Annotated in this window: 52 protein-coding genes (2 of these 52 only partly in view); 34 read left to right on the top strand and 18 right to left on the bottom strand. The window is 63.3% G+C overall.

Features of this window, described 5'->3' with window-relative positions:
* On the bottom strand, positions 1-1,001 hold the 5' portion of the coding sequence (locus tag FQP90_RS08605; protein ID WP_167510440.1) for an FG-GAP-like repeat-containing protein. Its footprint begins 922 nt before the window's first position; only the first 1,001 of its 1,923 coding nucleotides appear in the window; its start codon is at positions 999-1,001; the stop codon falls past the left edge of the window.
* Positions 1,002-1,173: 172 nt separating this feature from the next.
* On the opposite strand from FQP90_RS08605, the gene FQP90_RS08600 reads away from it, so the two are divergent.
* Entirely contained in the window at positions 1,174-1,887 is a 714-nt protein-coding gene (locus FQP90_RS08600) for an SAM-dependent methyltransferase (RefSeq protein WP_144649313.1), read from the top strand.
* On the opposite strand, the gene FQP90_RS08595 is transcribed toward FQP90_RS08600, so the two are convergent.
* Positions 1,884-2,921 (bottom strand): Lrp/AsnC family transcriptional regulator, encoded by a 1,038-nt coding sequence (locus FQP90_RS08595; protein ID WP_144649312.1) that lies wholly within the window; start codon positions 2,919-2,921, stop codon positions 1,884-1,886. The genes FQP90_RS08600 and FQP90_RS08595 overlap by 4 nt on opposite strands.
* A gap of 139 nt (positions 2,922-3,060) precedes the next feature.
* Between FQP90_RS08595 and FQP90_RS08590 the strand changes: the two genes are divergently transcribed.
* Positions 3,061-4,278, top strand: coding sequence for a M20 metallopeptidase family protein (locus FQP90_RS08590; protein ID WP_144649311.1), 1,218 nt, complete (start codon positions 3,061-3,063; stop codon positions 4,276-4,278).
* Between the two features lie 34 nt (positions 4,279-4,312).
* Entirely contained in the window at positions 4,313-5,605 is a 1,293-nt protein-coding gene (locus FQP90_RS08585; protein ID WP_144649310.1) for an MFS transporter, read from the top strand.
* Positions 5,606-5,674: 69 nt separating this feature from the next.
* On the opposite strand, the gene FQP90_RS08580 is transcribed toward FQP90_RS08585, so the two are convergent.
* Entirely contained in the window at positions 5,675-6,952 is a 1,278-nt protein-coding gene (locus FQP90_RS08580; protein WP_144649309.1) for a CynX/NimT family MFS transporter, read from the bottom strand.
* Between the two features lie 284 nt (positions 6,953-7,236).
* Here FQP90_RS08580 and trmB point away from each other — a divergent pair, with 284 nt between their 5' ends.
* Genes trmB through FQP90_RS08565 form a run of 3 tightly spaced genes read left to right on the top strand, consistent with a single transcriptional unit; the run spans position 7,237 to position 9,048 of the window.
* On the top strand, positions 7,237-8,142 hold the full coding sequence (gene trmB, locus FQP90_RS08575; protein WP_144649308.1) for a tRNA (guanosine(46)-N7)-methyltransferase TrmB: 906 nt from the start codon (positions 7,237-7,239) through the stop codon (positions 8,140-8,142).
* A gap of 22 nt (positions 8,143-8,164) precedes the next feature.
* Complete coding sequence (locus tag FQP90_RS08570; RefSeq protein ID WP_144649307.1) at positions 8,165-8,554, top strand: hypothetical protein; 390 nt, start codon at positions 8,165-8,167, stop codon at positions 8,552-8,554.
* Positions 8,554-9,048 (top strand): type II toxin-antitoxin system RatA family toxin, encoded by a 495-nt coding sequence (locus FQP90_RS08565; RefSeq protein ID WP_144649306.1) that lies wholly within the window; start codon positions 8,554-8,556, stop codon positions 9,046-9,048. The genes FQP90_RS08570 and FQP90_RS08565 overlap by 1 nt, the downstream gene beginning before the upstream one ends.
* Before the next feature lie 3 nt (positions 9,049-9,051).
* Here the strand turns inward: FQP90_RS08565 and FQP90_RS08560 are convergent, their stop codons facing one another.
* Together FQP90_RS08560 and FQP90_RS08555 are read right to left on the bottom strand one after the other, a co-directional pair.
* Positions 9,052-9,726, bottom strand: coding sequence for a zf-HC2 domain-containing protein (locus FQP90_RS08560; RefSeq protein ID WP_144649305.1), 675 nt, complete (start codon positions 9,724-9,726; stop codon positions 9,052-9,054).
* Complete coding sequence (locus FQP90_RS08555; protein ID WP_144649304.1) at positions 9,723-10,220, bottom strand: sigma-70 family RNA polymerase sigma factor; 498 nt, start codon at positions 10,218-10,220, stop codon at positions 9,723-9,725. The genes FQP90_RS08560 and FQP90_RS08555 overlap by 4 nt, the downstream gene beginning before the upstream one ends.
* Positions 10,221-10,370: 150 nt before the next feature.
* Between FQP90_RS08555 and FQP90_RS08550 the strand changes: the two genes are divergently transcribed.
* Complete coding sequence (locus FQP90_RS08550; protein ID WP_144649303.1) at positions 10,371-10,880, top strand: hypothetical protein; 510 nt, start codon at positions 10,371-10,373, stop codon at positions 10,878-10,880.
* A gap of 358 nt (positions 10,881-11,238) precedes the next feature.
* Here the strand turns inward: FQP90_RS08550 and FQP90_RS08545 are convergent, their stop codons facing one another.
* Positions 11,239-12,087, bottom strand: coding sequence for a DMP19 family protein (locus FQP90_RS08545; RefSeq protein WP_144649302.1), 849 nt, complete (start codon positions 12,085-12,087; stop codon positions 11,239-11,241).
* A 165-nt stretch (positions 12,088-12,252) separates the two neighbouring features.
* Here FQP90_RS08545 and FQP90_RS08540 point away from each other — a divergent pair, with 165 nt between their 5' ends.
* Complete coding sequence (locus FQP90_RS08540) at positions 12,253-15,702, top strand: DEAD/DEAH box helicase (protein WP_144649301.1); 3,450 nt, start codon at positions 12,253-12,255, stop codon at positions 15,700-15,702.
* Between the two features lie 91 nt (positions 15,703-15,793).
* On the opposite strand, the gene FQP90_RS08535 is transcribed toward FQP90_RS08540, so the two are convergent.
* Entirely contained in the window at positions 15,794-16,966 is a 1,173-nt protein-coding gene (locus tag FQP90_RS08535) for an MFS transporter (protein WP_144649300.1), read from the bottom strand.
* Entirely contained in the window at positions 16,963-17,628 is a 666-nt protein-coding gene (locus tag FQP90_RS08530) for a GntR family transcriptional regulator (RefSeq protein WP_144649299.1), read from the bottom strand. The genes FQP90_RS08535 and FQP90_RS08530 overlap by 4 nt, the downstream gene beginning before the upstream one ends.
* Before the next feature lie 222 nt (positions 17,629-17,850).
* Here FQP90_RS08530 and FQP90_RS08525 point away from each other — a divergent pair, with 222 nt between their 5' ends.
* Positions 17,851-21,369, top strand: coding sequence for an Ig-like domain-containing protein (locus FQP90_RS08525; RefSeq protein ID WP_144649298.1), 3,519 nt, complete (start codon positions 17,851-17,853; stop codon positions 21,367-21,369).
* Between the two features lie 179 nt (positions 21,370-21,548).
* Here the strand turns inward: FQP90_RS08525 and FQP90_RS08520 are convergent, their stop codons facing one another.
* From FQP90_RS08520 to FQP90_RS08505, 4 genes are all read right to left on the bottom strand, one after another.
* Positions 21,549-22,346: a GNAT family N-acetyltransferase gene (locus FQP90_RS08520; RefSeq protein WP_144649297.1), complete on the bottom strand. Its 798-nt coding sequence runs from the start codon at positions 22,344-22,346 to the stop codon at positions 21,549-21,551.
* 136 nt (positions 22,347-22,482) lie between these two features.
* Positions 22,483-24,369: a DUF2264 domain-containing protein gene (locus tag FQP90_RS08515; protein WP_144649296.1), complete on the bottom strand. Its 1,887-nt coding sequence runs from the start codon at positions 24,367-24,369 to the stop codon at positions 22,483-22,485.
* Positions 24,369-25,520 (bottom strand): LacI family DNA-binding transcriptional regulator, encoded by a 1,152-nt coding sequence (locus FQP90_RS08510; protein WP_144649295.1) that lies wholly within the window; start codon positions 25,518-25,520, stop codon positions 24,369-24,371. The genes FQP90_RS08515 and FQP90_RS08510 overlap by 1 nt, the downstream gene beginning before the upstream one ends.
* Entirely contained in the window at positions 25,517-27,472 is a 1,956-nt protein-coding gene (locus FQP90_RS08505) for a heparinase II/III family protein (protein ID WP_144649294.1), read from the bottom strand. Before FQP90_RS08505 ends, FQP90_RS08510 begins: the two co-directional genes overlap by 4 nt.
* A 163-nt stretch (positions 27,473-27,635) precedes the next feature.
* On the opposite strand from FQP90_RS08505, the gene FQP90_RS08500 reads away from it, so the two are divergent.
* From FQP90_RS08500 to FQP90_RS08475, 6 genes are all read left to right on the top strand, one after another.
* Positions 27,636-28,649, top strand: a complete 1,014-nt coding sequence (locus tag FQP90_RS08500) for a hydroxyacid dehydrogenase (protein WP_144649293.1) — start codon at positions 27,636-27,638, stop codon at positions 28,647-28,649.
* A 62-nt stretch (positions 28,650-28,711) separates the two neighbouring features.
* Positions 28,712-29,992, top strand: a complete 1,281-nt coding sequence (locus tag FQP90_RS08495) for an ABC transporter substrate-binding protein (RefSeq protein ID WP_144649292.1) — start codon at positions 28,712-28,714, stop codon at positions 29,990-29,992.
* Positions 29,993-30,112: 120 nt separating this feature from the next.
* Positions 30,113-31,039: a carbohydrate ABC transporter permease gene (locus FQP90_RS08490; RefSeq protein ID WP_144649291.1), complete on the top strand. Its 927-nt coding sequence runs from the start codon at positions 30,113-30,115 to the stop codon at positions 31,037-31,039.
* Positions 31,039-31,980, top strand: coding sequence for a carbohydrate ABC transporter permease (locus FQP90_RS08485; protein WP_144649290.1), 942 nt, complete (start codon positions 31,039-31,041; stop codon positions 31,978-31,980). Before FQP90_RS08490 ends, FQP90_RS08485 begins: the two co-directional genes overlap by 1 nt.
* Before the next feature lie 5 nt (positions 31,981-31,985).
* Positions 31,986-32,684, top strand: a complete 699-nt coding sequence (locus FQP90_RS08480) for a DUF624 domain-containing protein (protein ID WP_244296612.1) — start codon at positions 31,986-31,988, stop codon at positions 32,682-32,684.
* An 18-nt stretch (positions 32,685-32,702) separates the two neighbouring features.
* Entirely contained in the window at positions 32,703-34,454 is a 1,752-nt protein-coding gene (locus FQP90_RS08475) for a glycoside hydrolase family 35 protein (RefSeq protein ID WP_144649288.1), read from the top strand.
* Between the two features lie 417 nt (positions 34,455-34,871).
* Here FQP90_RS08475 and FQP90_RS08470 read toward each other — a convergent pair whose 3' ends face one another.
* The 3 genes from FQP90_RS08470 to FQP90_RS08460 form a co-directional block, all read right to left on the bottom strand.
* Entirely contained in the window at positions 34,872-35,213 is a 342-nt protein-coding gene (locus FQP90_RS08470) for a hypothetical protein (RefSeq protein ID WP_144649287.1), read from the bottom strand.
* 102 nt (positions 35,214-35,315) lie between these two features.
* Positions 35,316-37,034, bottom strand: a complete 1,719-nt coding sequence (locus FQP90_RS08465) for an amidase (RefSeq protein WP_144649286.1) — start codon at positions 37,032-37,034, stop codon at positions 35,316-35,318.
* A complete protein-coding gene (locus FQP90_RS08460; protein ID WP_144649285.1) occupies positions 37,034-38,092 on the bottom strand; it encodes an agmatine deiminase family protein in 1,059 nt (352 codons plus the stop codon). Before FQP90_RS08460 ends, FQP90_RS08465 begins: the two co-directional genes overlap by 1 nt.
* 84 nt (positions 38,093-38,176) lie before the next feature.
* On the opposite strand from FQP90_RS08460, the gene FQP90_RS08455 reads away from it, so the two are divergent.
* From FQP90_RS08455 to FQP90_RS08445, 3 genes are all read left to right on the top strand, one after another.
* The gene (locus FQP90_RS08455; RefSeq protein WP_144649284.1) at positions 38,177-38,812 is read left to right on the top strand and encodes a TetR/AcrR family transcriptional regulator; all 636 of its coding nucleotides are present in this window, start codon (positions 38,177-38,179) and stop codon (positions 38,810-38,812) included.
* 30 nt (positions 38,813-38,842) lie between these two features.
* Positions 38,843-39,493, top strand: coding sequence for a CG0192-related protein (locus FQP90_RS08450; protein ID WP_144649283.1), 651 nt, complete (start codon positions 38,843-38,845; stop codon positions 39,491-39,493).
* A 91-nt stretch (positions 39,494-39,584) separates the two neighbouring features.
* A complete protein-coding gene (locus tag FQP90_RS08445) occupies positions 39,585-40,007 on the top strand; it encodes a hypothetical protein (RefSeq protein WP_144649282.1) in 423 nt (140 codons plus the stop codon).
* Between the two features lie 60 nt (positions 40,008-40,067).
* On the opposite strand, the gene FQP90_RS08440 is transcribed toward FQP90_RS08445, so the two are convergent.
* A complete protein-coding gene (locus FQP90_RS08440; RefSeq protein ID WP_244296630.1) occupies positions 40,068-40,379 on the bottom strand; it encodes a DUF3040 domain-containing protein in 312 nt (103 codons plus the stop codon).
* 238 nt (positions 40,380-40,617) lie between these two features.
* Positions 40,618-41,754, bottom strand: coding sequence for an MFS transporter (locus FQP90_RS08435; protein WP_144649280.1), 1,137 nt, complete (start codon positions 41,752-41,754; stop codon positions 40,618-40,620).
* 345 nt (positions 41,755-42,099) lie between these two features.
* Between FQP90_RS08435 and FQP90_RS08430 the strand changes: the two genes are divergently transcribed.
* Genes FQP90_RS08430 through FQP90_RS08365 form a run of 14 tightly spaced genes read left to right on the top strand, consistent with a single transcriptional unit; the run spans position 42,100 to position 55,215 of the window.
* Positions 42,100-43,074, top strand: coding sequence for an ABC transporter substrate-binding protein (locus FQP90_RS08430; RefSeq protein ID WP_144649279.1), 975 nt, complete (start codon positions 42,100-42,102; stop codon positions 43,072-43,074).
* A complete protein-coding gene (locus tag FQP90_RS08425; protein ID WP_144649278.1) occupies positions 43,071-43,862 on the top strand; it encodes an ABC transporter permease in 792 nt (263 codons plus the stop codon). Before FQP90_RS08430 ends, FQP90_RS08425 begins: the two co-directional genes overlap by 4 nt.
* Entirely contained in the window at positions 43,859-44,725 is an 867-nt protein-coding gene (locus tag FQP90_RS08420) for an ABC transporter permease (protein WP_244296611.1), read from the top strand. The genes FQP90_RS08425 and FQP90_RS08420 overlap by 4 nt, the downstream gene beginning before the upstream one ends.
* Positions 44,718-45,491 (top strand): ABC transporter ATP-binding protein, encoded by a 774-nt coding sequence (locus FQP90_RS08415; RefSeq protein ID WP_144649277.1) that lies wholly within the window; start codon positions 44,718-44,720, stop codon positions 45,489-45,491. The genes FQP90_RS08420 and FQP90_RS08415 overlap by 8 nt, the downstream gene beginning before the upstream one ends.
* 57 nt (positions 45,492-45,548) lie before the next feature.
* Positions 45,549-47,147, top strand: coding sequence for an aldehyde dehydrogenase (locus tag FQP90_RS08410; protein WP_144649276.1), 1,599 nt, complete (start codon positions 45,549-45,551; stop codon positions 47,145-47,147).
* 11 nt (positions 47,148-47,158) lie between these two features.
* Positions 47,159-48,121, top strand: coding sequence for a PDR/VanB family oxidoreductase (locus FQP90_RS08405; RefSeq protein WP_244296609.1), 963 nt, complete (start codon positions 47,159-47,161; stop codon positions 48,119-48,121).
* 40 nt (positions 48,122-48,161) lie between these two features.
* Positions 48,162-49,148, top strand: coding sequence for a VOC family protein (locus FQP90_RS08400; RefSeq protein ID WP_144649274.1), 987 nt, complete (start codon positions 48,162-48,164; stop codon positions 49,146-49,148).
* Positions 49,132-49,977 (top strand): alpha/beta fold hydrolase, encoded by an 846-nt coding sequence (locus tag FQP90_RS08395; RefSeq protein WP_244296606.1) that lies wholly within the window; start codon positions 49,132-49,134, stop codon positions 49,975-49,977. The genes FQP90_RS08400 and FQP90_RS08395 overlap by 17 nt, the downstream gene beginning before the upstream one ends.
* Positions 49,974-50,717, top strand: coding sequence for an SDR family oxidoreductase (locus FQP90_RS08390; protein WP_144649273.1), 744 nt, complete (start codon positions 49,974-49,976; stop codon positions 50,715-50,717). The genes FQP90_RS08395 and FQP90_RS08390 overlap by 4 nt, the downstream gene beginning before the upstream one ends.
* Before the next feature lie 50 nt (positions 50,718-50,767).
* Positions 50,768-51,604, top strand: a complete 837-nt coding sequence (locus FQP90_RS08385; protein ID WP_144649272.1) for an SDR family oxidoreductase — start codon at positions 50,768-50,770, stop codon at positions 51,602-51,604.
* Positions 51,605-51,635: 31 nt separating this feature from the next.
* Complete coding sequence (locus tag FQP90_RS08380) at positions 51,636-53,345, top strand: thiamine pyrophosphate-binding protein (RefSeq protein WP_144649271.1); 1,710 nt, start codon at positions 51,636-51,638, stop codon at positions 53,343-53,345.
* Entirely contained in the window at positions 53,346-53,888 is a 543-nt protein-coding gene (locus FQP90_RS08375) for an alpha/beta hydrolase (RefSeq protein WP_144649270.1), read from the top strand. It begins immediately after the preceding gene.
* Positions 53,881-54,102, top strand: a complete 222-nt coding sequence (locus tag FQP90_RS08370) for a recombinase-like helix-turn-helix domain-containing protein (RefSeq protein ID WP_144649269.1) — start codon at positions 53,881-53,883, stop codon at positions 54,100-54,102. The genes FQP90_RS08375 and FQP90_RS08370 overlap by 8 nt, the downstream gene beginning before the upstream one ends.
* Before the next feature lie 3 nt (positions 54,103-54,105).
* Complete coding sequence (locus tag FQP90_RS08365; protein ID WP_144649268.1) at positions 54,106-55,215, top strand: Rieske 2Fe-2S domain-containing protein; 1,110 nt, start codon at positions 54,106-54,108, stop codon at positions 55,213-55,215.
* A 132-nt stretch (positions 55,216-55,347) separates the two neighbouring features.
* Here the strand turns inward: FQP90_RS08365 and FQP90_RS08360 are convergent, their stop codons facing one another.
* Positions 55,348-55,872, bottom strand: coding sequence for a cupin domain-containing protein (locus FQP90_RS08360; protein WP_144649267.1), 525 nt, complete (start codon positions 55,870-55,872; stop codon positions 55,348-55,350).
* 219 nt (positions 55,873-56,091) lie between these two features.
* Between FQP90_RS08360 and FQP90_RS08355 the strand changes: the two genes are divergently transcribed.
* Both FQP90_RS08355 and FQP90_RS08350 read left to right on the top strand, forming a co-directional pair.
* Positions 56,092-56,670 carry a MarR family winged helix-turn-helix transcriptional regulator gene (locus FQP90_RS08355; RefSeq protein ID WP_244296604.1) on the top strand — a complete coding sequence of 193 codons (579 nt, stop codon included), beginning with the start codon at positions 56,092-56,094 and terminating at the stop codon, positions 56,668-56,670.
* 76 nt (positions 56,671-56,746) lie between these two features.
* Positions 56,747-57,318, top strand: partial view of an aspartate dehydrogenase domain-containing protein gene (locus FQP90_RS08350; protein ID WP_144649266.1) — the 5' portion only. 247 nt of this gene lie beyond the right edge of the window; 572 of the gene's 819 nt are visible here — the first part of the coding sequence; its start codon is at positions 56,747-56,749; the stop codon falls past the right edge of the window.

The following is a 57,318-nucleotide window of genomic DNA, read 5'->3' as shown; positions in this document are numbered from 1 at the left end:
ATGTTGGTTCTAGCTGACTTGTAGAGCCGGGTTCCGTCCGGACTGACCGTGACGTCGCCTGTGTGGAAGTAGTCCTGCCTGTCCGGAGTGGCCTGGCCGACCATCAGGGTTTCGAGGTTGATTTGGGACAGCATCGGATTGTTGATGACCCGCACGCCCGGCTTCGGGTAGTAGGGCTGCCCGTGGTCCGCGAAGAAGGCACGCTTGCCGTCAGGGCTGAAAACGGGCCGGGATGGCGTCAGGAACGTTGAAAATGAAGCGAGAACCTTATCTGTGGTGGTGTCAATAACCGATAACCCCCACCCGTAGACCGTGATCAACCGCGTTCCATCCGGCGAGATGGTGCCGTCATCCCCGGTCAACGGACCGGTGCTGAGGACGGCTTTCGTCCTGGTGTCAATGACCGCTACAGACGCACCCTTGAGGGCATAGAGCTTTGACCCGTCCGGCGTGGCGAGCAGTCTGGAGATGTTGCTGCCCGCGGCTATCTGAGCTGTCACTTTGGCTGAGGCAACATCGACAACCTTCACGCCAGCGGTCTTGAGCGCCACGTACAGCGCCGTTCCGCCAGGGCTGGTCACCATACTGGCTACCTCATCCCCCATCGCAACGACGGACGCCACGGTCATCGTCGAAGTATCGACGATCGTGACGGAAGTCCCCGTTGCAAGGAAGGCTTTTAGTCCATTCGGGCTGAGCGACATGGCCGTGGCGGGTCCCACCTGCACGCTCTTGGTCACGGATTCCTGCGCGGTGTCGATGACGGATACCAGCCCTTCGGGACTGGCCACGAAGAGCTTGGAGCCATCCCTGTTGCGTTCCACAAAGCGGGGATTGGCTATGTCGATCTTCTTGAGGCTGCCTTGGACGGCTGCCGTGGTGACGGCCGGCAGGCGGGTGGCACCGGCGTCGGACACCGCATGCGACGGCGGCACCGCCACCAGCACCATGAGCGCGGCCGCTGCTCCGGCCAGACATGCCTTCAGACTGATTTTTCGCAACAGGAACACCATGAATCCCCCAATTTCAGGCGCCGCGAGACCATCAGGGGCGCTGTGAACCTCAGGCTAACCACCATCGATTGGAAAAACCAGACCCCTGCTGCTGCCCGGAAATTTGCCGAAACAGCAACAGGTATTGCCCTTGGTAGCCCGCCCACGGCACGCTGGTGTTATGACTGAACACACGCACGACGGCGGAACTCACCAGCACGGTCAACACACCCCTGAAGGGGCGCAGCAGCGCGGGCTCAACCTCCACGAAGATGCAGACAACGCCGTGGACATGTGGGACGGGATGTACCGGGAGCGTCCCAAGGTGTGGAGCGGTAACCCAAACCCCCAACTCGTCGCGGAGGCCGCCGGCTTGAAGCCCGGCACCGCCTTGGACCTGGGGTGCGGCGAAGGCGCCGACGCCCTGTGGCTCGCCGAGCAGGGCTGGACGGTCACCGCCATGGACGTGTCCGCCGTCGCGCTTGAACGGGCCGCTGCGCACGCAGCGGAAACCAACCACGGTGACCGCATCACCTGGCAGCAGCAGGACCTCACTGAGTGGACGCCTGAGCCGGTGTTCGACCTGGTCTCTGCACAGTTCCTGCACTCCCCACTCCTGCCGTGGCGGGATTCCGTGGCCTCGGCGGCAGCAGCGGTTGCTCCGGGCGGGACCCTGCTGGTGGTCGGGCACCACCCCCACGGCCTGCCGTCATGGAGCCACCACCACGACACCGGCATGTTCTTCAGCCCGGAGCAGCTGGCGGGCGCCCTCCGGTTGGATCGCGAACCGTGGTTCGTGGACGTCCTGACCGACCGGGAGCGCACCGTCACTGGACCCGATGGTGAGCAGTCCAAAATTCTGGACACCGTCTTGAGGGCAACCAAGCACGCCTAAATTCCAGCCGGCAGCAACTCTCCGTAGGGCGGCACCACTGTTCCCGTAGCGGTGGAGTCCGGGTTCAGCATCCACCCAACGCGTTTGGCCGTGTTGAGCATGACCACGCTTTCCACCAGTTCGATGCCCGGAATCCGCTGCTGGATGGTCAGTTCCATTTCCATGACGTCGGCCAGCGACCTCAGCCACATGATCATGGTGAAGTTGGTCCGGCCCGTGGTGGACGCGGAGAAGCGGACGTTCCGGATGGCCCTCAGTTCCGTGGCGGCGGCCTCGTGCTGGCCGGCGGGAACGTTGGCGAACCATTGCACGGTGATGGGGAAACCGGAGAACTGCTGGGCGATTTCGCAGCGGAAGGACAACATCCGACTGTTCAGGACCCGCCCGAGTTGGCGCTGGACCGTGGCAGGATTCCTGCCCAGTGCCCGGGCAATTTCCGCCGCCGTGGCGCGCCCGTCCCGGGCGAGGAAAGGTATCAGCGCCAAGTGGCTTTCCGGGAGCTGGACCACGATCGCGTCCGGCGCTGAAGGGTTGGCCGATTCCGGACCTGCGAGCGCCCGGAGTGCCTGTTGTTCGGCCTTGCTGAGAACGTTGAGCCGCCACGCAAAACCGCTCGTATGGATGCGTGTGCAGAGTGCTGTGTGGTACTTGGTGAGCCCGCGGATTTCCTTGAGTTGCGGCAGCAAGTGCGTACTGAACTGCTCCAGGTCCTGGGTGATGACCGTCAGGGTGAGATCACGATTGCTGGCGGCTTCCTCCACGGTGATGACTTCGGGGAGTTCGGCCACTGCGGCTGTGACATCTGGCCTGAGGTGCATTTCGCAGTCGATATCCACCATGGCCAGGCACATGTCCTTCGGATCGCCCATGAGGTGGGCGGTGGTCCAGGCAGCTCCTGCACCCCTCAACCGCTCCCACCGCGACGCCAGAGTGGTGGCATGCACGCCCAGGACTTCCCCGGCATCGGACCAGCTGATCCGGGGCGAAATCTGCAGGGCGTTGACCAGGCGTAAGTCCTCTTCGCTGAGCTCCATGAGCCGATTATCTCAGAACAGTGCATGAATCGTGCGCCTGAGAGAAACAAATGCATATTTCAAGATGTTTCCGGGCATGTGAATCACATCACCCCAGAATGGCATGAGGAACCCATTCCCGGAAAGACCAGGAGAACCCATGACCATCGCTGCCGACGCCAAGGAACTGCGGGACGACATCGTCCGCCTCCGCCACGACCTCCACCGCGAACCGGAGATCGGGCTGCAGCTCCCCCGCACCCAGGAGAAGGTGCTCCAGGCGCTGGACGGGCTTCCGTACGAGATCACCCTTGGCAAGGAAACGACGTCGGTCACCGCAGTTCTGCGCGGCGGTGCCGCTCACGCTTCGGCTGAGAAGCCCGTGGTGTTGTTGCGGGCGGACATGGATGGACTCCCCGTGCAGGAAAGCACCGGCGTGGACTACACCTCCCGTGTGGACGGCGCTATGCATGCCTGCGGCCACGACCTCCACACGTCCATGTTGGCCGGCGCCGCCACCCTCCTTGCTGAACGTCGCAATCAGCTGGCCGGTGATGTCATCCTCATGTTCCAGCCCGGAGAAGAAGGCTTCGACGGCGCAAGCTACATGATCAAGGAAGGTGTCCTGGATGCCGCCGGCCGTCGCGCCGATACCGCCTACGGGATGCACGTGTTCTCCTCGTTGGAACCGCATGGCCAGTTCGTCACCAAGCCGGGCGTCATGCTCAGCTCTTCCGACGGACTCGTGGTCACCGTGCTCGGTGCCGGAGGCCACGGCTCGGCCCCGCACTCCGCCAAGGACCCCGTCACGGCCGCCGCCGAGATGGTCACCGCACTCCAGGTGATGGTCACCCGACAGTTCAACATGTTCGATCCCGTAGTCCTGACTGTCGGTGTGCTGCACGCCGGAACCAAGCGAAACGTCATCCCCGAAACTGCCCGCATCGAAGCCACCATCCGGACCTTCTCCGAAGAGTCCCGGCGGAAGATGATGGAAGCAGTACCCAGGCTTCTCCACGGGATCGCGGCAGCCCACGGTCTGGAGGCGGACGTGCATTACCAAGAGGAATACCCCCTCACCATCAACGACGAAGACCAGACCACCACCGCGGAAAAGGTCATCGCCGGAATGTTCGGCGAGTCCAGGCACACCCGGATGGCCACTCCCCTCAGCGGCTCGGAGGACTTCTCGCGGGTCCTCGCCGAAGTCCCCGGCACCTTTGTTGGGCTCAGCGCCGTTGCCCCCGGCGCCGACCACACGACGTCGCCGTTCAACCACTCGCCATACGCAATGTTCGACGACGGCGTCCTCACCGACGGGGCCGCGCTCTACGCCGAACTCGCCGTGTCCCGTATCGCCGCCCTCGCCGGCAACTAGACCCCTCCCAGCCCGCCCCACCTTGGAGAAACACATGACCGCCACCGTAGGAACGTCACCCGACGTCAAGGTCCATAAGTCCCACATGCGCACGCTGGTTGGCACCGGCATCGGCAACGCCGTTGAATGGTACGACTGGGCGATTTACGCAACGTTCTCGCCCTTCATCGCGAGCGCCCTGTTCAGCCAGGCCGACCCCACGTCCGCCGTGCTGTCCACCTTGGCGATCTTCGCCGTCGGGTTCGTTGCCCGTCCGTTCGGCGGGTTCGTGTTCGGCTGGATTGGCGACCGGATCGGGCGCAAGACGTCCATGACCGTAGCCGTGGCACTGGGCGCCGTGGGCAGCCTCCTCATCGGTATCGCGCCGACGTTCGCCGATGTGGGCGCCTTTGCCTCGGTGATGCTGCTGGTGGCACGCCTCATCCAGGGCCTTGCGCACGGTGGTGAGTTGCCGTCGTCGCAAACGTATTTGTCCGAGATGGCACCCAAGGAACACCGCGGCTTCTGGGCGACCCTCATTTACACCTCCGGCACCGCCGGAATCCTGGCCGGTACGTTGCTGGGCGCCATCCTCACGGGGGTCCTGAGCAAGGAGGAAATGAACGCCTGGGGCTGGCGGATCCCGTTCCTGATTGGCGGCGCCTTGGGTATCTACGCCCTGTTCATGCGGGCCAAAATGAAGGAAACCGAAGCCTTCGAGGCCGAAGCCCCGAACGAGAAGCGCCTGCCCATCTGGCCGCAGATCGTCAAGTACCGCAAGCAGGCCCTGCAGGTCATTGGCCTCACCGTTGGCCTGACCGTTGTGTACTACATCTGGGGTGTGGTGGCTCCGAGCTACGCAGCAACCTCGCTGAAGATGGACCGGGGCGAGGCGCTCTGGGCAGGTGTGATCGCCAACGTGGTGTTCATCGCCGCCCTGCCGTTCTGGGGCAAGCTGTCCGACCGCATCGGCCGCAGGCCCGTGATCATCGTGTCAGCTGCGGGCGCCGCCCTGCTGCACTTCCCCATGACGTGGCTGCTCAAGGACTCACCGTGGCAGCTCGCCGTGTCCATGTCCGTGATGCTGTTCTTCATCGCCGGCAGCGCTGCAATCGTTCCGGCCGTTTACGCGGAACTCTTCCCGACGCACATCCGCACCATTGGTGTCGGCGTCCCGTACTCCATCTGTGTCGCGGTCTTCGGTGGCACGGCTCCGTACCTGCAAACGTGGCTGGGCAGCATTGGGCAGGCTCAACTGTTCAACGTATACGCAGTGATCCTGCTGCTGGTGGGCATCGCGTTCGCCTTCTCCATCCCGGAGACCAAGGGCAAGGACCTGACGGTCTAGCTATCTCGTTGCGAGGCCCGCTCTGCGCTCTTCCCTGGGTTTTTGGGACGCAGAGTGGGCCTCACAACGTTAAACGAAGCGGTCGCGGCCGGCCCGGTACCCGAAGAACGCTGCGAGCGAGCCGACCACCAGGAACAGGATTCCGGCTGCCTCGAACCCGCCGGTGGCTTGGTGCAGTTGACCCACCAACAACGTACCCACCGACCCCACCCCGTACCCGACGCCCTGCATCATTCCCGACAGGTGCGCGGCCGTGTGGGAGTCGCGCGTGCGGACCATGATCATGGTGAGGGCCACCGCGGTGAGCGATCCCTGTCCCAGCCCGTTGAGCCCGGTCCAGATCCAGATCAGCTCGGTGGGGCCAAAGATCGTCAACGCGAAACCGCCGCCCGTCATCAAGGCCACCACCATGTTGATGATCCGCTGGTCCTTGAAACGCGTGGCCAGCGCCGGGGCAAACAGCGAACCCAGCATCTGCAGCACGATCGACACCGACACGATCAGCCCGGCCGTGCTGCCATCAATCCCCCGGTCGCGCAGGATCGGGGCCATCCAGGCGAACACACTGAACGACATCATCGCCTGCAGCACCATGAACATCGTCACTTGCCAGGCGACGGCTGACCGCCACACATTCGCGCCACCATGGACGGCCTGATGCTTCACAGATGGCTGGCGGATGGCAAGCGGCAGGAAAAGCAAAAGTACGACGGCGGCAGGCACCGCCCAGAACCACAGAGCCGAGGTCCAGTGGCCGGTTGCCGTAAAGACCGGATACGTGAAGCCTGCTCCCAAGGCCGCTGACGCACAGATCGCGGTGGTGTAGAGACCACCCATCAAGCCAAGGCGGTGCGGGAAGTCCCTCTTGACCACGCCCGGCAGGAGCACGTTGCAAAGAGCTATGGCAGCACCGCAGGCTGCCGTTCCGGCGAGAAGCGTGGGAAGGTGTCCCGCTCCGGCGACCTCCAGGGGCCGCAGCAGCAAACCTGCGGTGAGGACGGCCATGGCCCCGAGGAGAACCCGTTCCGCGCCGAACCTGCGGGCCAGGATGGGAGCAAGCGGCGCGAAGACACCCAGCAAAGTGACCGGCACGGTGGTGAGGACCACCAGCGACCAGCCCGGCAGACCGGCGTCGGACGTTATTTCCGGCAGGACTGCGGAGAAGCTGGAGAAGACCGTGCGGAGGTTCAAGCCGATCAGCACCAGGCAAATGGCGAGGTAGACCAGGCCCCTCTTGCCCCTCAGCTGCGTGGGGTCCGCCGCCGGTTCATCGTCGATCTCGGCGTCGACTGCTATTTCGGGGAGGACTGATTTCTCTTGGTAGCCGGGCGTCTTGGAGGAGGTCACACGTCCTATTCTGTCAGCCGGGTCCTGGAAGCCCATCCTGGGCAGGATGTGACCCCGCCTCGGGCCTCGGATTATCCACATACGCCTGGTTCCCCCTGCCGACGCCGTATCGCGATCCATACCGTTGAAAGCATGAACCAAGAGCCTGAACCGTCCCCGGTGCCGGAGCACCATCTGGAGTTGCCGACGTCCGCGTCGGGCGGCGTCATCCTTTGAAGACCTGTCAGACTGGCGCTGTTTTTCCGGGAGCCTGCGCCACAGCGAACCAAAGTATTCTGGAAGTGATGAGTGAAAACCCAGATTCCCCGCGCCCAGTCACGCCCGGCACCCAGGCTTCCTTCGGAACCTACGGTGGCAGGCCGGTCAGCTTCGTGCGCCGCGGCACCCGCCTGCAGGGACGCCGGCAGGCTGCCTGGGAGGAGCACGCAGAGCGCTGGGCTATCCAGGTCCCACGGCATGTGGCCAACACCTCCGTGCACCCGGACTACACGTTCGACGCCGAGGCAGTGTTCGGGCGCAAGGCTCCCTTGATCGTCGAGATCGGCTCCGGCTTGGGCGACGCCGTAGTTCACGCTGCCGAGCAGAACCCGGACAAGGACTTCCTTGCAGTGGAGGTCTACACCCCCGGACTGGCCAACACCATCATCAAGATCAACAGCCGTGGGCTGACCAACGTGCGCGTGGTGGAAGCCAACGCCCCTGAAGTTCTTGAGTCGATGCTTCCCGAGGGTTCGGTCAGCGAACTCTGGGTCTTCTTCCCGGATCCGTGGCACAAGGCCCGGCACCACAAGCGGCGGCTCATCCAGCCAGCGTTCGCATCCGTCGCCGCGAAGGCACTGGAAAAGGGCGGCTACTGGCGCATCGCCACCGACTGGTCCAACTACGCTGTCCACGTCCGCGAAGTCCTGGCAGGTTCCACCGAGTTCGAGAACATGCACGACGGCGAGCGCAGCGGCGAGGAGAGCCCGCTGACGCAAGTGTGGCAATCCGGCGTCGAATCCGTTGTGGGCGGTGCGCCGGTCAGGGAAGGCCGCGCCCCCGTCAGCACGGAGCACACGGGACCGAACGAAGGCGTGGACCAAGAAGGCGGATGGGCTCCCCGCTTCGAGGGCCGCATCCGGACCAGCTTCGAGAACAAAGCCCACGAGGCCGGGCGCATGATCTTCGACCTCACCTACCGCAAGATTTAGCTAAGGACTTTTTGGGGGAACCATGAGCTACCAGCCACCGGCCTACTACCAGCAGCCTCAGCGATCAGGGAACCGTGGCCTGGGCGCTGGTATCACTAGCATCGTGGCCGGCGTCCTGTCACCAATAGCGGCAGTGGTCAGCATTCCCTTAGGCATCGCTGCCGTCGCTTCGGCCATGAGCCGTTACAACCAGGGCAACGACGCCTGGTGGATTGGCGCCCTGGTGCTGGCAGGAGTCGCAGTATTGCTGGCCATCGTCGCTGTGGTCTGCGGACTGATTGCTGTATTTCGTGCCGGGCGCATGAATGCGGGGCGCATCACGGGCATTATTGGACTGGCCATCATGGCGGTCAACATCTTTGGGATCGTCTTCATGGTGTTCCTGGTGCTCGGCTCCGGACAAGGGTTCTGATGCCGCAAGTCCGCGCGGAGCGTTTCATTCGGCTCGACCCAGCCACCGCCTTCGCGTTGTCCCAAACCACGGGAGAGTTCCGGCTCAAGTGGGACCCGTTCATCTCATCCCAAGGTTTCCTGGATGGCGCCCGGGCCGCTGGCAAGGGTGTTCGCACCCGCACGGTCTCGCGCCTGGGACTGAAGATGGTCAGCGAATACGTCTCTTACGTGCCACCGAAAAATGTGGGCATGACCATGGTGTCCGGTCCGTGGTTCTTTGAGAATTTCGGCGGCGGTTGGCGATTCACTCCCGACGACGGCGGCACCCGGGCAGTCTGGAAGTACACCTTTTCCTGTCGCCCGGCTTTCCTGAAGCCCGTGGCAGAGCGGATGGGGAGCTGGCTGCTGGGCCGCGAGATCGAGCGACGGATCGAAGCGTTCGCCCGGGCCTGTGAGGACCCGGCGTTGGTGGCCGAACTCAAGGCGCAGGACACGGGCGTCACGGAGCACTAACCCCTACGGCACCGAAATCGATGCCACCGTTTTCTCCGACTCGTCGCGAAGCTCAACGCCGGCAATGCCCGCTAATTGCACCGGAGTGGCGCCGGTGATCTTGATCCGGCCACTCGCCGTAGCTGTCCAACCGCAGGTCCGTTCCTCCGCACCATCACGGCCCTTCACCCACAGGTAGAGAGTGCCCTGGAGCGGCATGCTGCGCCCCTCAACCTCGAGCTCAGTTCCCCAGTTCTTCTTCACCATTCCTACGGTCAGTTGCAAACCGTTGTCCGACTGCACCGAATAGCTGGCGTCCGGTTTCGGCGGCTGGTTCACCAACGGCCCGGCGAGGAAGCCCAGAGCCAGGCAAGCAGCGGCCACCGCACCCACCAAAGCCGCCCAGCGCCGTCGTGATTTCCGCCTGCGGGCAGACAAGTCCACCAGGACCTTCTTCGGGAGCGCGTCCGCCTTTGACTCCAGTGGTGAGAGGGCTTCCGCGCCGCCGGCGACCGCCAGGGCGACGGCATCGGCCGGCGGAACCGCGTCGAGCAAGGCCGGCAGGCTTTCGAGTTCCTCAAGTTCCCTGCGGCATTCCGCGCAGCCGGCGAGGTGGTCCTCGAAGGCGCGCTCTTCGTCCGGTTCCAGCCCACCCAGCAAGTAAGCGCCCAGCAATTGGTGGACGGAGTTGCCGTTCATCGTTCCACCCCCATTTCATCGAGGATTGTTCGGAGGGCTTTCACAGCGTAGAAAGCCCGGGATTTAACTGTGCCGGCGGGGATGTTCAGTTGCAGCGCCGCCTCCGCGACGGTGAACCGCTGGTAATGCAGGGCCACCAGCACTTGTCGGTGTTCGTGGCTAAGCCGGAGCAGCGCTTCTTCCATGAGGACCCGGTTCAGGAGTTCGTCAACGCGTTCCTTTGCTGCGTGGTCCGGGAGGTCGTGCTCACCGGACTCCGTGGGGCGCCGTTGAGCCTTCCGGTAGTTGTCGATAATGACATTACGGGCCGTCCTGAAGAGGTAGCTGCGCAAACTTCCCGTGATCTGCGGAGCGTGCTGCCACACCTTGAGGATGGTCTCCTGCACGACGTCGTCTGCTTGGTGGGCATCCGACGTGCAGCTCAGCACGAAACGCTTCAGGGCCGTGCCGTGATCGCGGTAGATCGCTGCCACCACGTCTTCGTCCAACGGCATAGCCACCTCCCTCGTACTCTTTCCGCGGCCCTTCGCCTATACGACGACGGGCGCCGGTAAAAGGTTCAGCTGTATGAACCATTCTTCCCCTGCCGGCGTCGTACGGGTTAGCGCCGGTCCATTCCGGCCGGCTCGTCAAAGGAGCTAGACATGAAGAAGCCATTGAGTTTTGGATTCGGTGCACTGGTCCTCGCGGCCACCCTGGCGGGATGTGGCGGGAGCCCTGCCACTAACTCCTCGGCAGCACCCACAACCACCACGCCCAGTGTCGCGGCCAGCACCGCCGCAGGTGCCGAGATGAAGGTTGCCTCGTCCAGCGCCGGACAGATCGCAGTAGACAGCAAAGGGATGAGCCTCTACTTCTTCACCAAGGACGTCAAGGACTCGGGGACCAGCGCCTGCGTCGACGCCTGCCTGGACGCTTGGCCGATTTTTACCACGACGTCGGACGCACCCGCCGTTGAAGGCGTCACCGGAACTGTGGGAACCTTCGCTTCCCCGGACGGGAAGAAGCAGGTGACGCTCAACGGCCTGCCCCTGTACTACTACGCCAAGGACAAGGCCCCCGGCGATGTCACCGGTCAGGGCGTGGGCGGCGTCTGGTACCTCGTGAGCCCGTCTGGGGAGATGATCAAAGGCGCTGCGGCCTCCGGCTACTGAGGCCGGCGCGGTTTCGCCCGTCCGTTAGACTGCCAGTTACTCATTGGGGAGGGGAGATGGCATTGAAAGACACTGCTAAGAGACCGCCAAACCTGGGATTTCTTGCATTGCAGGAGGTCGCTTGGACTTTGGGAGTCATAGCAATGGTCATCAACGCAGCAAACCGCGGCTTTGACTGGATCTGGATTGCCCTGCTCGTCTGTTGGCAGGCGTCCATCGTTTGGGGCTTCGTCAAGCTCAGCCGGGCCAGGGCAACCTAGCCCCAGGCCGCCGGAACACGACCAGGCCGCCGGAACACGACCAGATCGCCGGATTGCTACGGCGATCCCGCAGCGCTCCGGCGATCTCGGCGATAGGTTTAAGCGTCCACGAATTCCTCGGACTCTTCGAACTCCACGGCAGCGATGATTTCCTTCGTCTCCGGGTGGATCATGAAGGCTTCGTCGTCGTCTTCCACCATGATGTAGTCGCCGTGGTCGGTGGAGAAGTGCCAGGCGAGGGTCTTGACGCCGTCGTGTTCGTAGTTGGGGTCCCCCATGGTGATCTTCTCCAGGGCGTAACCGGCGACGTCGCACAGTTCGCGGATGATGACCTCGAACTCGGGGGCGTTGGCCAGCGCTTCTTCGTCGGCCTCTGCCTGGCGCTCGGCGAGGTCCGGGATCAGGGCCACGCGCTCGGCGATGTGCGCTTCGATCTCCTCGTCCGAGAGAACCAGCAGCTCGGACTGATCGCGAAGGTATGCGGCGTTGAGGTCGATGATGTCCTCCTCTTCCAGCAAGGCTTCGAACTCCCCATCCAGCTCGTCCAAAAGAACAACAGCGGGAAGGGGAGTCTCTGACTCGTCCAGTTCGCCGTCGAGGTAAGCCTCCGCCTCGTCCTCGGCCAGGGCATCGAAGGCAGCTGCCGTGCGGTTGAAGAGGTCCAGGTGCCGTTCGGCGCCCATGCCTTCGAGGCCGGCGCGGACGTAGGCGTCAACTTCTTCACGCTCCGGTGCAGTGAAGACGTACTGGGCGAAACCGCCGGCCAAGGCCTGGGTGAGGTAGAAGTCCACAAAGAAGCTGTTGAGCGCAGCGCCTGCGATTTCGTCGCTGTTGAGGAGCTCCTGGTACATCTGGTTCACGACGTTGACGTTGGAATCCACAACATCCGCATTGCCGGCTTCGAAGCTGGTCTTGTTCAGGACGACGGGGTACTCGTTGGTAGTCATGGGAAATCCTCACTGCTGAAAGCTGATGGTGCTCCGGACACTTTCAACGTACGCGTGGGAGCGGCGCGGCAATCGAGGTAGAGGTTAACGGAGGGCGAAGTTTGGGAGCCGTTTTCTGCTGACTAAGATTGAGCAGATAACCTCCTGCCGAAAGTAGCCCGACGCATGCCGTCCCACACAGACGAAACCTGGGAACTGGCCATTCAGACTCCTGCCATTAACGACCGCTCCCTGGCGGCCGGATTGGCCTATGCCATGGGCAGCCGCGTGAGCGGGATTTCCTTCGATTCGGCCACCGGCCTCCTGATGGGCAAGGTCCGCGGAACCGGTGCGCAGCCGTATTCGACGTCGGCAAAACTGGTCCGCAAGTCCAGCGGCTGGAGCTGCACAGTGGGTATCTGCAGTTGCCCGGTCCGCAAGGACTGCAAGCATGTGGCCGCGCTGCTCTTCACCGCCGAAGACCACCCCACTATCCGTGCCCAGCTCTTGTCGCAAGCGCCTGGAATCCAGACGTCCCGCCTTGGTTCCACCGAACAAGGCGGATCGGCACGGCCTGCTTGGGAACAAGCCCTCAACAGGCTGATCGCAAAGCCCGGCACCGCGCCGACCACTGCGGGCATCCCGCTCGCGCTTCAATTCGAGGTGGAAGAGCCCGCTGCGCACTTCTCCTACACAGGCCGCCGCGACCCCATGCGGAGCGTCCGCCAACTCAAGGCCCGACCCGTCATGATGGGCGCCAAGGGCAAGTGGATCCGCGGCGACGTCTCATGGAACAACCTCAGCTACGTCAGCTTCCGGCGCGAATTCAACGAAGTTCACGTCGAATGGCTTCAGACGTTCCTCGCGGCCCACGGTTCCAGCAACGGACGCCAGCAACCCTCGGGGGCAATGTGGCTGAGCCTCAACGACTTCGCGGCCAAGAACCTGTGGACCCTCCTTTCCGACGCCGCCAAGGCCGGCATCCCACTCATCCACTCGGCTGGTAGCGAGCCGGTCCGCGTCGAGACCCAACCCGCCGTCGTCGGACTGAGTTTGGCGCGCCTGGACGCGAACGGAACCGAAGACACAACGTCCGACGCCGGCCTGCAGCTTGCTCCGTCCGTCACCGTGGGCGGGGAGCCGGTTGATGCTGCGGCGGTGGGCTTCCTGGGCAAGCCGGCCAACGGGATCTTCTTCACGCATTCCGGGGAAACCCTGCCGGGCGTGCCGCAGCAGAAGAACCTCATTACCCTGGCACCGATCGAGGGCGGTATCAGCGATGAGCTGCTGGAGTTCGTCATGGACGGCCAAACACTGCAGATTCCGGCCGAGGACGAGAGCCGCTTCCTGACATCGTTCTACCCCAAACTGCGGCAGTCCACGCCAGTGCAGGCCGCGGATAAGTCCGTGGAGCTGCCCACGTTGGCTGTCCCCACGTTGTCCCTGCTGGCCAATTACGGCAACGACCACAAGGTTCGGCTGCACTGGGAGTGGCATTACAAGTCCGGCACACTGGTCACAGCGCAACCGCTCTGGCGGCACCCGGACGACCGCGGCTACCGCGACGATCCCGAGGAAGCCCGCATCCTGGAGTCGCTCGGACGGCCATGGGATGTTGTTGCAGCGCTGGCCGAATCGGCTACAGGCGGCTGGGGCGCCCCACGGCTGGCTGCCTCGGTGGAACTCGGCGGCCTGGATACTCTGGCCTTCACAGAAGAGGTGCTGCCCGCGCTCAAGGACCTGCCCGACGTCGTGGTGGAAACGTCCGGCGACATCGCCGACTACCGCGAGGCCGCCGAAGCACCCGTGGTGTCCATCTCCACCAAGGAAACGGCCAGCGGCGACTGGTTCGACCTCGGCATCGTCATCACGCTTGAGGGTGAACCGGTCTCCTTCGCAGCCGTGTTCTCTGCCCTGGCCGCCGGGATGAGCCGCATGCTCCTGCCCAGCGGCGCGTACTTCTCGCTGGACCTGCCGGAGCTGCACCAACTGCGCGCGCTGATCGACGAAGCCCGGTCCCTCCAGGACAACCCGGACAACAAGGACGGCACTCTGCAGATCAGCCGCTTCCAGGCCGGGCTCTGGGACGAGTTGGCGCAGCTGGGGATCGTGGACGAACAGGCCGCCGCGTGGCGCGAAGCTGTGGGCGGACTGCTCGACGACGGCGTGACCGGGCTGCCGCTTCCGGCCGGCCTTAACGCTGAGCTGCGTCCGTATCAGTTGGAGGGGTTCAACTGGCTGAGCTTCCTGTATAAGCACAGCCTTGGCGGCGTGCTTGCTGACGATATGGGCCTGGGTAAGACCGTGCAGGCCATTGCCCTGATTTGTGCCGCGAAGGACTTGGCCGCTGAGACTGCTGCCGCCGCACAGGGCGCCTCGGCAGGGGTGGCGCCGCGCGCTCCCTTCCTGGTGGTGGCGCCAACCAGCGTGGTGAGCAACTGGGCTGCGGAAGCGCAGCGCTTCGCCCCTGGGCTTGTGGTCCGGACCGTCGGTGAAACCTTCGCCAAGAGCGGGCTGTCCCCCGTCGACGCGTTGGCTGGTGCCGACGTCGTTATCACTTCCTACGCCCTGTTCCGCATTGACTACGATGCCTACGCGTCCTTCCAGTGGGCCGGGCTGATGCTGGACGAGGCCCAGTTCGTGAAGAACCACCAGTCCAAGGCCTACCAGTGTGCGCGGAAGCTCCCTGCCCGGTTCAAGCTGGCCATCACGGGAACGCCCCTGGAAAACAACCTCATGGAGTTCTGGGCGCTGACGTCCATTGTGGCGCCTGGACTGTTCCCCAGCCCCAAACGGTTCGCCGAGAACTACCAAAAGCCGGTGGAAAAGAACGGTGACTCCGCGCAGCTGGGTAAGCTCCGCCGTCGTGTCCGTCCGCTCATGATGCGTCGCACCAAAGAGCAGGTTATTAAGGACCTGCCGCCCAAGCAGGAACAGATCCTGGAAGTGGTGCTGAACCCGCGGCACCAGAAGGTCTACCAAACGCACTTGCAGCGTGAGCGCCAGAAGATCCTCGGGCTGATCGACGACGTCAACAAGAACCGTTTCACGATCTTCCAGTCGTTGACGTTGCTCCGGCAGTTGAGCCTGGATGCTTCGTTGGTGGACTCTTCGTTGTCCGGCGTGCGGTCATCCAAGCTCGACGTGTTATTCGAGCAATTGGAGGACCTGGTGTCCGAGGGCCACCGCGCCCTGATCTTCAGCCAGTTCACCGGCTTCCTGGGCAAGGTCCGGGAGCGGTTGGATGCTGAGGGCGTGGAGTACTGCTACCTCGATGGCAGCACCCGGAACCGCGGCGACGTGGTGAGCGAGTTCAAGAACGGTTCAGCACCGGTGTTCCTCATCTCCCTGAAGGCCGGCGGCTTTGGGCTCAACCTGACAGAGGCCGACTACGTGTTCCTGCTGGATCCGTGGTGGAACCCGGCGTCCGAGGCGCAGGCCGTTGACCGTACGCACCGCATTGGGCAGGCCCGGAACGTGATGGTCTACCGATTGGTGGCAAAGGACACCATCGAAGAGAAGGTCATGGCGCTGAAGGCCAAGAAGTCGCAGCTATTCGCGGATGTGATGGAGGGCGACGCGTTGGCTGGTGGTTCGTTGACTGCGGAGGATTTGGCGGCGCTGTTCTCCGAGTAACACACCTGGCGGAGCAGGACGCCCAACTAGCTCGCATTAGTGGTTGTTCTCAGCGCTGGGAACAACCACTACTGCCAGTCAGTTGGGGCGATTAGTCGTCCAGCCGCACTCCACGCAGCAGGAGCATGGTTCCGCCCACAGCAACCGCGGATGCCAGGAACACCCCCGCCGCGCCTAGCCCCACGGCCACCACGCCGATGGCACTGGGCAGCACCACCTGGCCCACCCTGTTTCCGGCCAGACGCAGGGCCAGGGCGCGACCACGTTGTCCTTCAGGCGCTTGGGCTGAGAGCCAGGACATGGTCAGTGGTTGGCCGATTCCGAGCCCTAAGCCGAGGAAGGCCATCACAACGAACAGCAACCATTCCGGCATCGGAACTGCGGCCACAGCCAAGGCAACTGTGGAGATGGCCAGGCTTAGGATCAGCAGTTTCATGCGCCCGAGCCTGCGGGACACGCTGCCGAGCCCCAGCCGGGAAATCATGGAGAAGACCGCACGGACTGTCAGCAAGAGACCCACGGTTGCCGCGGTAAGTCCGCGTTCGGCGCCGAGTGCCGGCAAGTAGACCACGGTCAGGTCAACCACCGCGAGAACGGTAGCGCTCGTAGCCAATGCGCGGACGACGCCGGGCGTCCTCAGCAGCGACATTGCGCCACCCTTGGGGCTGGCGTTGGCCTTGCTTCTCCGGCCGCTCACCCGACCGGAGATCACAAACGTCGCCAGGAAAAGCACCAAGCTCATTGCTGTCGCGAGCAGGAAGATCGCTTGGGTATTCGGGCGTACAGCAGCACCACCCACCAAGGAAATCGCCAACGGACCGAGCGCTTGCCCCAGCGACGCAGCGAACGTCAGGTACCCGAAAGCCGAGTCCAGACGCGATGACGCAGCGTTGTTCGCCACCACAGCCTGCTGCCCCACCACGCACGCCAGCTGCCCTGCGCCTAGGAGCGCTGTACCGGCCACCAAGGCGGGGACTGACGTTCCCCAGAACAACAGAAACGCAGAACAACCCAGCACGACGGCGGCCCCGATGGCCATGAGCCGACGCTCACCGAGGCGGTCCACCAGTCCGCCGATGGGCAGCGCGAGCAACAGCGGGAACACGGCGTAGCTCGCTGCCAGCAGACCAAGGGCGAATCCCGGGACGTCCAGTTCCAGCGCGCGGTATGTGGTGGCGGGCCGGACCAGGAACGTCACAGCTTGGATGAGCGCCGAGTGGACCAGGAGTGCGGTGGACGAGCGCCGTCCGAGTTCGCCGATCATCCGATGACGAGGCCGGTGCCTGAGATGACTCGCAGGGTCTCATCCCGCGCACCGATGACGTGGTCAAAGGCAATCTTTGCTGCCTTTTCCGAATCCTTGGAAGCGATGGCCTCAACCAGGAGCCGGTGATTGGCGAGTGCTTCGTCGCGGCGTTCGGGAGCGTTATTGGTGAAGTATCGGTAGCGTTCCACCTGACTGGCGATCTGCTCATGGAAGCGGCGGGCCCAAGAGTTTCCGGCGATTCTGGCGATCGCGGCGTGCAGGGCAACCCCGTACTTCATGGCTTCGTCGGCAAACTCCACCATCGCTGCGTTGCGGGCCACAATGCCGTTCAGTTCGTCGAGATCTGCCGCGGTGGCATTGGCGCACGCTTCACGAGCCATCAGGGATTCCAGGGCGGCCCGGACGTCGTACAGCTCTGAAATCACCTTCTCATCCAGCGCCGGCACCAGCACTCCCCCGGTGGGTTGCTGTTCGAGCAGGCTCTCCGAAACCAAGCGACGGATGGCCTCACGGAGTGGAGTGCGGCTGACCTTCAGTGCAGTCGCCATGGCGGGTTCGTAGATACGCTCACCCGGCTTGAGTTCGAGGCTGAGGATCCGGCGTTTCAACTCGCCATAGACCAAGTGAGCCCCGGTGTTGCGTGATTGAGGATCTGCCACGTGATGCCGCCCTGCCGAGAAAAGGTGTACTTGTATACATCTATACACGGTTACGGAAGTGGCGGGCAACCTTGTTACGGCAGCGACCACTTACGACCAAGCCCGTTCGACCCTGTTCGAGTGCCTTGTGACACCCTGACCCGCCTCATAGTCTCGGCTTGCTCGGGCCTTCCCGCGAAGACCGTGCACCATCACACCGAACCCCGACGATGAGGTCCACCCATGGCGTTTACCGCGCGAAGAATCCGGAAGCCAGTGGCCGTGCTGGCAGCAGCTGTCACAGCCGCAGCCGGCCTGGCACTCATGCCCGCAACAACCCCACCAGCACACGCCGCTGACGCAACTGCCGTCACCATCACCCCGAACCCCGCCAGCCGTGGTGAAGCGTTCGAAGGCTGGGGCACCAGTTTGGTGTGGTTCGCGAATGCTACGGCGGGATACTCCCCCGAGCTGCGTGAGGAGCTGTACCAGAAGGTCTTCGGCGAGGATGGGCTCAACCTCAACATCGCCCGCTACAACGTGGGCGGAGGCAACGCGTCAGATGTTGCTGACTACCTCAACGACGGCAGCGCCGTGGAGGGATGGTGGAAACCTGTCACCGAGGCGCGACCCGGCCAACCGGCGTCGAACCTCTACAACCCTGACGGAACCGTCGACAAAACGCAGGCCAACAAGCTCGCGTTCTTGAACGCCTGGAACCCTGACGATCCCGCGTCCTACAACCCCGACGCCGACCAGAACCAGCGCTGGTGGGTGGAGCGCCTCGCTGCCGACCAGCAGATCACCCACTGGGAAGCTTTCAGCAACTCCCCGCCCTGGTTCATGACCAAGAGCGGCTATGTTTCCGGCCAAGTGAACACCGCCAAGGGCGAAAACCTCCTGCCCGAAGCGGAGGCGAAGTTCGCCGCGTACATGAGGAACGCCGTAGAGCTTCTCGAAAAGGGCAGCGGTATCACGGTGGACACGGTCGATCCGTTCAACGAACCCAACTCCGGCTACTGGGGCACGGACATCAACACCGCCACCGGCAAGCCACCCACCACGTACACACAGAAGCAGGAGGGCGCACTGATCTACCCGGCAGCCCAGGACCGGGTGACCAAGCTGTTGGCTGCGGAACTCGCCAAAGGCACCACGGACGCCGTGATCTCCGCGATGGACGAGACCGATCCCACCAAGTTCATGACCAACTGGAACGGCTACAGCCAGGCAGCCAAGGACGCCGTTGCGCAGCTCAACGTCCACACGTACGGCACGAATGATCGACGCCGGGTCCGCGACCTGGCCAGCTCCACGGACAAGCCGCTATGGATGAGCGAAGTGGGCGGATTCTGGCCCGGCAACCCGGTGCTCGGTGATTCCACCAGTGGCTGGGACCGCTCCAACATCACCAACGGCCTGGGCATCGCCAGCCGCATGGTCAACGATCTCCGCGAACTCGACCCCAACGCCTGGGTGTTTTGGCAGCCCGTGGAGGACACCTACAAGCAGGAGAAGGCCGACAAGGGTTGGGGTTCCATCTACGTTGACTTCGATTGCAACTACGAAGGTCGTGAGGGCTTCTCCAACCGTCGAATCAACGATGGCGCAACCCAGGATCAGGCCAAATGCAAGGTCCTGACCAACCAGAAGTACAACACCACCCGGAACTTCACGCACTACATCCGTCCGGGCGACTTCCTCATCCAGAACGACAACGCCAAGACCGCCAGCGCCCTCCGAGCCGACGGCAACGGGGCCACGCTGGTCCACTTCAATGACACCCCGACGGCGGAAAAGGTCACCATCGACCTCAGCCGCTTCGGCAAGATTGCCCCCGGCGCCAAGGTCACGCCTGTGGTCACCACCAAATCGCCGCTGGAGGACATCGAGAAGAATGCCCTCGTCAAAGGTGCGCCGGTCGCCGTCGACACTGCGGCCAAGTCCGCGACCCTCGACGTTCCTGCCGCATCAGTGGTGACGTTCGTCGTCGACGGCGTCAGCGGAGTTTCGGACGATGCCGCACCGGTGGAGGACGGTCACAGCTATCACCTGACAGGTGAAGCCAGCGGCAAGTACCTGACTGCCGGGATGAATGGTGCAGCGACAATCGAAGAACTGGGCACGGACGCGGCAGGTGTCGCTCCACAGATGTGGACGTTCACTGCGGTGAACGGCAAGGACGAATTCGCGAACGATCTCCGCTGGGTCCTGAGCAACAAGGACGGCAAAGTGCTCACTGGCAACGGCGGTGTGCTCAACGGGAGCCAGTCGGGCGCGGCATCTTTGACATCCATGACCTTGGATCAGGCCAAGACCACTCCCTCTGCACAGTGGATAGTGACCACCGAGAACGGCAGGCAGTGGACCCTGGTAAACGCCGCCGCGGCCATTGCCCTGCAGGTTTCGGGCAACCAGACCGCGACTGGAACGTCCGTGGCTTTGGCATCTTCCACCGGAACCACGGCCACGGCATCGGCCAACCCGCACCAGGCGTGGGCTTTCACAGACATCGCAGACCTGAAGCTCCTGGGAGTCTCTCCCGTTGAACTGAGCACCCCCGTAGGTACGGCACCGGCCCTGCCCGCGACTGTCACCCCCGTCTACGAGGCCGGTCCGGGCAAACCACTGGCTGTTACGTGGACTCCCGTCGATCCTGCCTCCTGGCAAAAGGCCGGCAAAGTAACCGTGTACGGTTCCGGCGCTGACCCCTACGGCCAAACATTCGAAGCCGTTTTGACAGTCACCGTTGGCTCCTACATCGCCACAGACCCGGCTTCAGTGACCGTTGGCGTTGGATCGTCGGTGGCTTCCGCACAAGCTGCGGCTCCGGGTACCGTTCCCGGCCAGATAGCGGACGGCCCAGCCCGGAACCCGCTCGCGGTGACCTGGGACTGGTCCTCAGTCTCGGATGCCTCACTGCAAACTCCGGGCACCGTTACGGTGCAGGGAACCGCCAACGGACTCCCGGCAACACTGACCGTCATTGTGGTTGACCGCGTTCCCGTAGCCAACATCTGCAAGGACGATCCCACCACCACGGCCACCGCCAGCTACACCGAAGGCTCCTACATCGCAAAGAACACCTGCGACGCCAACACCTCCACGCGCTGGTCCAACTGGGTGAGTGGAGGCCGTGCCGGCGACAGTCTGAGCTACGCCTTCGGCCGCGACTACACCGTGGATTCGGTGACGGTGACATCCGCTGAGAAGGCTGCCCAGAGCCTCAAGGTCCAGTACCAGGATGCCGCCGGCGCGTGGAAGGACACCGCTGCGGGAACCGTCACGGGACTTTCGACGGCGACACCGGTCACCGTGCGCTTCGACCCCGTCACGACCCGTGGCATCAGGGTTTCGTTTGTGACCACGGCTTCGTACACCAAGATCGCGGAGGTGGCCATTGCCGGGTCACGTTTGGCTGATGCCGGCCTTGCCGACCTCGGCACGCTCCTCGTGAACCAGGCCTCCGTGGTGGGGTTCGCCCCGGCCACCACCGACTACCGGGTGTTGTCAACGTCAGCGAGTCCCGCCGTCGTCGGCTACCCGCTGGACGCGAACGCCAAGGTGGCGGTTCAACAGCCAACGGCAGAAAACCCGACGGCGGTAGTCACCGTGACCGCACCGGACGGCACCACCAAGGAGTACCGCGTTGCGGTGTCCACGGGGAAGGACGCGTGCAAGAACGACGGCTGGAAGACCAGCCCGCAGCCCGTGTTCAAGAACCAGGGACAGTGCGTGAGCTACTTCGCTGCAGGGAAGTAGAGGTTTTGTGAGCTAGTGAGGCCCCTTGGGATTCGTCCCGAGGGGCCTCACGCCAGCTTGGCCTGCGCATGGAAGCAAGACCATGCCATGGAAATCCTCGGGTCGGTCCCCACGGGAAGGCCGCTTGTTCACCGAAATCGTCTCAACCGGCGGCTGGCCGGTAAAGTCGCTTGAGCTTCTCAGCTCCGCACCCAGCGGTACGGGGCGGTGGTCGAAACCTTGAGTAATCCCGACCGCTCCAGGATTGGGCGGGAGAACTCGGTGGAGTCACTGTGGATGAGGGTCTTCCCCAACTCAAGCGCGACGTGCGCGCGACGTGCCGTCAACGCCCGGTAAATCCCCCGGCCGCGCCACTCTTCTCTTGTGGCACCGCCCCAGATGCCGGCAAAAATCGTGCCGGGAACTGGTTCCAAGCGTCCCGCGCTGACAATCCGGCCTTCCGCTTCGGCCACCCAGAGTTGCATCCCGTCACCCAGCGACAGCCGACGCAGCAGGGCATCAGCCATCTCATCTGAGACCGGCTCGCCAAAGACCTCGTCCTGCATCGCGCTCATCGCCCGCACATCGGTTTCCTCCTCCACCTGCCGCAGCGTCACGCCGTCGGGAAGCGGAACCGGAGTGCTCAAAGCCTTTGCTTCACCAATCATGATCGACTCGGGGTGATCCTTGGTGAAGCCGTTTTCGATGAGGGCCCCATGCAACCCCGGGGCGTGGTCATGGCCACGGGATTTCCATTCGACCCTGGTGATGTTGGGTTCTGCGCGGAAGTAGGCGACTGCCTCGGCAACAAGCCGGCGGATGCCCTCTGCGTCCGCATCACCGAGATTCTGGTAGGTGACGAAGCCCCGCCCCTCCATGAAGGTCACCAAGCGCAGGGGTCCGAGCCTGGTCACTTTGAGTGCGCTTGGGGTCTCGGCATCGGTGCGGAGGTTCTCGTCGTAGGCAGCGAGGAAGCGTGCTCGTTCGGTTTGGCTCATCCCGCGAGCCTACTTCAACCCCGGAGTCACCCGATTCGATGGCTTGCTGCGCAATGTGCCGTGCGCACGGCTCGTTCCGCAGCAAGACCCCGATCCGGACAGCACACCCAGCCTGGTACTGCCGTCCAACCCTCAGCTATCCGTGGAAACGAGCGAGCTGCTCCAGTGATATTGACGTGCCGTCGGGGAACTCGAAGTGGTCATCGGCATACGTGACACCTGCGTCCGTCGAAGCACCTCCGTCACCGGCGAGGACCACGACGGCGGCGTAGTCGCCGTCGTGCGCGGTTCCCGAGGTTCCCACCCATGGAATGGTGAGCTCCGAACCCACGGGGTGGGCACCGGAGCGGACGAACGTCCCGGAAGTGTCCAAGGGCCGGCCGAACCCAGGAACAGCCCGGACCGAGCTGACAACGGACGAGGAAGCATCCACCGGCCAACCACCAATCCGGAGTGGAGCGGCCGGGCCTTCAGACCGGACCCGGACCAATCGCAGCTCAATGGCACCGCGCGTTATCGACACCACTGTCACAGAGGGACCAGGTGTCGCGGTGCCGGACACGCCGCTGCCGTGGTCGGGACCGGCGTCGGGGTCGGGCTCGATCCAGTGTGCAGTGAAGCGGGAAGCGCCCACCTGCACACCGTCCTCGGAGAAGGAACCGAGGTATTCAAAACCCGTCCGATGCGTCAACCGGCCGGAGGGATCAACGAAGACCACCGCGTTGTCCCGAGACTCCGGTGAGAGGTCGGGGAATGTGTGGGTTGAGTACCCGATCCGTGCGTACAACGGCGAGTCCGCCACCAAGGCCCCAACCACAGCGTGGTCCGTGGCATGGTTCCGGATCCTGACAACCCCGTCAGCGACCGTGCCGTCAATCTGCCACCCCGGAGCCGCAATCAGCCGCTGCGTGTCCGCGACTTCAACAGGCAATGGAGCTTCCACAGCGGTCCACGCCGGGTGATCCGCCGGCAGTGCCAAGCCCAGCATGCCCTTCGCCGCCCAGTACGGGGAACCGGCACCGGAATAGGCCTGCTTCATCCCAGCGAACTCTCCGTGCCAGCCGATGGACAGCAACCCATCGTCAGTGATGGAGCCGTGGCGGGCAAAGTAGCCAAGCATCCCGGAAGCAGCACGCCGACTCAGGCCCGGCGACAAAGGAGAATGCCCGGACAGTTCCCCCACCCAGAACGGTGCTGCGGCCGCAAACCTGTAGATCAGGCTGCGCCCTTGAATGAGCGGTGCACCATTCGCACCCACAAGATGCGATGCGTCGTCCAGATACTCAGCCAGCCGGTCGCCGTCGAGCTTCTTGCGTGCCGCTACACGCGGATCGTTCGGCGCCATCAGCGCCCACAGCTGCGGGTAGACCTGGAAGGCCCAGCCGACGTAATGGTCGTACGCGCGTTCGGGACCGTCCGCAAACCAGCCACCGCCCCGGTACAAGGCATCGTGGACGGCAAGCCCGGCGTCGATATCCTCGCCCGAAGACCGACCCCCAACGGATGCCAGGAACGTCTCCACCACAATCTGGAACCACACCCAATTGATGGGCGGGTACTCCTCGCCGATCACGGTCTCGAACCACGCGATAAGCTGCTCCTGCACACGCCCGGGCAGCTTTTCCCACAGCACGTCGCGGGTCAGTGCCAGCCCGACAGCCAACGACGCCGCTTCCACCTTCGCCTGCCCCAGCTCACCTGGCGTCGGCCACCGGTCCGGGTTCGCGGGGTTGGTTCCGGCGTCGAGTCCGTCGGCGTACCACTCAGCGATCCACCCCGTAGCTGAGGGATCCCCCGCGATCCGGAACGATGCCAACAGGAACGTGCGGGCGAAGGCCTCCAGCGAATCACTCCTGGGCCCGTAACGGCTGTTGGCGCCCGGCAAGTGGATGTTGGCGTGGTCCTCCGTGCCAAACCGGTGAGCGGAACGCAGCAGGTAATCGGCGTAGGCGCACCAGTGCTCGCGGGCCAGGCCTGTGTAGGGCGACAACGTGTAGTCCAGCGGCGGCAAAACGAGGGCCATCAGAGCGATTCCTCCAGGACGCTGTCGGTGGGCAAAACGGGTGCACCCAGCGAGGAGTCACGCACAATCAACTCAGGGTTCAGGTCAATGCGATGCACGGGACGCATCCTTCCTTCGGCCAGGCGGGCAGCCATGAGCTGAACCGCTACCTTGCCGACGTAGCTCTTGGGAGGCCGAACGGCGGAGATGGCAGGCTCGGCCAGGTAGGCGACTTCGTCGTCGTAGCCCACAATCGCCATGCTGCCGGGAACGTCCACGCCCTTGTCCACACAGTGCTGCACGAAGGCAACAGCCTGCGTATCGGAGTGCACCAACATGGCAGTGGTCCCCGATGTGCGGCAGAGCTCCAGGACATGGTCGAAGTGTTTGGCGCGGTCCCCGTTGTCCAGCTTGGCCGAGTCCTCGTGGATGGATGCGTCCAACGGAATCTTCAACGCAGCAAGCGCCTGCTTCCAACCGCGGACCACATGCGGGCTGGTGGGACTGGTGGAATCCGTGAGGCAGCCAATCATCCGGTGCCCCTCCTGCCAGAGATGCCGCACGGCCATGCCCGCGCCGAAAGAATGATCCGTTGCCACCCATTCAAGGCGGTGCGACGGGATCTCCAACGGTGCCCGACGTTCAGCCATAACCACTGGAATAGGCAGGGCATTGAGCCAGCGGAGCAGCTCCTTGCCGTGCGCGCCCCCCATATCCGGAGCCACGATGAGCCCATCAATGTTCTGGGTGTCCAGCAGCGCCTGGACTTGGCGGCGATTGTCGGCGGCGTCGTACGCGGAGCCACGGACCAGGATGCGGAGGTTCTGAACTTCCGCCTCACCCCGGGCTCCCGAAATCACTTGCGGCCAGTAGTAATCGAGCGAGGGAACCACCATGCCGATGGAGTAGCTGTGTGGTGACGGCCTCCCCACTGCCACGGAGCGGTCCAGCGGGCTGGGCAGCGTCGCCCCGCCGTGCACACGGGACACCAGGCCTTCGTCGGCGAGGGTATTCACATCGCGCCTGATAGTCAGCTCACTGACGCCCAGCTTCGCCGCAATGTCGCGCACGGTGATGGCGCCGTGTGCCCGCAACTCCTCCATGAGGCGCTCACGACGCTGCAGCGAAAACAACGACTTGCCACCCGTTTCCGGTGTCTGTTCGGAACTCATGGTGTTGCCTCCACTGTGAGGGTGAACGCGCCGGAGGCGCGGTTTTCTGCGGGCATACGGAATCGGAGCCGGGTGAGCTTGTCGCCCCAGATATCGCTGAGGAGCGGATCGTCGAGGTGCCATTCGTCCACCAGAACGACGGCGGTGGTCGGTTTCCAGCGCAGGCGCAGTCCCACAGGGCTGCTGACTGTCGGAATTCCGGCAGAGGTGATGGCCGCCGTCGCATCCTGCCCGACACTGACGGTGCCGGCAACCAGGTAGGTGATGTCGACGTCGGGCGTTCCCTCGGGCGGGGGCGCTGGAAGGTTCCAGCGGTCATCAATCACGACGCTGCCCGGTTCCCTGTTCAGCAGCGACGTGCGGATCCACTGCTCCGGGTGGCCCAGGCCGTAGGCGTCCCCGAGCCCCAATGCGAGGGTGGGTTCTTCGGGAGTGGGCTCTTGGAGAACAACCGCCGTGAACCCGGGACCGGTCCCCTGTTCCAGGCCGAACGGCGCAGGGACACTGTGCCAGGCGCTCTGCATGGCCCGGATTTGGTAGCGATCAGGTCCGAACGTTTGCGCCGTGTAGGTGGGCTGGCCGGCATCGACCAGCAGCGGTACCCCCTCCACGGCCACCACCACGGAGCCGACGTCCCGGTGGTTGTGGTGTTCGCCGTTGTGCCCGCCCTTGGCCGCCAGAGTGAGCCCGTTCGTGGAACCCGGGGTCTGACGCGCCACCATGATCTGGACCGACGGCAGGTAGGTCCCCCAACCAGGTCGCAGCTGAACGCGTTTTGAGGGCTCAGAACGCGCTGTGCTGCTACTTGCTTGGGTGAGGGAGGTGAGGACACGGCCCAGCCCGGAGCGGGAATCCGGATCGGGCTGGGCGTCCATGAAGGTTGCGGCATGCGCTGCTGCCTCGGAGTCTCCGAGCCGGACGGCCCAGCGGTGGAGCATGTTCCACGGGAGTCCCTCATGCGCTCGGGCAGGGCCATCGGCGACGTTGAGGAACCACCGGTGGCCGAGGTGCATGCGGTGCGGGAAGGCCACCATTGCGCGAATCACCGGCAGGTCGGCGTTCAGTTCACCGCCAGTGGCTTCCTCCAAGAGAGCAAGCCCTTCCAGCGCACGGCCAGCCCCGTTCCACCAGTAGGCGAACCCTTCGTCGATGGCGCCATCGGCCGGAATCGAGTCCAGGAACCGGTCCAGGCCCTCGATGCACCGGGCAATCGTCTGTGCCTGCACTTGTGGATCATCAACCAGCAACAGCGCGGCCACGATGATGTTCGAGTGGATCCACGGATTCCAGTTGTGGACGTCCCCGTTGAGGCCCAGCCAATGCCAGTCGAGTCGGTCCAGGAACGGCCGGATGACGCGTTGGTGGGCTTCCTCGCGGAGCCGTTTGCGGAGGCCGGGCGCCCTCTCCTCCAGGGCATCCCCCAGCAACAAATCCAACCAGGCAAGCTGCGCTGCGACTTCCCCGGCGCCAAGGTCCACATAGGGATGCGTACGGTCCGGAACCACGTGGGCGCTGCGGGTGAACACGTCGTCGTGAGCGGCCCAACTCCATGAGCTCTGCTCACACAGCAGGTAGGCGCCGTCGACCACTTCGTCGAGCCAGTCCTCTTGGTCACGTTCGGCCAGGGCAGCCATCACGACGGCGCGCGTCAGCCGCTGCTGCCGGCCCGCCACCAGTCCTTCGTACTCCGTGCGGTTGCCGTCGCGGAAGTAGCGCGCGTAGTGGGAGACCAGCGGTTGGGGCCACGGGCGCCCCTTCTCTTCTTCCGCTTGGGTGCGCAACGCGCACAGGGGGCGGGCGGCGGTGCGGCGCCAACCGGCGTCGGAGGCTGGACGAACGGTGAGGCGGTCCCGGGAGCCGCGGAGCGAATCCGTCAATGTGGACGCCTGGGCCTTGTCGCCCCAAGCGGTGGAGAGGGGCGGCGCTTCAACGGCGGCGGTGCCGGTAGCCATAGGGATTCTTCTCTCATTTGTTCGAGTTTGAACGTTTCAGATCAAGCTCGATTGAGTTGAATGAACTGTCTTGTTTATGAGTATGTACTGATTATTAGATGTGATGCAACACATAAATCACGGTCGAACAGGCCGACGAAAATCCGAAGGGAGGATCCCCTCAATGTCGCTCAAGCCCCAGGCACTGCTGGTCATGAATAGCGGAACCTTTGCTGACCAGTTCGATTCCACGCGACTGGAGCGGCTGGCTGGACTGGTCGACCTCGGCGACGAGCCGTGGACGGATTCCCTGGATGCCCCCGAGCTTGCCGACCGTTTGGAGGAGGTGGAAATCCTCCTCACCAGTTGGGGAGTTCCGCAGCTCAACGCCGAGCGTTTGGAGCGGATGCCCAAGCTTCGGGCAGTGTTCCACTGCGCAGGAACAGTGCGCAGCTTCGTCAGCGAAGAACTCTGGGATCGCGGCATTACCGTTACCAACGGCGCCGATGCCAACGCCATCCCGGTAGCGGAGTTCACCTTCGCGTCAATAGTCCTGGCAGGAAAGAAGGCCCACGTCCTGGCCAACGATTCCCGGACCTTCCGCGAAGACTGGAGTTACATCCGTGATCGCGGCGAGCTCGGCAACATCGGCCGCGTTGTGGGCGTGATCGGCTTCTCCCGCATCGGTCGTCGCGTGGTCCAACTGGTCCAGCAACTCCAGGACGTCACGTGCCTGGTCAGTGATCCATACGCTGATCCGCTGGAAGTGGCGGCTGCGGGCGGCACCTTGGTAACGCTCCCAGAGCTTTTGCCGGTCTCGGACGTCGTCACCATCCATGCCCCGGCCTTGCCTGAGACCCGCAACATGATCAGCACGGCTGAATTGAGCGCCATGAAGGACCACGCAACGCTCATCAACACCGCACGCGGTTCGCTGGTTGATACGGCAGCACTCGAGAAGGAATGCGCCACCGGCCGGATCACCGCCCTGCTGGACGTTACGGAACCCGAGCCGCTGCCGGCGGAATCCACCCTGTACGACCTTCCCAACGTGATCCTCACCCCGCACATCGCTGGCTCACTTGGGACCGAAACCCGCCGGATGTCCGATGCCGCATTGGACGACCTTGAACGGTACCTCGCCGGCAAGGACCTCCTGGCCCAGGTAGTCCACGCGGACCTTGGCCTCAGCGCCTAGGTCCACCACGTCACACGCCGCACCTGCGGCAAACTTGAAACCCAGTACTAAAGGAGAACGCAATGAAGCGCACAACCCTCGCCGCAATCGCCCTTGCGGTGACTGCCGGGCTTGGACTCACTGGCTGCGCAGGCGCAGCCGGTCCCGCCGAACAACCGGCGGCCAACGGCAAAACCAAACTGACCGTCTCGGTCTGGAACTACGAGGGCACCCCGGAGTTCAAGGCCCTCTTTGACGGTTACGAAGCCGCCAACCCCACCGTGGACATTGAACCGGTGGACATCCTTGCTGACGACTATCCCCAGAAGGTCACCACCATGCTGGCCGGTGGAGACACCACTGACGTCCTCACCATGAAGAACGTCATTGACTACTCGCGCTACGCCAACAACGGCCAGTTGCAGGAGATCAACAGCGTGGTGGACAAGGTGGGCAAGGACAACCTCGCTGGCTTGGACGCTTTCGACATGGACGGCAAGTATTTCGCGGCTCCGTACCGTCAGGACTTCTGGCTCCTTTACTACAACAAGGACCTCTTCAAGGCTGCCGGCATCGAAGAGCCCAAGGACCTGACATGGGAGAAGTACTCGGAGCTCGCCAAGAAGCTCACCAAGGAAGCTGACGGCAAGAAGGTCTACGGCACCTACCACCACATCTGGCGCTCGGTGGTCCAGGCCATCGCAGCTGCACAGAACGGCGCCGACCAGAACAGCGGCGACTACGGCTTCTTCGAGGACCAATACAACACCGCCTTGGATCTGCAGAAGTCCGGCGCCACGTTGGACTTCGGCACGGCCAAGAGCCAAAAGACCAGCTACCGGACCATGTTTGAAACCGGCCAGGCCGCCATGATGCCGATGGGGACCTGGTACACCGCAGGTATCCTGCAGGCCAAGAAGGACGGCAAGACCACCGTCAACTGGGGCTTGGCTCCCCTGCCGCAGAAGAACGACGACGGCAAGGTCACCACGTTCGGTTCGCCCACGGCGTTCGCCGTGAACAAGAACGCAACTCACTCCGATGAGGCCAAGAAGTTCATCGAATGGGCAGCCGGAGAAGAGGGCGCAAAGGCCATCTCCAAGATCGGTGTTGTGCCCGCCCTGCAGAACGAGTCCGTCACCGCCGAGTACTTCAAGCTTGACGGCCTGCCCACCGACGAGCTTTCCAAGAAGGCTTTCACTCCGGATACCACAGCCCTGGAGATGCCTGTCAGCGACAAGTCCGCCGCCACGGACAAGATCCTCAACCAGGAGCACGACCTCATCATGGTCGGCGAGCGCTCCGTCACCGATGGCATCGCTGAGATGGGCAAGCGCGTCACGGGCGAAGTCCTGGGCAAGTAAGAGCCGCCCAGCACTGCTCCCCTGGTTCCGGTGCCGCGTCCTGGATGCGGCACCGGAACCGGACCTGAACTCTCCTCATCCTGAAATGGAGGAACGCCCCCGCCCCGGGAGCGGTCAATCATGACTACAGAAACAATCACCCAGGCGCCTGCCCCCGTGCACAGCCGCGGCAACAGGAAGCAAGCCCGGCGTAATACGCTGATCGGCTGGACGTTCATTCTTCCGAACTTCCTTGGTTTCCTGGCCTTCACCCTCATTCCAGTCGTGGCCGCTTTCGCGCTCTCCTTCATGGAATGGACCTCATTCAGTGCCCCCAAGTGGGTAGGCCTGGCCAACTTTGAGCGCATGTTCGCGTCCGACTCCTTCTGGATCGCCCTGCGGAACACGGTGGTCTACGCACTTGGCCACGTCCCGCTCACCATGGCCCTCGCCCTCATTCTTGCGATGCTCCTGAACCGCAAGCTCAAGGGCATCGGCTTCTTCCGGGTAGCCATCTTCTTCCCGTACATCACGTCCTTGGTTGCTGTCGCCGTGGTCTGGAACATGCTGTTCAGCCCGGACAGCGGCCCCATCAACCAGTTCCTCGGTGCCATTGGCATCGCCAACCCTCCCGGCTGGACCTCCAGCTCTGATTGGGCCATGCCGGCGGTCATCATCACCAGTGTGTGGCGGGACATGGGCTATTACATGGTCCTGTACTTGGCCGGTCTGCAGGCGATCCCCACTGAGCTGTACGAGGCCGCTGAAGTGGACGGCGCCAGCGCCTGGCAGCGCTTCTGGAACGTCACCATCCCGTCGCTGCGTCCCACCACGTTCTTTGTGGTGGTCATGCTGACTGTCTCCAGTTTCAAGGTGTTCGACCTGATTGTGGTCATGACCAACGGTGGCCCCGGCCGCTCCACTACGGTGCTGTCCCAGCTGATTTACCAGGAAGGCATCGGCGAGGGTAAGTTCGGCTACTCCTCGGCCATCTCGCTGGTCCTGTTCATCATCGTGCTGACGGTTACCGTCCTGCAGTTCAAGATCCAACAGCGGAGGGAACGCTGATGACCAACATGGCCGAAGACCTCAAAGCCACTCATGTGAGGGACGCAGCCCCGCTCCCGAACGGCGCACCAACCGCGGAAGACCGCCGTCGTACTGACCGCAAGCGGTCCCCGCGCGAGCAGAAGAAGCGCACCGCGAACATCGTGATCTACGGTGTCCTGGTAGTTCTGGTGGTGGCGCTCATGGTGCCGTTCATCTGGATGCTGTCCTCATCGCTGAAGGAGAACAACCAGGTCCTCACGGTTCCCATCCAGTGGATTCCGCAGGAGTTCGTGTGGAGCAACTACACGGACATCTGGACCCGTATCCCCATGATGGGTTACCTGCAGAACTCCCTGTACCTCGCTGTGATCATCACCTGCCTGCAGGTCCTCACGGGCTCGCTGGCTGCCTATGGTTTCTCCAAGGTCCGTTTCCCGGGCCGTGACGTGCTGTTCCTCGCGTACGTCGGCACCATCGCCGTTCCGTGGCAGGCCTACATGGTGCCGCAGTACATCATGATGCAGAACCTTGGCCTGACCAACAGCTTCAACGCGTTGATACTCCTGCAGGCGTTTGGCGCGTTCGGTGTGTTCCTGATGCGCCAGTACTACATGACCATCCCCGACGAGCTGTGCGAAGCAGCCCGCATTGACGGCCTCAGCGAGTATGGCATCTGGGCCCGCGTGATCCTGCCCCTGTCCAAGCCGGCCCTCGCCAGCCTTGCACTGCTCACGTTCGTGAACACGTGGAACGACTACATGGGTCCGTTCATCTACCTCACGTCCAACCGCCTCTGGACGGTGCAGCTTGGCCTGCGGTCCTTCGTGGGGCAGTTCGACGCCGAGTACGCCATGATCATGACCGGCTCGGTAATCTCCGTGATCCCGATCCTCATCATCTTCCTCATCGGCCAGCGCTACTTCATCCAGGGCATCGCGACGAGCGGAATGAAAGGATGAGTTCCGTGAGCGCTAAACCGCGGCGGTGGGCCGGGCCAGGATTCGAGACCTTCGGGAGCATTTTCGGATTCATCTACACTTTCCTGGCCGGGAACGTCCTGCTTGCCGTGGCCAATGCTCCGCTGGTGCTCTGCCTTGCCTTGGTGGCCGACCCCGCGGCCGCCTGGCCGTTCTTCCTGGCGCTGTCGGTCACCATCGCGCCGTCACTCGCCGGCATCTTCGCCGCCTTCCGCGCATTGAACGACGACGGCGGCGCGGTCAAGCCGGTTGCCGCTTTCCTTCGGGGGTACAAGCGCAGTTTCGCGAAAGCCGCACTGCTCGGGGCAGGTGCCGTGGCCATGCTGCTATTCCTCGGTGTGGACCTGGCCGTGCTCCAGAGCAATGCCCAGACCGTTCCAGGTGCTGCACTTCTGGTGCCGCTGATTGTCGTAGTAGCCGCCGTGACGGTGAGCCTCACCGTCACGGCGATCGCCGGCGTCGTGCTCCTTCCCGAAGCGAGCATGAAAAGCATCCTGAAGGCCTCACTGTTCTTGGCTGTGCAGCGCTGGTACTTGAGCCTGGCCATGCTGGTGTTGCTGGGAATCATCGTGTCCGCCGCCGTGATGCAGCCGGTCCTGGGCATCGCACTGGCCCCCGCACCGCTGTTGTTCGTGATCTGGAGCAATGCTTCGTACGCCTTCCACGCCGTGCTCCGCTCCGCGTAATCCCCGATAGGACATTCCTTGGACACCTTCGCAATCGGCGATCAGGACTTCCTCCTGAACGACGAACCTTTCCGCGTCCTCTCCGGAGCCATCCACTACTTCCGTGTGCACCCGGACCTGTGGGCTGACCGTATCCATAAGGCCCGGCTCATGGGATTGAACACCATCGAAACGTATGTGCCTTGGAATGAGCACGCACCCGTTCCCGGTTCTTTCCATACCGACGACGGACTGGACCTGGGCCGCTTCCTGGACCTGGTGGCGGCCGAGGGCATGAGGGCGATCGTTCGTCCCGGCCCCTACATTTGCGCCGAATGGGACAACGGAGGGTTGCCGGCTTGGCTGTTCAGCGACCCGACCGTCGGTGTGCGCAGCAGCGAGCCAGGCTACTTGGCGGCCGTATCCTCCTACCTGGAGGCCGTCCTGGCAGTGGTGGTGCCGCGGCAGATCACCCATGGTGGACCGGTCATCCTGTTGCAGATTGAGAACGAGTACGGCGCTTTCGGGAAGGACAAGGAGTACCTCCAGCATCTGGTGGACCTGTCCAAGCGCTCGGGTGTGGACGTTCCGTTGTTCACCTGCGACCAGCCCTTCGGGACCATGATCGAGGACGGCTCCCTGCCTGAACTCCACAAGACCGGAACATTTGGTTCCCGCGCCGAGGAGCGCTTGGCCTTCCTGCGCGAGCGGCAGCCCACCGGGCCGTTGATGTGCGCCGAGTTCTGGAACGGCTGGTTCGATAACTGGGGCACCCACCACCACACCACCGGCGCCGCTGCTTCCGCCGCCGAACTGGACGCCCTGCTGACCGCCGGTGCTTCGGTAAACATTTACATGTTCCACGGCGGAACCAACTTCGGCTTCACCAACGGTGCCAACGACAAAGGTATCTACGAGCCCACCATCACCTCGTACGACTACGACGCCCCACTGTCCGAAGACGGACACCCCACAGCCAAGTACTTCGCCTTCCGGGACGTGATCGCCAAACACTTCCCGGTACCGGAGGAGGTCCCCTCTGAGCGGGTTCCCCTGCCAACTTCTGTGGTGACCGTCTCCGAGTCCGTGCACCTGCTCTCTGCTGCCGTGGCTGCATCTCAGGTTCCTGGGCCGATCCCGCCCGTGGAAGTGACGGGGCGCTACCGCGGATTCTCCCTGTACCAGACGTCACTGGAGACCGGCGGTATCCTGTCCTTCTCCGAGGTACGGGACCGCGCGCAGTTCTTCCTGGATGGCTTTCCCCTGGGGACGCTGAGCCGGGAGTTGGGCGAGCGCACCATCGCCGTGCCCGCCGGGGGCCGCCTGCAAATTCTCCTCGAGGACCAAGGCCGCGTGAACTATGGGCAGAGGATCGGCGAATCCAAGGGGTTGATGGGGCCCGCGCTGCTGAACGGAGTGGAGGTCCTGGACTGGGAAATCGGTTCTGTTGACCTTGATTCCCTGGCGGCGTTCCGGGAGGCGGCGACCGGGCTGCCTGTTGGCGGCACCACCGCGGGAGTGGCTGGCCCATCAGTCTCGTTTGCTACCTTCGAAGCCGACGGCCCCGGAGACCGCTTCCTCCGGCTGGATGGCTGGACCAAAGGCAATGCGTTTATCAACGGCTTCAACCTCGGCCGCTACTGGAGCCGTGGTCCGCAGCGCACCCTCTACGTTCCTGGTCCGCTGATCCGGGAAGGCGCCAACGAACTCGCCATCCTGGAACTGCACGGAAGCGCGACGCGCGAGGCGAGTTTCGCCGTCGGGCCTGACTTGGGACCCGACGAAAAGTAACCCTCTCTCACATCCCACCCCCATTCCCGGCTCCCTCTCTCACATCCCACCCCCGTTCCCGGCTCCCTCTCTCACATCCCACCCCCATTCCCGGCTCCCTCTCTCACTTGCCTGAAAGAAGTGAGAGAGCGTACGGGTTTTAGGGGGTGGGAAGTGAGAGAGCGTACGGGTTTTAGGGGGTGGGAAGTGAGAGAGCGTACGGGTTTTAGGGGGTGGGAAGTGAGAGAGCGTACGGGTTTTAGGGGGTGGGAAGTGAGAGAGCGTACGGGTTTTAGGGGGTGGGAAGTGAGAGAGCGTACGGGTTTTAGGGGGTGGGAAGTGAGAGAGCGTTGAGCGATTGCACACGAAAAAGGGACCGGTTCAACTGAACCGGTCCCTTTTTCGCATGCCTGCGGGGCCACTAGGCCGCGGGCGTCATTAGCCGCGGCAGAGCTCGCCGTACTTGGCGCCGGCTTCCTGGAACGCTGCATTGAGCTCGCCCAGCTTGGCTTCATCCGGGGTTTCCTTGGCCTGCTCGTCCAGGAATTCCAAGATGGCAGTGACAACCGGCTTCATCTCTGTGGAGGCCACTGGCTCGATGGGCCGGATGGCGTTGGCCGCACGGATGGTGGCGGTCTGGCTTGGGCTCTGGGGAATGCCGGCGGCGGCGACGCCCACGCGGTCGCAGGTTTCCTTGGTGGTCAGCTGCTGCTGAGCAGAACAAGCGGAAGCCGAGACAAGCAGCCCGGCAGCGATCAGGACAGTGGTGAGTTTCTTCATGATTCCCTCAGTGGTCGACGTCCCTCTGATTGTAATCAGTGCAGGGCCCCGGTCCCGCATTAGGCCCGGCTTGCCCCGCTGCCGAAGCCACCGCCTAAGCCGCTAGAGCGCCGGAGTCCGGGGTGGCACCGTCCGCCGTGAACCCGTGGCTTCGAAGGCTGCGGCCAGCGTCAGGAGTGCAGCGTCATCGTAGGCCCGACCGGCGAAGGTGAGCCCCACGGGCATGCCAATGTCTGCCATCGTTCCCATCGGCACGGTGACAGTGGGGATGCCAAGATGCCTGGGGACGAGGTTGCCGTTGGCTACCCACACGCCGTTACGCCAGCCGAGGTCCGCGGAGGCCGGGTTGACGTCCATGTCGGCAGGTCCGACGTCGGCGGCTGCCGGGAACAGGACCGCGTCCAGTCCGAGCCCGTCCATCCAGTCCTCCAAGTCAACGCGCCGGGTCTCTTCCAGCCCGCGCACTCCGCCTTCCAACTCAGGGATCTCGGTGAAGCGGGAGACGCCGTAGTCGCGGACCTGCCGGGGATAACCGGAGATGTGGTCGTCGAAGCCGGTGTAACGGTCCGCCAGGGCGCCTTTCGGGTGCGGGAAGATCGCCGCGCCGTCCACATCGGCGAGCCTGCTGAGGGCGGGATCACCGTTGGCGCGCAGGAAGTCGTCCCACGCCCAGGCCGAGAGGTCCTCGATCTCACGCTTGAGGTATGCGGAACTGACCAGGCCGCGGGTGGCGATGGTAGGTGTGCCCGGTCGGTCGCCTTCATAGTTGGAAACCACGGGGAAGTCCACCAGCACAACCTCGGCCCCGGCAGCTTCAAGGTCGCGCTTCGCGGCTTCCCACAGTTCCATCACGGAAGCCCGCGTCTCGATACGCTGCCCGGTGGGGCCACCGATGCCGGGCTGCTCACTGGAACCGGCGTCCGGATCCGCGTTGATGTACATGCGCGGCACTCCGAAGCGTTTGCCCCGCAATGCCAGCCGCCCGCCGTCGGCGTCTTCCACGGCAAGCGCCAGGTATGACTCCGGCCGGACCTCGGAGGACTTCGGGATCTGAACCCAGGGCTGCGCACGCCAGAAGTCACCGCGGGACTCGGCGTCGTCGGCCACGATCACGTCCAGCAATTCCAGCATGTCGGCCATGGTTCGAGTGTGCGGAACCACGACGTCCATGGTGGGCACCAGTGGCCAGTTGCCGCGCACCGAGATGACGCCGCGCGAAGGCGTGTACGCGCACAGAGCATTGTTCGACGCCGGTGCGCGGCCACTTGACCAGGTCTCCTCACCAAGGCCGAAGGCCCCGAAACTGGCAGCCGTCGCGGTGCCGGAGCCGTTGGAGGAACCGGAACCGAATGCGGCCGTCAGGAAGTCTGCGTTGTAGGGGCTTTCGGCGCGTCCGTAGACCCCGCGTTGCATGCCGCCATTCGCCATCGGTGGCATGTTGGTCAGGCCGATCAGCACGGCCCCGGCATCGCGGAGTCGTTCGATGGTGAATGCGTCGCGCTGTGCCACCAAGTGTTCAAAGGCCGGCGAACCGGCTGCGGCGGTGAGGCCCTTGGCCAGGTAGCTGTCCTTGGCGGTGTAGGGGATGCCGTCCAGCGGTCCGAGCACCGCGCCCTGCGCCCGGCGTTCGTCCGAGGCCCGGGCATCGGCCAACGCATCGGGATTCATGACCACCAATGCGTTGAGCTTGATGCCGTTGTGGTCGTAGGCCTCGATCCGGTCGAGGTACGCCTGGGTGAGCTCCTCGCTGGTAGCCTTCCCTGTTTCCAGCGCCTGGCGCAGTTGCAGGATAGAGGCCTCAACGACGTCGAATGGAGCCATTACGCTGCACCTCCAGCGACCTGTGTTCCGCTAAGACGCGGCTGCTGCTGGGTGATGCAGTGGATCCCGCCCCCGCGGGCCAGGATTGGCCGGGCGTCAACAGTGACGACGCGGCGGCCAGGATAGGCCTCGGCAAGAATCTCAGCGGCGAGCGAGTCGGCACGTTCTTCGCCGTAGCCGCAGGCGATCACTCCGCCGTTGACCACCAGGTGGTTGACGTAGCTCCAGTCCACGAAGCCGTCGTCGTCGCGCAGCGTTTCCGGCGCCGGCAGCGGCACAATCTCGAACGGCTTGCCCGCCGCGTCCGTCTGCGTTTCCAGGAAGGCCTGGAGGGTGCGGCTGACGTCATAGTCCGGGTGCTCGGGGTTCGTCTGGGAATGCAGCAGGATACGGCCGGGAGTGGGCAGGGTGGCCACCATGTCGATGTGGCCCCGCGTGCCCAAGTCCTCGTAGTCGCGGGTCAGTCCGCGAGGTACCCAAATGACCTTGGTGGATCCGATGGTGCGGGCCAGTTCGGCTTCAACCGCTGCCTTGTTGGCGTAGGGGTTCCGGCCCGGATCCAGCTGCACGGTTTCGGTGATCAGCACAGTTCCTTCGCCGTCCACGTGGATGGCGCCGCCCTCGTTGACCAGCAGCGAGCTGACCAGTTCCGCGCCGGAGTTCGCGGCGACGAAGCGTGCCATTCCGGCGCTCTTCTGCCATTCGGACCACGCCGGGGCACCCCAGCCGTTGAAGATCCAGTCCACAGCGCCAAGCACGCCGGGACGGTCGTCGTCCAGCACGAAGGTGGGTCCGACGTCGCGCATCCAGAATTCATCCAATGGCGCCTCGAGCTGTTCGATGCCGCTGCCCAGCATGTGGGCTGCGCGCTCGCGCTCGCTGGGGTCCACCACCATGGTCACCGGTTCAAATTCGGCCACCGCTTGGGCGACGGCGGTCCAGGCCGCGTAGGCCTCTTCGGCCGAGGCGGCGTCGTCGCCGAGGGTCAGGCCGGTGCGGGGAAACGCCATCCAGGTGCGCTCATGCGGTGCGGTTTCGGCCGGCATTCTCCAAGCCATGGGTGACTCCTTCGTCTTTAGTGCAAATCCTCTTGTTGATCACACGATCAACAATGCTGAAAAGGTAATCTAGACTGGTCCTTGATGTCAAGCACTCCACAGAAGCGCGCACTCCGGAAGTCACCGGAAGAACGCGCCGCAGAAATCACCGAAGCCGCCCGCGAACTCGCTCTCGAGGCCGGGCTCATGGCACTGACGCTGCGCAATGTTGCCGCCCGCGTGGGCGTCGCTTCAGGCCTGGTGGCGCACTATCAGCCCAATATGGATGCACTCGTCTCCAGCACATTCGCAACCATCGTGGCCGCGGAAACCCAGGAAGTCGCAGGCCTGCTGAGCCAGCGCCCAGGACCGTCGGAACGGCTCGGCCTGCTGGTGGACACCCTCCTGGACAACAGCCGGCTCGACGTCACGGCAATCTGGGTGGAAGCCTGGACCTTGGGGCGCCGCAATGAGACCCTCGCCGCCTCCGTCCGCGAGCAAATGGATGCCTGGCAGAAGGTCTTTCAGGGAGTCGTGGAGGACGGCAACGCGACCGGTGCGTTCAACGTTTCCGATGCCGCTGCCGTCGCCTGGCAGATCCTCGGCATGGTGGACGGCCTCAACGCGCAGGCCTTGGTCCGTTGGGACGGCGTCAATGATCGCGGCACCCACCTTGCCCGCGCAGTGGAGGGCATGGTCGGCGCGGCGAGGGGTTCCCTCACGCCCAAGCCAAGCGCGTAAGGGCACCGCACCCTGCCCTAGGCTGGAGCCATGGCGATCATCCACAAGGCAACCCTGTCCCCGTCCAAGCTCGAACTCATCGCTGACTACCTCCCGAAGCAGCCCTGGTTCATCCAGGAAGGCGCACCGGAGCTCATCGGCGCCTACCGCTTTGATGATCCGGCCGGAGAGGTAGGACTCGAAACGCACATCGTCGCCGCCGGCGAGCGCATTTACCAGGTTCCGCTGAGCTACCGTGGCTTCGAACTGGCCGGTGCCGAGGAGTGGCTCATCGGCACCATGGATCACTCCGTCCTGGGCAAGCGCTTCGTTTACGACGCCTGCGCCGACCCCATCTACGTCAAGGCCCTGGCCGCTGCCATCCTTACCGGCCAGAAAGAGGCCGAGCAGTTCGTCGACGGCGAGCCCGAGCCCCGCCCCAGCACCGTCACGGTGAAAGGCAGCGGAACGCTCGACGTCGGCGTCCCCACCTTGAGCGCCTCGGCGCCGGTATCGGGCAGCGGCGTGACGATCATTGATGCCGGTGAGCTTCGGTTGAAGGTGGCACGGGTGGTGGATGTAGCTGCAGATTCGTCGTCCAACACGGCAGCCGCCCCGGAACTTCACGGCGAGCTGACCCTCAACGGCACATGGGCCGGACTGGAAAGCCCGGTGGAGCTCGCCGCGGTAATCCGGGACTGACCACAGTCAGCAACGCCCGGGTATCTGTTGGCTGCAGGGACTCCGGGCGTAGGCTGGCAAGCGAAGCCATCTACTCCGTTAGGGGTGCACTATGAACAAACCTCAGAACATCATTCCGGCCGCGCAGGACCTTGCCCGCGAATGGGTAACGCACGCGGCAGAGGGCAAATCGTCGCAAACGGACGCCGTGGTGAAGTGGGCTTTGTCCCGGATCAACCATGCCGATGTCCCAACCGTGGTGCACGGAGTCATGCTCACGCTGACCGGCAACAAGCGGACCGCGAAGAAGGCTCAGCGCACTGCTGCGCAAGCAGTCAAGAGGACAACCCAGGCCCTCAGGCGAAGGACAAGCCAGCGCAGCCCGCGCCGCGGCGGTTTGTTGATCGCCCTGGCCGCTGCCGCGGTGGGGGCAGGTGCCGTGCTGGCGTGGCGGATGATGGTGCCCCCGGGCGAACCTGAGCCGGTCAAACAGCCGGAAGCGCCGGTCCAGCCGCCGGCTCCTCCGGTTCCCTAAAGCCTGGACCCTTAAAGTCCCGGGCCTTTAAGCCCGGGTCTGGCCAAGGTACCGGCGCCCCTAAGGCGCCGGTCCGTCGTCGTGCCGCTGACCCCTTCTCCTGAGCGAGGTTCCGGCGAAGAGCCAGTAGGCCCCCGCACTGGCCATCAGGAACCCCACCACGCCCAGGACCACCAGCTGGGTAATAATTCCGACGATGACCATGACGAAGCCGGCCAGAACGGCCAGAGTGCCAAGAACGGTACGTGCCAGAGCACCTCGGGGGCGGCCGGACTTCAGCTCAAAGGCGAGGTCGGGATCCGTTGCAGCGAGATCCCGCTCCAGCTCTTCCAAGCTCCTGCGTTCTTCATCCGACAGCGACACCGGAATCATCCTCACCACACGAGCAGGGCCGCGAACGTAGCGGCAATGCCCAGTCCATCAGCACGGGCGTTGTTTGCCGTGCTATGCCTTCATTATCTTCCCGTTCCAGCCTTCTTGCTACTGGTTCTTACGGTGATACTCCTGCAACGCCTGGCTGTCCGGAACGGTGTCGTTGAGTATCCGGAGCGCGTTGAGGGTCCGGCGTGCGGTCTCGGCGGGTGCCATGAGGTCTCCCTGGATGAGTGGGTTAGTTCTGGATCCGGCGGATGAAAACGCTCGCAACCGCCGTCGACAAGAGCAGTAGTGCCGCGATCAGCAGGCTGGCCTGCAGGCCGGGCACGAATCCCGCTGGACCGGCCAACAAGGCACCGAAGACGGCCACCCCGACGGGAATCAGCAAAAGGCTGACCATCACCAGGGAGCCTGCGGGAGCGGCCAAAAGCATCGCCACCAAACCGGCCAACAGAGGAGACAGCCCCAAATGTTGCTGGAGGAAAAGGCTGATGACAAAAACCATGCCGTACCAGCCAACCATGAAGCTGAACCCCACCGAAAGGGCAATCCGAAGACCTGGCGACTGGAAGAGGTCCAAGGGCATCATCGGGCTGCGCCCCCGGGCCTGCGCCAGAAGGAAAACCGCGAGGGCCAGGACAGCAACGGCCAGTGACGCCAACACCTGCGCCGCCCCGAACCCAAGCACTCCACCCTCGATCAGCCCAAAGATGAGCGCCCCCACACCCGCGAGCGCGGCGATTTGACCCAGCCAGTCGAACGTAGCGGGCCTGACCGGCGAAACGGGAACTTTCATCAGCAAGGCCACGGCAACTGCACCCACCGGAACATTGATCAGGAAGACCAGCCGCCAGTCGATGGTGGTCAGCAGGCCGCCCAATGCCGGACCGGCCGCGGCAGCCACCGCTCCGCCCAACGCCCAGAGACCGATCGCCTTGGAACGCTGGACCGCGTCCGGGAAGGCTTCACGGATCAGGGCCATCGACGGCGGCAGCATCAGTGACGCTGCGGCGCCCTGCACGAACCTCGAGAGGATCAAGATCCAGAGAGCGGGTGCGAACGCGCAGGCTGCCGAGGCCAGGACGAACAACACCACTCCGAAGGTGAAGGCACGCTTCGCACCGATCCGATCGGACAGGTTGCCGGCGAAGAGCAGCAGGGACGCGAACATGAGCGTGTAACCATCCACGATCCATTGCTGCCCTGCCGTTCCGCCGCCCAGCTGGTCGCCGATCGTGGCCAGTGCAACGTTCACGATCAGGGCGTCGAGGGTAATAACGAAGAAGCCGAGTGTGGAGACAGCGAGAGCAGTCCGGCTTGCGTTGCTGGGAGCGGGAGTCGCCCGGGTCGGGGGAACGCGGGTTGAGGTCACCTGTCAAGGACACACCTGTTTAGACGCACGTGGGAGAGTCCCTTGTTACAGGGTCCGGCAGTACCTCCCTCAACCATCAGCGCCACAGACAAAACGTCCCCTTATCGGCGACACGAAACGGGCCCTCAGCGCACTTAAGAGGTCCGGCGCCTGCTTTCGACCGCTGGAACCGGCTCGCCCACTCAGCAAAGAAAACTGTTGACCTCCGTCACATAATCCGCAAGAATCATTCAAGTCAAAAGATCTTAGTACTAAGACAATTGATACTGACTAAATTCAAGCCAAGTCACTTTCAATAGGTTCAGGTTGTGCTTGGCCAACCTCGACGCGACAGGAATTACACGGATGCGGAAGACTCTCCTTGCATCGCTTGCACTTGTAAGCGCCCTGGGCATGACCCTCACTGCTTGCGGCCAACCAGCCGGCCAGGGCAATGGCACCATCGACGGGAAACTGGAAAAAACCAGCTTGAACGTCGGCGTGCTTCCGCTGGCAGACTATGCCGCCGTCTACTGGGCCGAAGACCACGGATACTTTGACAAAGCCGGCCTGGACGTCACGCTGACACCCATTCAGGGTGGCCCCATCGGTATCCAGCAGGCCGTGTCCGGTCAGTTGGACTTCAGCTTTTCCAACACGGTTTCCTCAGCTATTGCAGTGCAGGGCGGCGCACCCGTCACAACAGTGGCCCTGACCAGCAGTCTCGGACCGAATTCGCTGGGCGTGTTTGTCAAAGCGGACTCGCCCGTCAAGGCCATCCAAGACCTCAACGGCAAGACGATCGGGATCAACACCACCAACACCATCGGGGATGTGACTTTCCGGAACCTCGTGGCCGCAGAAGGTGTCACGGTAGAGCCTTCGTGGGTTGAAGTTCCCTTCAACGAGATGATCGCCGGAGTTCAGGCCGGCTCCATAGAGGCCGGCTATTTGCCTGAACCTTTTGCTTCGGCCGCTGAAAAAGCCGGCCTTCGACGCATCGTCGACCTCTCCAGCGGACCCAACGCCGGGCTCCCCATCTCCACCTTCATAGCGAACAACAACTTCGTCAAAGACAACCCGGATACAACCGAGGCATTCGTCAGTGCCGTCTACGCTGCCGGCAACGACATTTCGGGCAAGGAGGCCGAGTTCCGGACTTGGCTCCCGAGCGTATCCAAAGTTCCGGCGGAGGTGGCCAACACCATGGCCCTTCCCCGCTTCGAAGCGGGGATGAGCGTGGAGAAGGTCCAGTCCGTGGCTGACATCCTGATTAAGCAAGGCATCATCCAGCAATTCGACGCCGGCAAGTCCACCTACTCCGCCCCGGGAAAGCCGTGAGGCTCCTGCGCGACCCCCTGAGCCAGAACAAGACCATTGTCCTGGGCGTCGCAGGAACCCTGGGCGTGCTGGCGATGTGGGAACTGCTGATCCGGAGCGGGGCAGTATCCAAGCCCGGACTGCCGGTTCCCACCAGGGTCATGGCTCAGGCAGCAGAGCTTCTGGGAAACACCGTTTTCCTGAATCAGGTGTTCACCACCATCGGCGAATGGCTTCTGGGACTTGGCGTCGCGGCCATCGCCGGCATCCTGGTGGGCGGCCTCATGGGCGCTTTCCCAGCCGTCTTCGTGGCGTTCGAATACCCTGTGGAAGCCTTCCGGACCCTTCCTTCAATCGCAGTCGGCCCCATTCTCGTGTTGCTGCTTGGCGCCGGTGTGGCACCCATCGCCATCACGGTGGCTTTGTCCAGTATTTGGCCCATCCTCCTCAACACGCTGTATGGAGTTCGGGGTACCGACCCAACGGCGGTGGCTACAGCCCGGACGCTGGGAGTCCGTCCGCTCGGTTTGCTGATGCAAATCAGGTTGGTCAGCGCGCTGCCGTTCGCGTTCACCGGAGTGCGGGTGGCGGCGTCGATCGGTTTGATCGTGACCGTCAGCGCAGAGCTGTTGATCGGCAGCGGACAGGGAATCGGTGGATACATTTTGCTTGCCAGCACCAACGCCGGGAACCTGGACGGCGTCTACGCCGCCACCATCATCGCAGGAGTCCTCGGCGTCCTGATAAACGCCGCCTTTGCCCTGCTGGATCGCACGGCATTCAACTGGAAGAAAGGCTTGGCACAGTGAGCACGCTCTATAAGGCTCGGGGCAAAGAAGCTGCGGCCGGCACCGTGCCCCGGGCGCCAAAGAAGGGTTTCAACGGCAAAAGGTTGCTCCTGCGATTGCTGGTACCGGCAATCCTCGTGGGAGTTTGGTGGGCATTGTCCGCCAGCCCCAGTACCGGACTGTTCATTGCGAATCCGTTGAAGGCGGTGCTTCGCATCGGACAAGACTTCCTCAGCACCGATCCCTCCACTTTCTTCTTGGGCAAAGCAACGTACGAGCATCTGTTGCCGAGCCTCGGCCGGGCAATGGCAGGTCTGGGCCTTGCTACCGCTGCGGGGGTGGCGGCAGGCATCGCACTTGGTTCCCTGCCTGTGGCGGCCGCGCTCTTCCAGCCACTCATCCATCTTGGCCGTTCGCTCCCCAGCCCGGCATTGCTGGGAGTCTTCTTCTTGCTGTTCGGCACCGGCGACGCCCCAAAGATCTTCCTGATCGCGTTCGGTGTCGTCTGGCCAATCCTGTTCAACACGATCGACGGAGTGAACTCGATCGGCCACCAGCGGCTGCAAGCCGCGACGGTTTTCAAGATCCGCCCGTTCGATGTCCTGTTCCACGTCATCCTGCCAGGGGCGTCGCCCAAGATCTTCGCTGGACTCCGGACGTCCCTGTCGCTGTCCCTGATCATCATGATCATTTCAGAGTTGCAGAAGTCCAAGAACGGGCTGGGCTATCTGCTGGTGACCACCCAGCGAACGTTCGACTACACCAATTTCTGGGCCATCCTGATCGTCCTGGGTTTCCTGGGAGTGACTCTCAACTTCCTATTCCACATTGCCGAACGCCGGGTCCTCGCCTGGCACCGAGGAGCGACACAACAACATGACTAGTGCAACAAGCACCGAACAAGCGATTGAACTTGAGTTGCAGTCCGTGTCCAAGTCCTACGGAAAGAACCTTGCGGTTAAGAGCATCACCGCCAGCATTCCGCAAGGCAAGGTCAGTGTCATTGTGGGCCCATCGGGCTGCGGAAAGTCCACGCTGCTGCGCATCATCAGCGGCTTGGACTTTCCCACCCAGGGATCGGTCACATTCAACGGCGCGCCCGTTAGAGGCGTACCCGAGGGGCTCGCCATGGTGTTTCAGGACTATTCACGGTCCTTGTTCCCCTGGATGCGCGTGGACAGGAACATCGGGTTTCCGTTGCGGCACATCTCCGCAGACGAGCGGCGGCAGAGGGTTCAGGAAGCGATCGATGCTGTCGGCCTGAAGGGCAAGGAAAAACTTTACCCCTGGCAGATGTCCGGAGGCATGCAACAGCGGGCGGCCATAGCCCGGGCCCTCGCTTCCCATCCCAAGCTCCTGCTGATGGATGAGCCCTATGCCTCGGTGGATGCCCAAACGCGGGCCGACCTGGAAGACCTTCTTCTGGATATCCACGCCACATTGGGGGTCACGGTTTTGGTGGTCACCCACGACATCGACGAAAGCATCTACCTGGCGGACCACGTCATCGCTCTTTCAGCTCCCCCGAGCGTTGTGGCCGAAACAGTGGAAGTGGACCTGCCCAGGCCAAGGAACCAGATCAGCACCAAACAGGACCCTCGTTTTGTGGAGCTCCGCGCCCATGTCACCTCCCTTCTGCGCAGCCACTGAACGGCGCGACGACGTGACTACCCATTGCCCAGCATTTTTAACGGACGGAATTCGACCATGAACCCTGAGAGCCTCACCGAACCCCTGGACGGGCCAGCCGGTCCCAGCCAGGCGTTGGCGTACGACGTCCTCCCCAAGGCGGCATCAAGCAATCACCCGGATCCGGAGACTCCTGATGAAATCTATGTCGGAGGCATCTGGCGGCGGGGAACCGGGCACGTGATCGAGTCCATCGACCCCGCGACGGGATTGTGCTTCGCCACCTTGCACGGCGCCGTTGTCGAGGACGTCCACCAGGCGGTTCAGGCAGGCATCGAGGCTGTCCACCGCAGCGGCTGGGCCCGCCGGCTCCCCCACGAACGCGCATCCGTCCTGTACCGGATCAGCGACGCAATCGTCGCCAACGCTGACAAGATCGCTGAACTGCAGACTCTGGACACCGGAAAGACTCTCTCGGAAACCCGCGCCTTGGCATTGAGCGCAGCAGGAACTTTCCGCTATACGGCAGCTGCATTGGAAACCTTGGAGGAGGCGCTGACTCCCTCACGCGGCAATTACCTCAGTGTTTCCACGTACGAACCCGTAGGGGTAGTGGGTGCCATCACCCCGTGGAACTCGCCCATTGCCAGTGACGCCCAAAAGGTCGCACCAGCACTCGCCGCCGGTAACGCTGTGGTCATCAAACCCCCGGTGTGGGCCCCTTGGGTCTCGTTGCTGCTGGCTCGAATTTGTGACGACGCCGGCCTGCCGCCTGGACTGCTCTCCGTGCTGCCCGGTCCGGGAAGGACGGTGGGAGAAACTTTGGCCCGCCACCCTCAGGTGGGCAAGATTTCATTTACGGGAGGTACGTCCACGGGACGGACCCTTGGCCGTGTTGCCGCGGAGAAGATCATGCCCATCACCCTGGAACTTGGAGGCAAGTCCCCCACCATCGTGTTCCCCGACGCTGATCTTGACCAAGCGGTGGCAGGCATCCTGTACGGCATCTTCTCGTCGTCCGGCCAGAGCTGCATTGCGGGTTCCAGGGTCTTCATTCAGCGTTCGATCTTCGAAGAAGTCGTGGGGAGGCTGGTAGAGGGGGCCCGGAACCTCAGAGTGGGGCCGGGAACTGACCCCGCAACCCAAGTGGGCCCCATGATCACCCACGCGCACAGGGACAGCGTGGCAGCCATGGTGGACACCGCCCGCCGAGATGGGGCGACGGTGCTGTGCGGCGGCGGGCCTCCCGAGGATCCGGACTTGGAGGCGGGAGCGTACTACCTCCCCACCATCCTCAGCGGAGTCCAGAATTCCGCCGCTATTTGCCAGGAAGAGATCTTTGGGCCTGTTGCTGTCGTCCTGCCGTTCGACGACGAGTCGAGCCTTGTCAGGGAGGCCAACGACACCGTGTTCGGCCTTGCCTGCGGAATCTGGACCAGTGACTATCGACGCGCATGGCGCACAGCCAAAGCGATCCAAGCCGGAACGGTGTGGGTGAACACCTATAAGCAGTTCAGCATCTCCACGCCTTTCAGCGGCACCAAGGAAAGCGGTCTGGGCATCGAAAAGGGCCGTGAGGGCATCCGATCCTACATGCGGCAAAAGAGTATCTATCTGGACCTGTCGGGCAACCCCTTGGGGTGGGCAGGCCGCCAGACCGTCGTCGAGCAACCATGAAAGGCATTCCCGTGACCAGCAGTCCCACAGTCCGCACCCTGCGCGTCCACCAGAAGAGCTGGGAGGCCGATGGCGTCACCAGCCTGACCTTGACTGATCCTTCGGGCGCTCCCCTTCCGGGGTGGGTTCCCGGCGCGCACTTGAGTCTCCGGCTGCCCAACGGGCTCACCCGCGAGTACTCCCTGTGCTCTGATCCCGGGAGCTCGGCGTCCTGGACGGTGGCTGTGCTTCGCACTCCCGATTCCCGGGGAGGAAGCAAGTTTGTCCACGATGACCTACCCGTCGGTTCCTTGTTGGACGTGGAAGGTCCGCGAACCAACTTCTCCCTGGAGGAAGCCGGCAGCTACGTGCTGGTGGCCGGCGGCGTAGGGATCACGCCCATCATCGCCATGGCCAGGCAACTCGAAAAAGACGGGGCCGATTGGTCGCTCCTGTACACGGGCCGGTCCAAGGCCACCATGGCATTTCTTGGCGAGATCTCAGCGATGCCCCAGGAGCGCGTGACGATCCATGCCGATGACGAAGCCAACGGCAATTTTCCCGATATTGCCGGCGCCGTAGGGTCCCTTGGTGAAGACTCCCTGGTCTATGTTTGCGGTCCCGAGCCGCTGATGAAAGCAGTGGAAGCCGCAATGTCAGATCCCGCCCAACTGCGGCTCGAGAGGTTCAAGGCTCCGGTGCCGGCGGCACCGCCGGCTGAGGAGACCACCAGTTTTGAGGTGGTCTGCCTCAGCAACGGTCAACGGATAGCGGTGGGGCCCGACATTTCGGTACTGGACGCCCTGAACCAAGCCGGAATCAACGTTCCAAGTTCCTGCACCGAGGGCATTTGCGGTACCTGCGAAGTGGGTGTGGTGGAAGGAGACGTGGACCACCGGGACTTCCTCCTCAGCCCTGCCGAACAGGCAGAAAACAAGTCCATGTTCGTCTGCGTCTCCCGCTGCAGGTCGCGGGAACTGGTCCTGAATCTCTGATCCACGTTCGTCCCATCCCACCCAAAGCTGGAAGGTTGCCATGGTATTTTTCGCCGCTGAACCCGTATGCAAACTCCGATCCCTCCGATCGGTTTCCCTCAAAGTCCCCCACACTGGGGCCGCCAAGGACTTCTACCATGAAGTCTGGGGCCTCTCCACCGTCGAGGAAGACGGCAACAAGTTTTGGCTGCGGGGAACAGGAGCAGACCACCACATCCTTCGCCTGGAGCAAGCAGAACGGAACGGACTGGGTTCAGTCTCGTTCGCCCTCTCCACGCCGCAGGACGTGGACAGGGCCGCCGTGAAACTCGCGGCCTTGGGAATTCCGCTCTTCCGCGAGCCCGGGCCGTTGGATGATGCTGCCGGTGGTTACGGATTGCAGCTGGTGGACCCAGAGGGGCGATTGGTGGAACTCTCCGCCAATGTCCACGCCGTGGTGTCCCAGGAGCCGGCCGGCCGGCGCGCCTTACCCCGGAAGATCGCGCATGTGGTGCTCAACACCGTAGACATCGATCGTGCCACTGACTTCTACACCCAGGTACTCGGCATGCGCATCTCCGACTGGTCGGAGCACCAGATGGCCTTCCTCCGTTGCAACGCCGAGCACCACGTCATTGCGTTCAACCAAGCACCCTGGACTTCCGTCAACCACGTGGCATACGAGATGCAGAGCATTGATCACTTCATGCGAGGCATCGGAAGCCTCAAATCTCACGGCATCGCGCCGCAATGGGGTCCGGGCCGGCACGGGCCGGGCGACAACACGTTTTCCTACTTCACAGACCCCAACAACCTTGTGTGCGAATACACATCCGAGGTTGCCCAAGTGGACGAGGACAGCTGGCTCTGCCGCACATGGAAGCGCACTCCGGAGTTGTCCGATCAGTGGGGAACGGCTGGACCGCCAACGGCGTCCGTCCGAAGCGCCATGGCCGGCGTGGCGGACCCCGGCTACCGGGAGTTGGTGCAGCCGAGGTCCGAGGGCTACTTCTTGAACGCGGAGGCCGTCCATGCTGAAGCCCGCTAACGCCTCCGAGACTGCGATGCTCCCGCAAGCACCCCTTCCGGAAACGGAACCTGCCGTCCGTTGGATGTCCTCCAAGGGCGTTTCGGTTGACCTGCGCGGATCCGGGACACCGGTGTTGATGATGCACGGAATCGGCGGCAACGCTGACTCGTGTGCCCCGCTGGCGGAACTACTGACCGCCCACGGCTACCGAACGATTTCCTGGGATGCCCCGGGATACGGCAAGTCCACAGATGCCTCCATCCACGAGGACCACGTTGATGTGGCTGCCGCGTTGCTCAATGAGCTTGAAACCGGTCCTGTGCACGTCTTCGGCACCTCGTGGGGCGGGGTCATCGGCACCCAGCTCGCGGCTCGGTATCCGGAATTGGTGAGCTCGCTTGTACTGGCAAGCAGCACCCGCGGATCCTGCCTGACAAGGGAATCCGCCGACCGGATGCTCAAGCGGATCAGTGAATTGGGCGAAGTGGGTTCCGTGGCGTTTGCCGCCCGGCGTTTCCGCAGGCTTGTCTCGCCGGTGACGCCGATAACCGTCGCCGAGGCGGTTCGCAGTGGCATGGCCGCCGTCCGCCTGCCGGGCTACTCCGCGGCCGCACGCATGATGGCCCGGACCAACAACGCCGTGGTGTTGACCGCGTTGAAAGTTCCGTCCCTGGTGGTTGTGGGCCGGGATGACTTCGTCACCGGAGTTGAAGAGTCCCGGTTCGTGGCGAAACTCATCCCCGGCGCCGCCTTCGAGATCCTCGAGGACGCGGGGCACGCCGCGCTGCAGGAACAACCTGGACCTATGGCTGAAGCAATGCTTGGTTTCTGGGCGGACCGGGCATGAGCCGGCTCGTGGTGGTCAGCGGCTCGGGCCGCGGCCTTGGGTTCAGCATCGCGGAACGGCTTGCCTCGAACGGTGACCACGTAGTGCTGGCCGAGAAGAATCCTGAGTTGGCCGAATCAGCGCTGGATGCCCTGCGTTCGCAGGGCATCCAGGCAACAGCCAAGATCACCGACATCGCAGACAGCTCCTCCGTGTCTGATCTGGCCAGGGCCGTGGAGGAACTCGGGGGCGCTGACGCTCTGGTCAACAACGCCGCACTTGCCGACGGCGTGGGTGGGGACGCGTTCTGGGAACTCGACGACGCCTTCTTCCAACGTGTCATGAACGTGAACGCTTTTGGGACCTGGCTCATGAGCAAGCACTTCTACCCACAGTTGGCGGTAAAAGGCAGTGGTTCCATCGTGAATATCGCCTCGGATGCCGCTTTGTACGGCTCTCCCCGACTGGTGCACTACGTGGGATCAAAGGGCGCAGTCCTGTCCATGACCCGCACCATGGCTCGTGACGCCGGCCCCGCTGGCATCAGGGTTAACGCCGTAGCGCCCGGCCTGACCCGGGTGGAGGCCACGGAAGCCGTCCCAGCGTCCAGGTTCCAGCTGTACGAAGACCACCGCGTACTGCAGCGCGAGCCGACCCCTGCCGATGTCGCGGGAGTCGTGGAGTTCCTCATCTCCGATGCCGCAGCTTTTGTCACCGGCCAAAACATCATCGTGGATGGCGGTTTCGTCATGGGCCACTAATCCACACCATCCCCCCACGCAGTTGAACCCCAATAGAAGGAGAACCGTACATGGACCTGCAGTTGAAAGACCGGACAGTGGTGGTGACAGGAGCCAGCTCAGGCGTAGGCCTGGCCACGGCCCGGTACCTTCTTGGTGAAGGAGCACGCGTGGCGGCGTGCGCACGGGACTCCGAGCGGCTGGCCGACGCATTCGAGGAGTTCTCCTGGGCAGACCCCGACTCCATCCTTCTCGCGTCGTGCGACGTCACCGACCGGAGCGCCACTGACGGTTTCATCGACCAAACACTCCAGCGGTTCGGCGGCGTGGACGGACTGGTGTGCAACGCCGGCCGCTCACTGATGGCCACGCTGGACACCACCACCGACGACCAGTTCCGCGAAGAGTTCGAGCTCAAGATCTTTGGCGCATGGAACATCATCAGATCGGCCCGGAATGCCCTCGCGCAAGCCGCGGCCACCCCGGAAACCCGCCACGCGCCGTCGTCGTCTGCCACACCGGCCACCACCTCCATAGTGAACGTGAACGCGATCCTGTCCCGGCAGCCCGAACTCCGCCTTGCCGCTACGTCAGCGGCAAGGGCAGGCCTGCTCAACCTGACGCATTCCATCGCCGAGGACCTTGCGCCGGACGGAATCCGGGTGAACTCGGTATTGCTCGGTCTCATTGACACAGGACAGTGGCGACGGCGATTTGAGAAGGCTGTCACGGACCTTGGTTATGCGGAATGGAGCGCGGAAATCGCTAAGGACAGGGGGATCGGCTTGGGACGGTTCGGCACGGCGGAGGAAGTCGCCTTTCACATCGTCACGCTGCTCTCACCCCTGAGCGGCTACACCACTGGAACAACCGTCGAAGTCGGCGGCGGAGTCAACAGGTACGTCTGACCAACACCATTCAAGCAACGAAAGAGAATCGATGGCACAGCAAGAATCAAACGAGGCTCCCAAGGGTCCAACGGGCGGGGATGTCCTGGTCCGGGTGATGCGTCGGCACGGCATCGACACCGCCTTCGGCGTCATCAGCATCCACAATCTCCCGTTGGTGGAGGCCGTCGACAGGGAACTCCGGTTCGTCCCCATGCGCCACGAGGCCGCCGCCGTCAACGCGGCGGACGCCTACTCACGTGCGACGGGAAAGTTCGGCGTGGCCCTGACCAGCACTGGAACCGGGGCGGGCAACGCCGCTGGTTCGATGGTGGAGGCGCTGACCGCTGGAAGCCGCGTCCTGCACATCACGGGCCAGATTGACAGCGAGTTCCTTGGCGGGAACCGCGGGGTGATCCACGAGGTTCCCCGACAACTGCAGATGTTGGACGCAGTGTCAGGCTACGCCCGCACCATTTTCAACTGCAAGGATGCCGAGGCGGATCTTGAGGAGGCCGTCGCGCATTTGCAGGCCCTCCCCCACACCCCGTCGAGTATCGAGTGGCCTATCGACCTTCAGTATCTGGCACATCCGGACGAACAGCGGGCCATCGATGTCACCGCCCATCAGCCCCCGGGGGTTGACCAGGCCGCCATTGCACAGGCCGTCGCGCTCATAGCCAAGGCGGAACGCCCGCTGATCTGGGCCGGGGGTGGAGCGGCAGGGGCGGGCGCGGCGTTGCGCACCTTGGTTGAGTCCTTGGGTGCCGGATTGCTGACCAGCAACTCCGGCCGCGGAGTCATCCCGGAAGACCATCCCTTGGTGATCGGCAACTTCGCCTCGACTCCGGAGGTCGCCGCACTCCTGTCGGACGCGGATCTCCTGATCAGCGTTGGAACGCACTTCCGTTCCAACGAAACCAAGCATTATCACCTCGCCTTGCCCACGCCCCACCTCCAAATCGACGTCGACGCCGACGCGATCGGACGTGCCTACCCCGCCGATGTTGGTCTGCTGGGTGATGCACGGACCGTCCTTGAACACATCAACAGCCACGTGGAAGCGTCTTCGGCAAACGCTGCGAAAAGGCATGCAGTGTCCCCAGCCGGAGGTTGGACCGCCAGAGTCCGTGAAACGCGGGCAGCTGTCCGTAACAAGCTCACTCAATACATCGGCGGCTACGCCGAAATCTCCGAGAGCCTGCGCCGGCGGCTTCCCCGCGAATCGGTCATTGCCCGGGACGTCACCATTCCCTCGAGCCAGTGGGGAAACCGGCTTTTCCCTGTCTTCTCTCGGGAAACCAACATCTTTCCGGTGGGCGGCGGCATAGGCCAAGGCTTGGCCATGGGGATTGGCGCCTCCTGCGCGCGGCCGGAGGTTCCCACGGCAGTCATAGTTGGCGACGGCGGCCTGGCAGTTCACCTCGGCGAACTCGCCACACTGGCTGGTACAGGCGCTTGGTGCGTGGTCATGGTCTTCAACGACGGCGGATATGGGGTTCTCCGTAACCTGCAGGAGGCGAACGGCTTTGCACGCGCGGGCGTGGATCTCTGCACACCCGATTTCCAGCTTTTGTCCCGGTCACTGAACTTACCGTTTTGGCGCGTGCGGGGGTCTGGAAGCTTTGACGCCGCCTTGGAGCAAGCCATCGAAGTCCGTGGGCCGGCCGTCATCGAAATAGATGTCACCAGCCTGAACCCGCAACCAGGTCCCTTTGTTCCGCCGGTCCACATACCTGCAACTGCTGGCAGGGAGGCGTAGATGGAGATCCTGGAGTTCAGCGAGCTGGACAGGGCAACTGGAACAACAGGGCCGTCCTCGGAGCCCTCGGCAACCCGGCATTCAGTGGTGTGCCTGCATAATTCGGCGGATATCCAGGAATGGGCTGCGTCAACTGCGTCCGCCGACATGGAGGCACAAAGCACCCCCGTCCATCTCATAGCCACGGGTGTGGCCGCGTTCGAAGCCATCGCTCTGGGTGCACGGCGGCCCGCCCTGGTGAAGAGCCTCATTCTGGGAGATCCGGAGGTGGACCCTGCCCTCCCTGGATATCAGGAGCTCTTGGGGGACGTACAGGCGCCCACGTTGGTCATCGCCGCCGCCCCCACGTTCGACACTGACATCTCCAAGCCGCAAAGCGTGGCCGGAGGAATCAAGGACGGAGTCTTCGTGATCATCGACAACTGCGAGGTGCCAGCGCACCGCAGCCGGCCGCATTCTTTCAACGAGTGGGCCACATCATTTATCAACATAGCTGAAGGACTCCATGCCTTCACCCGACCCGAAGAAGATGGAAATGCCTGAACTGTATCTTGAACCGGCTCAGTCGCGGCTGGGCAAACCGGTCAGCCCCTACGAAAAGAAGCTGTCAGGGGCCCTGGCCGAAATCTTCAGCCGGGGCACCCACCACCTCACGGGAGTGATCGCCGGCCTCAACGACCTGGGCCTCCACGCCCCGGATGGCGCACCTTGGGATGAAGCCCGGTTTCTTGCCGAGATGCGACGACTAGGAGAGTAGGACATGACAATGACAACATCCGCCACCACCGAACATCCGGGCACCGTCCCCACCCCGGCGTCGCGACCACTTGGGAAGAAGAAATACGCAGTGGGCGTCCGCCACCAAATGGACGCCGCCGAACTGGCTTCGACGGGCCTGCGGGATCGCTGGTACCCCATTATCCCTTCCAGATTTGTGGGCACGGGAGCCATGGTCAAGGTGAAACGCCTGAACGTCGATTGGCTGCTGTTCCGTGACGCCTTGGGGCGGGTCCGCATGCTCGAGGACCGATGCCCTCATCGAAGTGCTCCACTTTCCGTGGGCCAGCATTTGGGAGACCGTGTGGCCTGCAAGTACCACGGTGTACAGGTGGATGGGTCCGGCAAAGTTGTTTCCGTCCCGGGGATGCCTGGTTGCGCTCTTGAGGGCAAGACCGCCACCGTCTCGCTTGCTGTTGTGGAGGCCGCTGAGATGGTCTTTGCTTTCATGCCCCTTACCGAAGATTCCGAAGTACCGGAATTCAAGCTCCCCGACCGATTGGCGGATCCCGAGGTCTCTTGGTTTTCCAACTATGCCGAATGGAAGGGACCATGGCGCTTCTACATGGACAACGTCCTGGACCCGATGCACGGCGCTTTCCTCCATAGGGAATCCCATTCGATGTCCGGCGGCGACACGAGCGCACGTTTCCGCATCCGCGAAACGGACCGAGGCTTCTTCTTCGAGAAAACGGACCAGCGCGGAGTCAATTTCGACTGGGTGGAGTTCTGCCGCGAAGGCATGGACTACGTGGACCTGGAGATTCCATACGCAGAGTCGGCCGGACCTGGCGGCGTCTTCGGCATCGTCGGCATGTCCACACCGATTGACCAGCAGACATCGGCGGTCTTCCACTGGCGTACGCGACGCGTTTCCGGCTGGGAGCGGGATGTGTGGCGATTCATGTACAAGGCCACACTCGAGGAAAAGCACTGGGTTGTCTTGGAACAGGATCGTGAAGTCCTGGAGGCCTTGGCCGCTGACGCCGATCGGGAAGAGAACCTTTACCAGCATGATCTTGGCGTAGCCAGGATCAGAAGGATCTATCAGGCTGATGCGCGGGAGCAGGCCGCCAAGCTCGAGGCCCTGTAACTTCCCCCGGGAGGCGCTTGGGTGAGGACGGGTCCCTGGCATGCCAGGGACCCGTCCTTGGGTGCATGCCCCAACGGGAAACGCCCGGATCCAGCCATTTCGGCGGATCCGGGCGTCCGGTGGGTCATATGGTCAGCGGGTCACGCCGTGCATCTCAGAGGTCGGAGGGTAGAACGGAATCTCCGGCTTCTTCGAGCCTATGATGACGCAAATCAGGGCGTCCTCATCGCTCACAGTACGCAGGCTGCGCGGCACTCCTGCCGGCACGCGGATAAGGTCGCGGTAGCCAAGAGTACGGCTCGCCTTTTTAGTGCCGTCCTCGACGTCGTGGACGCTGAATTCGACGCGTCCCTCAAGAACGAAGAACACTTCCTCGACATCCGGGTGGGTGTGTTCCGGGCCAACACAGCCGGCCGGAAGGACCATGTTGGAAAAGGTGAAGTGATCGGGCGGGAGCACGTTGGTGTCTCCGGAGTGATCACCGGTGGCACCCGAACCGATATAGCGAACCTGGCCGCGACGGAATTTGTCGCCCATTTTCGTCTGGAACTTGAGGGTGTCGAAATCGACCTGGCGGGTCTCCCGCGAAGCGATGGATGCATCAATCATCTCTTCAAGTTCGGGGGTGGTTTCCCGGGTTTCAACAGCTTCACTCATGATGGACCTCTCTCGTTACTACTGCCTTGGTGTCATTGTCTTCAATGACACGCGCAACTATCTCCTCAGATTTAGTTATCTCAACCCTAAGATAATTAGAACCGAGTGACAAGGCCCTGCGCTGCCCTGAAAGATTCTTCCTATCAACCTTTCTTAGACTGAGAAGGTCAGTGCTAAGTTATGTGGATAAAGGGCACACAGACATGAGAGCGGACAAGTATGGGCAAGCAGGCAGATATCAGCGACGCAGTGGACAGCATTCTTGAGGACTGGGCACGGGAGAGGCCGGAACTCGACGCCGGAACCATCGGAGTCTTCGGACGCCTGGCCCGCATCATTATCAAGCAACGCGTGATCGAAAATTCAGTCTTTGAGAAGTACGGCCTTACGCTTGCCTCGTTTGACGTCCTTGCCAACCTGCGCCGCTCAGGCGAACCGCACCGGAAGACCGCCGGCGAGCTGGCCAGTTCCTCCATGCTGACCACTGGCGGCATCACTTTCAGGCTTGACCGCATGGAGGAACAGAACCTCATTGAGCGCGTGCGGACCCGCACAGACCGCCGCGTGGTTTACGCGCAGCTGACGTCCCACGGCAAGGAAGTGATCGATTCGATCTTCGCGGAACACCTTGCCACTCAGCGCCAAATGCTGGAGGGGCTCAGCTCTAAAGAAGTCAACCAACTGAGCACCCTCCTTCGAAAAGTATCCGCATCCATCGACGAATTCGAGTCCGGAAATCCCGCACTGACCAACCTCGAGGCACCATCGGACCGTCCGTCCACCATGGATCCCAGCTAGGCAAAACCAGCAGCGACAGCTGGCTTCCGGAACTCCCCAACAGGTGTCAGCGCTGACACCGGAAAGCGATACAGGAATGACAGCAGCAACCTCCCATCGCATTGGAATTATTGGCTACGGCGCCATTGGCGCCCGCGTTGCAGAGGACATCGCCGCCGGCAAGGTCCATGGCGCCGAACTGGTGGGGATCATCGGCCGCAGCGACCCCACGAAGGCACATTCCGCCGTCGAACGCCCTGGAACCACCTTGACCTTGGAGATGGCCTTGGAGCACTGCGACTTGATAGTGGAATGTGCCGGACAGGCGGCGGTGTCCGAATATGCCGAGAAGATTCTTAGCGCCGGCGTTGACTTCCTGATGACATCCATTGGCGCCCTGGCCGACCAGCCCCTGGCAGAGCGATTGCATGCAAGCGGCCCCGGGCGCTTGTTCATGACTTCCGGCGCAGTAGGCGGGCTGGACATCCTTGGCGCGGGGGCACGGGAGGCGGACTATGATTCCGTCCTGGTCTCGACAACCAAGCTTCCCGAGACCCTGATCCAACCATGGATGGACCAAGCCGAAGCACAACGAATCCGCGCCACGGGAGAGCCCCTGGAAGTGTTCCTTGGCTCGGCGCAGGAAGCGGCGCGACTTTTCCCCCGCTC

The sequence above is a fragment of the Paenarthrobacter nitroguajacolicus genome, from assembly GCF_007786235.1.
Classification (GTDB): Bacteria; Actinomycetota; Actinomycetes; order Actinomycetales; family Micrococcaceae; genus Arthrobacter; species Arthrobacter nitroguajacolicus_A.
Note: the sequence above shows the minus strand (reverse complement) of the source record. Positions and strands in the feature narration are given on the sequence as shown.

Excerpts from the sequence above, each read along its gene's own strand:
- FQP90_RS08600 (WP_144649313.1), top strand. The coding sequence starts at position 1,174 with ATGACTGAACACACGCACGACGGCGGAACTCACCAGCACGGTCAACAC.
- FQP90_RS08595 (WP_144649312.1), bottom strand. The coding sequence starts at position 2,921 with ATGGAGCTCAGCGAAGAGGACTTACGCCTGGTCAACGCCCTGCAGATT.
- FQP90_RS08590 (WP_144649311.1), top strand. The coding sequence starts at position 3,061 with ATGACCATCGCTGCCGACGCCAAGGAACTGCGGGACGACATCGTCCGC.
- FQP90_RS08585 (WP_144649310.1), top strand. The coding sequence starts at position 4,313 with ATGACCGCCACCGTAGGAACGTCACCCGACGTCAAGGTCCATAAGTCC.
- trmB (WP_144649308.1), top strand. The coding sequence starts at position 7,237 with ATGAGTGAAAACCCAGATTCCCCGCGCCCAGTCACGCCCGGCACCCAG.
- FQP90_RS08570 (WP_144649307.1), top strand. The coding sequence starts at position 8,165 with ATGAGCTACCAGCCACCGGCCTACTACCAGCAGCCTCAGCGATCAGGG.
- FQP90_RS08565 (WP_144649306.1), top strand. The coding sequence starts at position 8,554 with ATGCCGCAAGTCCGCGCGGAGCGTTTCATTCGGCTCGACCCAGCCACC.
- FQP90_RS08560 (WP_144649305.1), bottom strand. The coding sequence starts at position 9,726 with ATGAACGGCAACTCCGTCCACCAATTGCTGGGCGCTTACTTGCTGGGT.
- FQP90_RS08555 (WP_144649304.1), bottom strand. The coding sequence starts at position 10,220 with ATGCCGTTGGACGAAGACGTGGTGGCAGCGATCTACCGCGATCACGGC.
- FQP90_RS08550 (WP_144649303.1), top strand. The coding sequence starts at position 10,371 with ATGAAGAAGCCATTGAGTTTTGGATTCGGTGCACTGGTCCTCGCGGCC.
- FQP90_RS08545 (WP_144649302.1), bottom strand. The coding sequence starts at position 12,087 with ATGACTACCAACGAGTACCCCGTCGTCCTGAACAAGACCAGCTTCGAA.
- FQP90_RS08540 (WP_144649301.1), top strand. The coding sequence starts at position 12,253 with ATGCCGTCCCACACAGACGAAACCTGGGAACTGGCCATTCAGACTCCT.
- FQP90_RS08535 (WP_144649300.1), bottom strand. The coding sequence starts at position 16,966 with ATGATCGGCGAACTCGGACGGCGCTCGTCCACCGCACTCCTGGTCCAC.
- FQP90_RS08525 (WP_144649298.1), top strand. The coding sequence starts at position 17,851 with ATGGCGTTTACCGCGCGAAGAATCCGGAAGCCAGTGGCCGTGCTGGCA.
- FQP90_RS08520 (WP_144649297.1), bottom strand. The coding sequence starts at position 22,346 with ATGAGCCAAACCGAACGAGCACGCTTCCTCGCTGCCTACGACGAGAAC.
- FQP90_RS08515 (WP_144649296.1), bottom strand. The coding sequence starts at position 24,369 with ATGGCCCTCGTTTTGCCGCCGCTGGACTACACGTTGTCGCCCTACACA.
- FQP90_RS08510 (WP_144649295.1), bottom strand. The coding sequence starts at position 25,520 with ATGAGTTCCGAACAGACACCGGAAACGGGTGGCAAGTCGTTGTTTTCG.
- FQP90_RS08505 (WP_144649294.1), bottom strand. The coding sequence starts at position 27,472 with ATGGCTACCGGCACCGCCGCCGTTGAAGCGCCGCCCCTCTCCACCGCT.
- FQP90_RS08500 (WP_144649293.1), top strand. The coding sequence starts at position 27,636 with ATGTCGCTCAAGCCCCAGGCACTGCTGGTCATGAATAGCGGAACCTTT.
- FQP90_RS08495 (WP_144649292.1), top strand. The coding sequence starts at position 28,712 with ATGAAGCGCACAACCCTCGCCGCAATCGCCCTTGCGGTGACTGCCGGG.
- FQP90_RS08490 (WP_144649291.1), top strand. The coding sequence starts at position 30,113 with ATGACTACAGAAACAATCACCCAGGCGCCTGCCCCCGTGCACAGCCGC.
- FQP90_RS08485 (WP_144649290.1), top strand. The coding sequence starts at position 31,039 with ATGACCAACATGGCCGAAGACCTCAAAGCCACTCATGTGAGGGACGCA.
- FQP90_RS08470 (WP_144649287.1), bottom strand. The coding sequence starts at position 35,213 with ATGAAGAAACTCACCACTGTCCTGATCGCTGCCGGGCTGCTTGTCTCG.
- FQP90_RS08465 (WP_144649286.1), bottom strand. The coding sequence starts at position 37,034 with ATGGCTCCATTCGACGTCGTTGAGGCCTCTATCCTGCAACTGCGCCAG.
- FQP90_RS08460 (WP_144649285.1), bottom strand. The coding sequence starts at position 38,092 with ATGGCTTGGAGAATGCCGGCCGAAACCGCACCGCATGAGCGCACCTGG.
- FQP90_RS08455 (WP_144649284.1), top strand. The coding sequence starts at position 38,177 with ATGTCAAGCACTCCACAGAAGCGCGCACTCCGGAAGTCACCGGAAGAA.
- FQP90_RS08450 (WP_144649283.1), top strand. The coding sequence starts at position 38,843 with ATGGCGATCATCCACAAGGCAACCCTGTCCCCGTCCAAGCTCGAACTC.
- FQP90_RS08445 (WP_144649282.1), top strand. The coding sequence starts at position 39,585 with ATGAACAAACCTCAGAACATCATTCCGGCCGCGCAGGACCTTGCCCGC.
- FQP90_RS08440 (WP_244296630.1), bottom strand. The coding sequence starts at position 40,379 with ATGATTCCGGTGTCGCTGTCGGATGAAGAACGCAGGAGCTTGGAAGAG.
- FQP90_RS08430 (WP_144649279.1), top strand. The coding sequence starts at position 42,100 with ATGCGGAAGACTCTCCTTGCATCGCTTGCACTTGTAAGCGCCCTGGGC.
- FQP90_RS08415 (WP_144649277.1), top strand. The coding sequence starts at position 44,718 with ATGACTAGTGCAACAAGCACCGAACAAGCGATTGAACTTGAGTTGCAG.
- FQP90_RS08410 (WP_144649276.1), top strand. The coding sequence starts at position 45,549 with ATGAACCCTGAGAGCCTCACCGAACCCCTGGACGGGCCAGCCGGTCCC.
- FQP90_RS08400 (WP_144649274.1), top strand. The coding sequence starts at position 48,162 with ATGGTATTTTTCGCCGCTGAACCCGTATGCAAACTCCGATCCCTCCGA.
- FQP90_RS08395 (WP_244296606.1), top strand. The coding sequence starts at position 49,132 with ATGCTGAAGCCCGCTAACGCCTCCGAGACTGCGATGCTCCCGCAAGCA.
- FQP90_RS08390 (WP_144649273.1), top strand. The coding sequence starts at position 49,974 with ATGAGCCGGCTCGTGGTGGTCAGCGGCTCGGGCCGCGGCCTTGGGTTC.
- FQP90_RS08385 (WP_144649272.1), top strand. The coding sequence starts at position 50,768 with ATGGACCTGCAGTTGAAAGACCGGACAGTGGTGGTGACAGGAGCCAGC.
- FQP90_RS08380 (WP_144649271.1), top strand. The coding sequence starts at position 51,636 with ATGGCACAGCAAGAATCAAACGAGGCTCCCAAGGGTCCAACGGGCGGG.
- FQP90_RS08375 (WP_144649270.1), top strand. The coding sequence starts at position 53,346 with ATGGAGATCCTGGAGTTCAGCGAGCTGGACAGGGCAACTGGAACAACA.
- FQP90_RS08370 (WP_144649269.1), top strand. The coding sequence starts at position 53,881 with ATGCCTGAACTGTATCTTGAACCGGCTCAGTCGCGGCTGGGCAAACCG.
- FQP90_RS08365 (WP_144649268.1), top strand. The coding sequence starts at position 54,106 with ATGACAATGACAACATCCGCCACCACCGAACATCCGGGCACCGTCCCC.
- FQP90_RS08360 (WP_144649267.1), bottom strand. The coding sequence starts at position 55,872 with ATGAGTGAAGCTGTTGAAACCCGGGAAACCACCCCCGAACTTGAAGAG.
- FQP90_RS08355 (WP_244296604.1), top strand. The coding sequence starts at position 56,092 with ATGGGCAAGCAGGCAGATATCAGCGACGCAGTGGACAGCATTCTTGAG.